The sequence below is a fragment of the Bradyrhizobium sp. Mp19 genome (genome assembly GCF_029952935.1).
GTDB lineage: Bacteria > Pseudomonadota > Alphaproteobacteria > Rhizobiales > Xanthobacteraceae > Bradyrhizobium > Bradyrhizobium elkanii.
The window spans coordinates 1-57,671 of the sequence record NZ_JASAUT010000049.1 but is presented as its reverse complement, the minus strand read 5'-3'; the positions used below and the strand labels follow the sequence as shown (position 1 = coordinate 57,671).

The following is a 57,671-nucleotide window of genomic DNA, read 5'->3' as shown; positions in this document are numbered from 1 at the left end:
ACTTCACCTGCGTCAACTCCTACCTCACCGCGGGCGAGCTCGCCTACATCCTGACCAACAGCCAGTCGCGGATCCTGATCACCTCGAGGCTGAAGCTCGACATCGCGCGCGAGGCGCTGAAGGAGTGTCCGCAGGTCGAACTCTGCATCGTGGTCGACGGCGAAAGCGAGAGCGATCGCGTTGTCGGGCTGCAACAGGCCACCGCGGACCTGCCGTCAACGCCGATCGCGGACGAATATGCCGGCACCGCGATGCTGTATTCCTCCGGCACGACCGGCCGGCCCAAGGGCATCGTGCGGCCGCTGCCGGAGCAGCCGCCGTCGCAGAACCTGCCGCTGTTCGATTTCCTGACCAGGCTCTGGCACTACCGCGAGGGCATGGTCTACCTCTCGCCGGCGCCGCTCTACCACTCGGCGCCGCAAGCCGCGGTCAATCTCACCATCCGGATGGGCGGCACGGTCGTCATCATGGAGAGCTTCGATCCGGAGCGTTATCTGCAGCTGGTCGAGAAATGGGGCATCACCCACAGCCAGCTGGTGCCGACCATGTTCTCGCGTCTGCTGAAATTGCCCGAGGAGGTTCGCGCCCGCTACGATCTGTCGACCCTCGAGATCGCGATCCATGCCGCCGCGCCCTGCCCGGCGCTGGTCAAGGACGACATGATCAAATGGTGGGGTCCCATCATCCACGAATATTACGGCGCCACCGAGGGGCTCGGCTTCACCGCCTGCAACAGCGAGGAGTGGCTCGCGCATCGCGGCACCGTCGGCAGGGTCCTGCTCGGCGATCTGCATATCCTTGACGAGAACATGCAGCCCTGCCCCAAGGGAACGCCGGGCACCGTGTGGTTCAAGACCGCCACGCCATTCGAATATTTCAACGACCCCGCCAAGACCAGCGAGGGGCGCTCGGCGGACGGCAGCATGAGCACGGTCGGCGACGTCGGCTATGTCGACGACGATAACTTCCTTTATCTCACCGACCGCGCCACCTTCATGATCATCTCCGGCGGCGTGAACATCTATCCGCAGGAATGCGAGAACCTCCTGATCACCCACCCCAAGGTCGCCGACGCCGCGGTGTTCGGCGTGCCCAATGTCGATCTCGGCGAGGAGGTGAAGGCGGTGGTGCAGCCGGTCGACGGCATCGCGCCGGGGCCGGAGCTCGCCGAGGAACTGATCGCGTTCTGCGCCAGCGCGCTGTCGCGCCAGAAGGTGCCGCGCTCGGTGGATTTCGAGGCCGAGCTGCCGCGGCTGCCGACCGGCAAACTCTACAAGCGCCTGCTGCGTGACCGCTATTGGGGCAACAAGACCTCGCGGATCGTGTGAGCGGCATCCGGACTGATGCTGCCAATCCAAGCCGGCGGACGCAACGGACTCGCCGGTCGCGCGGATTTCGCGCTATGCTCCGGGATCGCAAGCCAGCTTCGCCGGAGGCCGCCATGCCATCGCCCCAGCCGCGCGAGCCGGAGCCGGTGCAGGCCGGAAGGCTCGAATTCACTGCCGCCGAGATCGGTGCACTCGCCCATCTCTATCGTGGCGAGGTCTATCGCAGCACGGTCTGGCGCACCCGTCTCGACAGCTCGACCAACTGGGCGGTGGTCACGACCGGGATCGCGCTGTCGGCGACCTACAGCAGTGCGGAAGCCTCGCCCTTGCCGATGGTCCTGGTCGGACTGCTGGTGACCGTATTCCTGCTATTCGAGGCGCGGCGCTATCGCTATTTCAACGTCTGGCGCGCCCGGGCGCGGTTGCTCGAAACCGATTTCTACGCACCGATGATCCGCGGCGAGGGGCTGTCGCCGAATGCGGCCTGGACCGACCTGCTCGCCAACGACTACCGCCGCCCCAGCTATCACATCAGCTATGTCAGAGCGATCGGCCGGCGCCTGCGACGGACTTATGGCTGGATCTTCGCGATCCAGGCCATCGCCTATTACGGCAAGCTGGCGATCCACCCGCTGCCGCTGACCACGATGAGCGCGATCTTGGACCGCGCTTCGATCGGTCCGATTCCCGGAACCATCGTGATTCTGGCCGGTGTCGCCTTCCATTCCAGCTGGGCGCTGTTCGCCTTCGTCACACATCGCATCGAGGTCGCGGACCGGCGCACGCGGCACAATCTGATCGCAATGGGCTGAGGCGCCGCGGGCCGCGTTGCCGATCGCGGGCTTTTCCCCTAACCTCGCCTCAACAACAAAGAAAAGGGAGGACTTGCGATGGAAGTGATCCCACTGCGTCCGGGATTCGGTGCCGAGCTGCGCGGCGTCACGCTGTCAGACGTTGCCGCCAGCGATGCCGCCTATGCGGCGGTGCGCGCGGCGTTCGAGGAACATTCGGTGCTGGTGTTCCGCGGCCAGGAGGTCAGCGACGACATCCAGCTCGCCTTCTCGCGCCGGTTCGGTCCGCCCGAGGTGACCAAGGTCGGCTCGATGGGCACCGGCTCGCATTTCGTGATCCTCTCGACCTTCGGGCCCGACGGCAAGGTGGTTCCATCCGATCACCGGCAGCAGCTGCGCGCCAGGGCCAACCAGCTCTGGCACACCGATTCCTCCTTCAAGCGGGTGCCGGCGCTGACCTCGATCCTGTCCGCCCGCATCATCCCGGAGCATGGCGGCGAGACCGAATTCGTCTCGATGCGGCTTGCCTTCGAGCGGCTCGACAAGGACACGGCGAAGCGGCTGGAGAACGCGTTCGCCTGGCACTCCTACGCGCATTCGCGCAGCAAGGTGGCCACCGGCCTTGCAACGTCGGATGAAGTCGACGCGCTGCCCCCGGTGTGCTGGCGCATGGTCTGGCGCAATCCCGTCAACGGCCGTGGCGCGCTGTATCTCGCCTCCCATGCCTATGGCGTCGAGGGCATGGATGCCGAGGCCGGCAAGGCGCTGATCGAGCAATTGACCGAAGCCGCGACCGCGGCCGGCGTCAGCTATCTGCACCAATGGAAGCAGGGCGACGTCGTGATGTGGGACAACCGCGCCACCATGCATCGCGGCCGCCCCTGGCCGGCGCATGAGGGCCGCCTGATGATTCGCACCACGATCTCGGCGACCGAGGCCGATGGCGTCGCCAACATGCACCTGTCCTCGCCGCAGGCGGCGGAGTGAGGCGCTGCTGCGCCTGTCGTACCGTCATCCTGAGGAGCGCGCTCTTGCGCGCGTCTCGAAGGATCGACGGCCACCGGCCGGGCCGTGCATCCTTCGAGGCTCGCTCCGCTCGCACCTCAGGATGACGGGACAAGATAACGTGCGAAACGTCGGCGACAAACTGTCGCTGATTGCGAATCATTTCACACCGCACGCGTCAGTGGCGGCAACCGAATTCAAACGGAGTTTCGCCGCTGCATAGCAAAACAACCCGGGTTCCCCGCTATCACAGCCATTATTCCCGATCCGCGGAAATTTTAATGTTGTGGGGTCATCCGAATTGCCAATCCCCGCGCGATCCTCGCTGGTTGCCCGACAGCCTCACCGTGGTATCGTCGATGCCAATCGGCCATTGAGACCGAAATGTGGGAGGGGACCATGCGGAGCGTGCAAGCGCTGGCCGTCGCGGTGTTGTTGTCTGTGCTGATCATCAGCGACGTTTCACGCGCAGCCGAGCCGAAACCGGGCGGCATCTTCAGGATCTATCACCGCGACAGTCCGGGCAGCGCCTCGATCCACGAGGGCGCGACCTATTCGCTGAACGTTCCGTTCATGCCGATCTTCAACAATCTCGTCATCTTCGACCAGCACATCGCCCAGAACAGCGCCAGCACGATCCGGCCCGAGCTTGCGGAAAGCTGGGCCTGGAGCGGCGACAACAAGACGCTGACCTTCAAGCTGCGCAATGACGTGAAATGGCACGACGGCAAGCCGTTCACCGCGGCCGACGTCAAATGCACCTTCGACATGCTGATGGGCAAGTCGCAGCAGAAGTTCCGGCAGAACCCGCGCAAGTCCTGGTACGAGCAAGTCGAAGAGGTCACGACCAACGGCGACTATGAGGCGTCGTTCAAGCTGAAGCGGCCGCAGCCCGCCCTGCTGTCGCTGCTCGCCTCGGGCTATTCGCCGGTCTATCCCTGCCATGTGTCGCCCGCCGAGATGCGCACCAAGCCGGTCGGCACCGGCCCGTTCAAGTTCGTCGAGTTCAAGGCCAACGAATCGATCAAGCTCACCAAGAACCCGGATTACTTCAAGAAGGGCCTGCCTTATCTTGACGGTATCGAGTTCACCATCATCCCGAACCGCTCGACCGCGATCCTCGGCTTCGTCTCCGGCAAGTTCGATATGACGTTCCCGACCGAGGTCTCGATCCCGCTGCTCAAGGACGTCAAGTCGCAGGCGCCCAATGCGGTCTGCGTGGTGGAACCGAACAACGTCTCCACCAACATCATCATCAATTCGACCGCGCCGCCGTTCGACAATCTCGACATCCGCCGCGCGCTAGCGCTGGCGCTCGACCGCAAGGCGTTCATCCAGATCATGTTCGAGGGCCAGGGTGACATCGGCGGTACCATGGAGCCGGCACCGGACGGGCTGTGGGCGATGCCGAAGGACATGCTGGAGCAGATCCCCGGCTACGGTCCCGACATCGAGAAGAACCGCGAGGAAGCCCGCAAGCTGATGCAGAAGGCGGGCTACGGCCCAGACAAGCACCTGCAGATCAAGGTCTCGACACGCAACATCGCGGTCTATCGCGATCCCGCGATCATTTTGATCGACCAGATCAAGAGCATCTACATCGACGCCGAGCTCGACGTCGTCGACACCGCGCAATGGTTCCCGAAGATCGCCCGCAAGGACTACTCGCTCGGCCTCAACCTCACCGGCAATGCCGTCGACGAGCCCGACCAGTCGTTCTACGAGAACTATGCCTGCGGCTCGGAGCGGAACTACACCAATTATTGCAACAAGGAGATCGAGAAGCTGTTCGACCAGCAGTCGGAAGAGACCAACACCGACAAGCGCAAGAAGCTGGTCTGGGAGATCGACAAGAAGCTGCAGGAAGACGTCGCGCGTCCGATCATCTTCCATGCCCGCACCGGCACCTGCTGGCAGCCTTACGTGAAGAATGTCACGATCATGTCCAACAGCTCCTATAACGGCTATCGTTACGAAGACGTTTGGCTGGACAAGTAGGCGTAGCGTTTTCGAGCGAAGTGAATACCGGTTCGCGTCAAGAAACGCGTCGCAAGACAAGACACAAGCGAGATCAGGGAGAGAGCCAGGGTGTTTGCCTATATCGTGCGACGGCTGTTCCTGATGCTGGTGACCCTGTTCGGGATCTCGGTCATCATCTTCGTGCTGCTGCGCGTCGTTCCCGGCAACATCGTCGACATCCTGTTCGACGCCGCGGGCTTCGTCGATCCCGCAGACAAGGCCAATCTCGAGCGCGAGCTCGGCCTGAGCCAGCCGATCGTGATCCAGTATCTGCACTGGATCGGCGGCCTGCTGCACGGCGATCTCGGCTATTCCTACGTCTCGGAAAAGCCGGCGCTGGAGGAAATCCTGCCGCGGATTCCGATCACGGCGCGGCTTGCCGGACTGGCGCTATTGTTCTCCGCCTCGATCGGCATTCCGCTCGGTGTCATCAGCGCCGTCCACCAGGGCTCACGGCTCGATTATGCGCTGCGCGTCGTCAGCCTCAGCGGCCTGTCGCTGCCGTCATTCTGGCTCGGCCTGCTGATTTTGATGGCCTCGGTCTCGCTGTTCGGCACCATGCCGATCTTCAATCCGAACCCGAAAACCTGGCTCGAGGCGCTGACCATCTATGCCGTGCCGGCGATGGCGGTCGGCTTTCGCAGCGCGGCGCTCACCATGCGCATCACCCGCTCGTCGATGCTGGAGATCCTGCGCCAGGACTATATCCGCACGGCGCGCGCCAAGGGCGCCTCCGAAGCCTCCGTGAACTATCACCACGCGCTGAAGAACGCGGTGCTGCCGGTCATCACCGTGATCGGCATCGAGGCCGCGTTCCTGATCGGCGGCCTGATCGTCACCGAGACCGTGTTCAACATCCCCGGCATCGCCCGCTTCCTGGTCGAGGCGCTGCGCTGGCGCGACTATCCGATCGTGCAGAACCTCGTGATGTTCATCGCCGTCGTGGTGGTGGTCGTGAACTTCATCGTCGACATGCTCTACGCAGCAATCGACCCGCGTATCCGGTTTGGAGACTGAGCGCGTGGCAACGATCAATTTCGACAGCGAATTGCGACGTGCCGGGGCCAACGCCACCGGCGGCTGGGGACGGTTCGCGTTCCTCGCGCAACGCCACGTGCTCGGCACGGTGGGCCTCGTCATCATGCTGCTGTTCGTGCTGACCGCGATCTTCGCTAACGTCATCAGCCGCTACGATCCGCTCAGCGTCGATTCCGCGCACCGGCTGGCTGCGCCGTCCGCGCTGCATTGGTTCGGCACCGACTCCTTCGGCCGCGACGTCTGGAGCCGCATCATCCATGGCGCCCGGATCTCGCTTGCGGTCGGCATCGGCTCGACGACGCTCGGCGCCACGCTCGGCGTGATCGTGGGCCTTGCCTCCGGCTATCTCTCCGGCTGGGTCGACCTCGTGTTCCAGCGGGTGACCGACATCCTGCAGTCGCTGCCGCTCTTGGTGCTCGCACTCGTGATGACCGCGGCGCTCGGTCCCTCCCTGCCGAACGTGATCCTGGCGATCGCAATTCCCCTGATCCCGACGGTCGCGCGCGTGATCCGCGCCAACACACTGGCGTTGCGCGAGCAGCCGTTCGTCGAGGCCGCCAAATCGATCGGCATGAGCGAGACGCGGATTGCGCTGCGCCACGTGCTGCCCAACACCATCGCGCCGCTGATCGTGCTCGCGACCGCGCAGCTCGGCTCGACCATCCTGACCGAAGCGTCGCTGTCGTTCCTTGGCCTCGGCATCCCCGAGCCTTATCCGTCCTGGGGTCGCATGCTGTCCGAATCCGCCGCCGAATATGTCCGCACCGCGCCATGGCTGGTGATCTTCCCCGGCATTGCGATCAGCCTCGCGGTGTTCGGCACCAACCTGTTCGGCGACGCGTTGCGCGACATTCTCGATCCGAGGCAGCGCGGCTGATGAGCGAGGCCAAGACGCTCGATACAATTCTCGACGTGAAGAACCTGCAGACGGTGTTCTTCACCAACTCCGGCCTGTTCCGCGCGGTCGACGACGTCTCGTTCTCGGTCCGTCGCGGCGAGACGCTGGCGATCGTCGGCGAATCCGGCTGCGGCAAGAGCGTCAGCGCGCTGTCGATCATGCGGCTGGTGCCCGATCCGCCCGGCCGAATCGTCGGCGGCTCGGTGACGCTCGAGGGCACTGATCTGTTGAAGCTCGACGATGCCGCGATGCGCGACATCAGGGGCAACCGCATCTCGATGATCTTCCAGGAGCCGATGACCTCGCTCAATCCGGTGATGCGGATCGGCGACCAGATCATCGAGGCGGTGCGGCTGCACCAGAAGGTGAGCAGCAAGGAGGCCTGGAAGCAGGCCGTCGACATGCTGCGGCTGGTGCGCATCCCGGAGCCGGAGCGCCGCGCGCAGGAATATCCGCATCAGCTCTCCGGCGGCATGCGCCAGCGCGCCATGATCGCGATGGCGCTGGCGTGCCGGCCGGCGCTCCTGATCGCGGACGAACCGACCACGGCGCTCGACGTCACCATCCAGGCGCAGATCCTGGCACTGATCGTCGATCTGCAAAAGCGGCTCGGCACCGGGCTGATCCTGATCACCCACGACCTCGGCGTCGTCGCGCAAACCGCGCAGCGCGTGATCGTGATGTATGCCGGCAAGAAGGTCGAGGAGGCGACGGTCGAAGCTTTGTTCGAGACGCCGCTGCATCCCTACACGCGCGGGCTGATGGCGTCGATGCCGGCGGTGATCGCGTTCGGCGCGAAGACCGATGCGCGGCTGACCGAAATCCCCGGCATGGTGCCGTCGCTGACCAAGCTGCCGCCCGGCTGCGCCTTCGCGCCGCGTTGCAAGCTGGCGGTCGACCGCTGCCGTCAGGAATATCCGCCGCTCGACGAGATCAAGAGCAATCACTGGGCCGCGTGCTGGCGCGCCGGCGAGATTGCGGAGGCGTCATGACCGAACAGCGCCCGCTCCTCGAGGTGACCGACCTCGTCAAGCACTACGCGGTGCGCGGCGGTGTGCTGCGCCGCCAGGTCGGCACCGTGCATGCGGTCGACGGCATCAGTTTCGCGCTCGGCACCGGCGAGACGCTCGGGCTGGTCGGCGAATCCGGCTGCGGCAAGTCGACGGTGGCACGCACCGTGCTACGGCTGGTCGAGCCGACCAGCGGCGCCATCAAGCTGGATGGCGAGGACATCGCGCCGCTCAGCAAGACGGCGCTGCGGCCATACCGGCGCTCGATGCAGATCGTGTTCCAGGATCCGTTCGCCTCGCTCAACCCGCGCATGACGGCCGGCGACATCGTCGGCGAGCCCCTCACCGTGCATGACCTTGCGACCGGCGCGAAGAAGCAGGAGCGTGTCGCGGAACTGTTCCAGCAGGTCGGTCTGCGGCCCGACCAGATGAAGAATTTCCCGCACCAGTTCTCCGGCGGCCAGCGCCAGCGCATCTGCATCGCGCGCGCGCTGTCGCTCGGGCCGCGGCTGATCGTCTGCGACGAGCCGGTCTCCGCGCTCGACGTCTCGATCCAGGCGCAGGTGATCAATCTGCTGATCGACCTGCAGCGCCAGCAGAACTTCTCCTATCTGTTCATCGCGCACGATCTCGCTGTTGTCGCGCATATCAGCCACCGCGTCGCGGTGATGTATCTCGGCCGCATTGTCGAGATCGCCGACAAGCACGAGCTGTTCGCCAATCCGCGCCACCCCTACACGCAGGCGCTGCTCGCCTCGGTGCCGATCGCCGACCCCAAGGCCAAGCGAACCGCGCCGCTGATCGACGGCGATGTCCCGAGCCCGATCAATCCACCGTCAGGCTGCGCATTCCACACCCGCTGCCGCTACGCGATGGATCGCTGCAAGACCGAACGCCCGGTGCTTCAGGCGGCCGGCTTGGCGCATCAGGTCGCCTGCTGGCTGAATGACGGCATGGGGCAAGCGGCCCCATAAATTAGTGTCGTCCCGGCGAAGGCCGGGACCCATTACCCCGAATGCCCGTTGATTTGCCAAACTGGGGCCACAGCTTGCTCCAACAACATACAGCGGTGGTTATGGGTCCCGGCCTTCGCCGGGACGACAGTCTTTATGCCGCCGCCTCGATCTCCACCACGATCTTCCCCGTCGTCACCTGCTCGCCCTCGGCGACATCGATCGACGACACCGTGCCCGCGACGCCGGCGGTGTGGACGTGCTCCATCTTCATCGCCTCCAGCGTCATCACCGGCTGGCCGGCCGCGACCTTGTCGCCCGGCTTCACCAGCACCGCGACGACCCGACCGTTCATGGCGGCGCGGACCTTGCCGTCGCCGCCGGCCGCCGTCGCGCTTTCCGGCGGCGCCAGTGTGAGGTCGCGCGCCGACAGCGTGACGCCACGGTGCAGGATATAGAGCCGATCGCCATCGCGCAGGAATCTGGAATGCTCCATCACCCCATCGTGGTGGAAGCGGATGCCGTTCTGACTGAGCTCGTCGATCACGAAGCTGAAGCGATCGCCGTTGCGGGTCGCGAGGTAGCTGCCGTCGCGTTCGCGGACGATCTCGATCTCCTGCACGCCGTGGCCGAAATCGATCCGCAGGCCGAGCGGGAATGTCGCTGCGAGCGATCGGCCGCGCTGCCATGGCGGCGCGTGCGGATGGGTCACGTAGAGCAGCAGCGCCGCAAGCGCGATATCGCTGCCGCGATCGGGCCGGACCGCGAGGAGCGCTTCGCGGTTGTCGCCGATGAAGGCCGTGGTCGCCTCGCCCCTGGCAAAGACCGGATGGCGCAGGCAATCGATCAGGAAGCCCTGATTGGTGGTGACGCCGAAGGCCGTGACCTGCTCCAGGGCACAGATCAGCTTGCCGCGCGCCTCGTCGCGGGTCGCGCCGTGGCTGATGACCTTGGCGATCATCGAATCATAGAACGGCGGGATCTCCGAGCCGGACTGCAGCGCATGCTCGACGCGGATACCATCTGGCATCTGCCACCGCGCCATCGTGCCGGATTGCGGCATGAAATCGTGCGCGGCATCCTCCGAACAGAGCCGGACCTCGATGGCATGGCCGGAGAACTTGACGTCCTCCTGGGTCAAGCCGAGCGGCGCACCACTGGCGACGCGCAGCTGCAATTCGACCAGATCGAGCCCGGTGATCGCCTCGGTGACGGGATGCTCGACCTGCAGCCGCGTGTTCATCTCCATGAAGTAGAAATTGCCGGCGCGATCGAGCAGGAATTCCAGCGTGCCCGCACCCTCGTAGCCGATCGCCTTGACCGCCTGCACCGCGACCGCGCCCATCCGAGCGCGCAGCTCCGGCGTCACCGCCGGCGACGGCGCCTCCTCGACCAGCTTCTGGTGCCGCCGCTGCACCGAGCAATCGCGCTCGCCGAGATGGATGGCGTTGCCATGGCGGTCGCCGAACACCTGGATCTCGATGTGGCGGGGATTGACGATCGCGCGCTCCAGAATGACGGTCGGATCGCCGAACGCACCCTGCGCCTCCGACCGCGCACTGCGCAGCGCGTCGGGAAATGCCGCCGCATCGGTGACCAGCCGCATGCCGCGGCCGCCGCCACCGGCGACCGCCTTGATCATGACCGGAAAACCAATGGCCCTGGCTTCCGCCAGCATCACGGCATCGCTCTGGTCGGCACCCTGATAGCCGGGCACGCAAGGCACGCCGGCCCGCTGCATGATCTCCTTGGCGCCGGCCTTGTTGCCCATCGCAAGGATCGCTTCCGGCGACGGACCGATGAACACCAGACCCGCATCGCGGCAGGCCTGCGCAAAATCCTCGTTCTCGGCGAGGAAACCATAGCCGGGATGCACCGCGCCGGCGCCGCTCGCCTTGGCGGCGGCGATGATCGCGTCGATCTTCAGATAGGATTGCGCCGGCAGCGCCTCGCCGATCCGCACCGCCTGGTCGGCCTCGCGCACATGCAGCGCATCGCGGTCGGCGTCCGAATAGACCGCGACGACGCCATGGCCGAGCCGCCGTGCGGATCGCATGATGCGCAGCGCGATCTCGCCGCGGTTGGCGATCAGGATCTTGAAGAACGGCGTCCGCTTCACGATTGCCCCGCTCATGGCCGCGCCACCGAGAACTGCATGCGCTGCGGGCTGCGGGCCTCGGCCTCGCGGCAGATCGAAAGCACCTCTGACAGCACCGTCCGCGTGTCGCGCGGATCGATCACGCCGTCGTCGAGCACCCGGGCGCTGGTCGAGAACACGTCCATCTGGCTGTCGAACACCCCGGTGATCTGCGCCTTCATCGCGTCCAGTTTCTCCTTCTCGATCGGCTTGCCGCGCCGCGCCGCCGCGGCTTCGGTGACGATCGCCATGGTTTCGGCGGCCTGCTCGCCGCCCATCACGGCGGTCTTGGCGTTGGGCCAGGAGAAGCAGAAGCGCGGGTGGAAACCACGGCCGCACATGCCGTAATTGCCGGCGCCGAACGAGGCGCCGCAATACAGCGTGATCTGCGGCACCGTCGCCGAGGTCACCGCCTGGATCATCTTCGAACCGTGCTTGATCATGCCGGCCTCTTCATAGGCCCGGCCCACCATGTAGCCGGTGGTGTTGTTCATGTAGAGGATCGGCGTACGCGACTGGCAGCAGGCCTGGATGAAATGCGTCGCCTTGTTGGCTCCGGGCACATCGAGCGGGCCATTATTGGTGATGATGCCGATCGCCTGCCCCTCGATGCGCGCGTGGCCGCAGACCGTCGCCGGGCCGTAATTGGCGCCGAACTCGGTGAAGTCGGAATCGTCGATGAAGCGCGCGATTGCCTGGCGCATGTCGACAGGGCGCTTGTGGTCCATCGGCATGATTCCGAGCAGTTCCTCGGCGTCGTAACGTGGTGGCTTGAACGCGGCCGGTTCGGGGGCCAGCCGATCCCAAGGCAGCTTGGCCATGATGTCGCGCGCGATACGCAGTGCGTCGCGGTCGTCCTCGGCGAGATAATCGCCAAGGCCCGAAATCGAGGTGTGCATCTCGGCGCCGCCGAGCTCCTCCTCGGTCGCGATCTCGCCGGTGGCGGCCTTGAGCAGAGGCGGCCCGGCGAGGAAGGCGCGGGTGCGGCCGCGCACCATCACGATGTAGTCGGACAGGCCCGTCTGGTAGGCGCCGCCCGCGGTCGAGGAGCCGTGGGTGACGGTGACGACGGGAAGCCCCGCCGCCGACAGCCGCGCCAGATTGCGAAAAATGTTGCCGCCACGGACGAAGTCCTCGACACGGTAGCGCAGCAGGTTGGCGCCAGCGCTCTCGACCAGCTGCACATAGGGCAACTTGTTCTCCAGCGCGAGTTCCTGCACCCGCAGCGTCTTGTCGAGGCCGTAAGGCTGCAATGCACCCGCGTCGATGCCGGCATCATTGGCGCTGACCATGCAGCGGATGCCGGAGACGAAGCCGATGCCCGCGACCAGTCCGCCGCCGGGCACGCTCTTGTCCGCATCCGCTACGTCGAACATGTAGCCGGCGAGCGTCGACAGTTCGAGGAAGGACGAGCCGGGATCGAGCACCAGAGCGACGCGCTCGCGCGGCAACAGCTGGCCGCGCTTGTGGAAGCGGTCCTTCGCCGCGGCCGACGCCGCACGCGTCCGCTCCTCTAGCCCCCGCATCCGGGCGATCAGCGCCAGCATGCCGTCGCGATTGCCCTGGAAGGCGGCGCTGCCGGTGGAAATCGTGTTCTCGATGATGGCCACTAGGCGCGCTCCACAAAATGCCCACTGTATTGCTGCCGCAGCTCGACCTTGCGCAGCTTGCCGGTCGCGGTCATCGGCATCTCCTCGAGGATACGCACCAGCTTCGGCACCTGGAAGCCGCCGAGGTGCTTTCTGCAATGCGCCTCGATGCCGGCCTCGTCAGCCAACGCGCCGGGTTTCAACTTGACGAAGGCGGAGACCGCCTCGCCCCATTGCGGATGCGGCAGGCCGACCACGGCGGCATTCTGCACGGCGGGGTGCGCCAGCAACGTCTCCTCGATCTTGACGGAGGCAACGTTCTCGCCGCCCGACTTGATCATATCCTTCTTGCGGTCGAGGAACAGCACCTCGCCATTGCCGTCGATCAGGGCAAGATCGCCGGTATGGTGCCAGCCGAACTTGCGCGCCTCCTCGGTCGATTTGGGGTCCTTGTAGTAGCCCATCATCACATTGGGGCCGCGATGCACAAGCTCGCCGATCTCGCCGCGCGGCAGCAGGTTGCCATTGTCGTCCATGATCGCGGTTTCGTTGACGATCAGCGATTCGCCCCAGTAATTGCCGAAGCGATCGAGCTGCACCTCCGGGCGGGACATCGTCGTCGCCGGATACATCTCGGTCTGCCCGCTGGACAGCACGAAGTTCGGACAGAGATCGGCCATGGCGCGCTCGAGCAGCGGCTTGCCCATCGGCGCCATGGTGTAGATGCAACAGCGCAGGCCCGACAGGTCGTAGTCGCGCCGGCGCGGATGGTCGAGGATCGCCTGGTACATCAAGGACAGGCCGACGAACACGGTGAGCTTATCGCGGACGATCGCCTCCATGCAGGCAACCGGATCGAAGCCGCGCATCAGCGCCATGCGGCCGCCGACCGAGAGATAGCTGAGCAGCAGCACGTGGCCGGCGCAGTGGAACAGCGGAAACTGTCCGGTGATCCCGTCATCGCGCGAGAGCTGCATCTCGATGCAATTGCTCGTCACGGCCATGACAACGGCGAGGTGGCAATGCATCGCGCCCTTCGGCCGCGAGGTCGTGCCTGACGTATAGATGATCATCGCGAGGTCGCGGTCATTGATCTCGATGTCAGGCTCGATATCGGACTGTCCCTCCAGCAGAGCGTTGAACTCCTGCAATCCGGTCTTGCCGGCATTGCCGGTCAGGTCGATCGCGATCATCTCCATGCCGCGCGCTTCCAGCGCGGCGCGGCGGTCGGCCTGGGCATGAAGGGCGTCGTCGATGACGGCGAAGCGGACCTCGGCATGGCCGAGGATGTAATCCATATCGGACGGTCCGAGCATGGTGTTGATCGGCACCCAGACCAGGCCGGCGCGGTGAATGCCGAACAGCGCTTTGACGAATTCGACGGAGTTGTTGCAGATGGTCGAGATCTTCTCGCCCGGCTTCAGCCCGCGCTGCACCAGATGATTGGCGAAGCGATTGGCGTCGCGCTCGAGTTCGGTGAAAGTGATCTGCCTGCTGCCGTCGGTCAGCGCGATGCGATCCGGAAACCGCCGCGCGGCGCGCTTCAGCAGATCGCCGATCGCGACCCGCCCGATGCGGCCCGGCCCGGTGACACCGCCGGTTGCTGCGAGATTGTCCATGCTTGGTTCTCCTCTCAACCGTCATTGCGAAGAGCTCGCGACAAAATTGCAAAGCAATTTTGCGCTGAAGCGACGAAGCAATCCATACTTTCCAAACGGCAAGATGGATTGCTTCGCTTCGCTCGCAATGACGGCTGGCGTAGCCCTAGTGCCTGACCCCGAAAATCTGCCGCGCTTCCGCCGGGCTCGCGATCTCACGGCCGGCGCGGCGCGCGCAGGCGGCGAGGCCTTCGACGAGCTGCCCGTTCGACGTCACCTTGGTGCCGTCGCCGAGATAGAACGTATCCTCGAGCCCGCTGCGCAGATGGCCGCCGAGATCGGCGGCGCGTTGGTGCAGCCGCCAGATCTCGGCGCGGCCGATCGCGGTGACCTGCCAATGCGCCTCCGGCGCCTTCAGCTTCAACAGGATCGGCAACAGCTCCGGATCGGCCGGCATGCCCGAGGCGACGCCCATGACGAAATTGTATTCGAGCGGGCCGGAATACATCCCGGTCTGCCGGTACATCCCGACGCAGCGCACGATACCGACATCGAAGCACTCGAATTCGGGGATGGTGCCGGCCGCCTTCATCACGTCGAGATAGTCCTGCACCTTCTCGACCGCGTTATCGAACATCATGGGCGGCCAGGCCCAGGTGTTGTCGGCCTTCACCTTGAGATAATTCAGCGAGCCGGCATTGCAGGCCGCGATCTCGGGCCTAGTCTCGCGTACGCAATCGAGCGCGCCCTGGTAGTTCGGGCCCGAGGTGCCGGTGGTGTGGTTGATGATCACGCCGGGACAAGCCTCGCGGATCGCCTGCTGGATCTCCTTGCTGACGCCGACTTCCCATGACGGCAGATGGCCCTTGTTCGGCTCCTGCTGCCGTAGGTGGATGTGCATGATGCTGGCGCCGGCGTTGAACGCGGCCCTGGCTTCGCGCGCCATCTGTTCCGGTGTCACCGGAACGTTGTGCTGCTTCGGGTCGGTAAGCACGCCGTTCAGCGCGCAGGTGATGACGGCCTTGTCGCTCATGGGTCTCTTGTCCGCTTTCGCAGCGCGCATGCGCTGCTGATTTTGCCATGATGAGAACTTTGCCGTCGCGCCATCTTGCGTTGACTGGCTAAGTGGATGCGCTCACGACGCAATCCGTCGTCAGCCGGTTAACACAAGACGCGATGCCCGCGTCACGCCTAACCTTGCTGCCAAGCAGAAGCGGCGCAACAAGCCGGCATCACGGGGAGAACGTCATGGTCTCGATCAACCGGCGCACATGGCTGACCGGCGCGGCAGGCGCGGGATTTGCCGCTATGGCAGGCCTCCGGCCTTCGTTCGCCGAGGACACGCCCGGCGTCACCGCAACCGAGATCAGGATCGGCAGCACCACCTCCCTGAGCGGCCCGGTATCCGCGCTCGGCGTGCAGGCGCGCTGCCAGGAAGCCTATTTCAAGATGCTGAACGAGCAGGGCGGCATCGCCGGCCGACAGATCAAATACATCTACTACGACGACGCGTTCAATCCGGCGAAGACGGTCGAGCAGGTGCGCCGCCTGATCGAAAGCGACAATGTCGCCTTCCTGTTCAACATGCTCGGCACCGCGCCGAACTCGTCGGTCGTCAAATACATCAACACCGCCAAGGTGCCGCACCTGTTCCTGTCGGTGAACGGCGACAAATGGGGCGACTACAAGACCTATCCCTGGACCATGGGCTTTGCACCGAGCGCGCGGACCGAGGCACAGGTGTTCGTCAAATACGCGCTGAGCCAGAACAAGAACGCGAAGTTCGCGGTGCTCTACCAGAACGACGACCTCGGCAAGGATTTCGTCGCCGGGGCCAAGGACGTGCTCGGCGAGCGGTTCGCGACCGCAGCCGTCGTGGCCTCGCACGAGGTCACCGATCCCACGATCGATTCCCAGATCGTTGCGCTCCGCGGCGCCAATCCCGATGTGCTGATCTCGGGCACCACGGCAAAGTTCTGCGCGCAGTCGATTCGCAAGATCTATGAGCTCGGCTGGAAGCCGATGCACTTCATCGCCAGCGGCGCCGCCTCGATCTCCTCGACCATTGCGCCTGTCGGCCTCGACAAGTCGCAGGGCACGATCTCGTCGGCCTATGTCAAGGACGTCGCCGACCCGGCCTGGGCCAATGATCCCGGCGTGAAGAACTTCCTCGCCTTCATGGAGAAGTACTTCCCCGACGGCAATCCGAAGGAGGGCTACAACCTCTACGCCTACACGGTGGCGCAGGTGCTGAAGATCGTGCTCGAGCAATGCAAGGGCAATTTCAGCCGCGACAACATCATGGCGCAGGCCAACAACCTGAAAGACATCGAGGTCCCGACGCTGCTGCCCGGCATCCGCGTCAACACCAGCCCGACCAATCATCACCCGCTGCAGCAGCTTCAGCTGCAACGGATCGAAGGGCCCGGCTGGCTGCGGTTCGGCGAGGTGATCCAGGGCGCGAATTTGTAGCGGAGGAGAATCCCAGGTGTCGTCCCGGCGAAAGCCGGGACCCATAACCACAGCCGATTATTGTTTCAAAAGGTCTCTGCCAGCCCACGCCATCGATAGATCACGCGGTATGGGTCCCGGCTTTCGCCGGGACGACAGTCTACGTCAGCGCGCGCTCGCTCGCGGCCTGTCCGGTGCGATAGATCGCAAGATCCCGCGAGCCGGAGAAGATCGCGCGCGGCTTCAGGCCATAGAAGCGACGAATCGAGTGGCTGAAATGCGTCGAGTCGGGATAGCCGATATCCTGCGCGAGATGCGCGAGGTTGATGTCCTGGTTGGCGAAGTGCAGCAGATGCCGCGCGCGCTTCCAGGCGCGGAAGGAGCGGAACGAGATTCCGGTCTCCTCCTTGAACAGATGCAGGAAGCGCGAGGGCGATAGCCCGGCCTCGGCGGCGCAGCCCGCCGCGGTCACCGGCTCGCCGGAGAACTGCCCGATGCGGCCGATCGCGCGCACGACACGCGGATCGAGCACGCGCTGCGGCAGCGCGTCGCCGAAGCACATGGTGTCGAACTCGGTATTCGCAATCGCATCGCGATGCTGCATCTCGGCAAGCGTCGCATAGGCGTTGCGAATGCGATTGGCGAACAGATGAGAGTCCGGTCCTTGCAGGCGGCGGGCGACCGCCTCAAGCGTACCGTCGGGCACGCTTTCCGGCTCGATCGCGACGCAGATCGCCGAGCGATATTCGCTGGTGATGGTGTGGCGCAGGTTCGGCATCGTCACCGCGAGTTCGCCTTGCGACTCGCGGCCTTCGCTGGTCGACAGATGCAGCCCGTCGCGGATCGCGACATAGACGTGGAATGCGCCGGGACAGCGCTCGCGCGGGCGTCCGAGCAGCCCGGCATAGAACACCCGTTCCGGCGTAATCAGCATCCGGTGACCGGATTGCTGGCTGGAGCTCTGGCACTTCGCGTCCACGATCGCGTCCATGGCGGTTCCTCCTCGCGCGGCTCTTTAGGCCGCTGCGGCGGAGCTACCATAACGCAAATTCGAGGCCTGTCACCGATGCGAAGAGTCGTCATTCCGGGGCGCATCGAAGATGCGAGCCCGGAATCTCGAGATTCCGGGTTCGATGCTGACGCATCGCCCCGGAATGACGGAGAAGTTACGGCCGCGCCCGCGGCGCAACGTTCTGTTCCTGCCCGGCTTTTTGCTCCGCCGCCACCGCGCGCTGGTAACCTTCGCGCTGCTGCAGCCGCGCCCAATAGGCCGCGACATTCGGCCCGAAATCCTTGGCGAGGCCGATATTGCTGGCAAGCCGCAGCGCATAACCGTTCGTAATGTCGGCCGCCGTGAAGCGTTCCGCGCAGAGGAATTCCGACTTCGCGGCAGCAGCTTCCACTGCACGCAGGCGGCCCAGGAACCATTTTGCATAATCGCCCGAGACTTGCGGGTTTCGCCGCTCCTCCGGTTCGAGTTGGCTGTAGCGGAGCACCAGCGTCTGCGGAAAGGTCAGCGTCGCGTCGGAAAAATACATCCAGTTCAGGAACGCGCCATAAGCCGGCTCGCCGACGCCGACGATCAGCGGCGTCGGACCGTATTTGGTGCCGAGGTAATGGCAGATGCCTGACGACTCTGTCATCCTGGTCTCGCCATCGATCATGAACGGGATGGTGCCGAGCGGATTGATCCCGAGATATTCCTTGGCAAACACGCGCGGCGGGAACGGCAGCATCTTCAGCTCATAGGGCAGCCCAAGCTCCTCGAGCATCCACAGCGGACGGAACGAGCGCGCGGCGTCGCAGTGATAGAGCGTGATCATCAGGCGTTTCCCTTTTGCTTCAGGCCAGGCAGCGTGCCCATCATCTTGCACAATACCATGAGCATCACCTCGTCGGCGCCGCCACCGATCGAGGTCAGGCGGCTGTCGCGATAGGCGCGGCTGACCGGCGTCTCGTTGGTGAAACCCATGCCGCCCCAATATTGCAGGCAGGCATCGGTGAGCTCGCGGCCGAGCCGGCCGGCCTTCAGCTTGGCCATGGTCGCGAGCCGGGTAACGTCCTCGCCTGCCACCAGCGCCTCACCGGCACGATAGATCAGCGAGCGCAGCAGCTCGACCTCGGTCTGCATCTCCGCGAGCTTGAAGTGCACCACCTGGTTGTCGAGGATCGAGCCGCCGAACGCCTTGCGGTTGCGAGTGTAGTCGATGGTCTCGTTGATGATGAATTCATGCGCCTTCAGGCAGGCTGCCGCGCCCCACAGCCGTTCCTCCTGGAACTGGATCATCTGGTAGGTGAAGCCCTGGCCCTCCTCGCCGATCCGGTTGCGCTTCGGCACCCGGACATTGTCGAAGAAGATCTGCGCCGTATCCGACGAGCGCATGCCGAGCTTGTCGAGCTTGCGCGCGACCTGCACGCCCCTGGTCTTCATGGGCACGCAGATCAGCGACTTGTTGCGATGGACCTGGGCGTCGCTGGTGTTGGCCAGCAGGCAGATCCAGTCGGCCTGGGTGCCGTTGGTGATCCACATCTTGCCGCCATTGATGACGTAGTCGCCGCCGTCGGAGCGCGCATTGGTCTTGATCGAGGCGACGTCGGAGCCGGCACCGGGCTCGGAGACGCCGATGCAGGCGACCTGGTCGCCGGCGATCGCGGGCACCAGGAATTCGCGCCGCACCTCGTCGGAGCCGAACCGCGCCAGCGCGGGCGTCGCCATGTCAGTCTGCACCCCGATCGCCATCGGCACGCCGCCGCAGGTGATGGCCCCCAGCTCTTCGGCCATCATCAGCGCGTAGGAATAATCCAGCCCCTGACCGCCGAATTCGACCGGCTTGTTGAGGCCGAGGAAGCCGAGATTGCCGAGCTTCTTGAACAGCTCATGCGCCGGGAAGATATCGGCCTTCTCCCATTCGTCGACATGAGGATTGATCTCGGCCGCGATGAACTTTTGTAGAGCGCGGCGCGGTTCGTCGTGGTCGGCGGTGAAGAGCATGTTCTCGAACTATCCTTTGTCATTCCACGGCGATGCGAAGCATCGAACCCGGAATCCTTATCCATCATCTCGAGATTCCGGGTTCGCGCTACGCGCGCCCCGGAATGACTTTTCCTTCTCACCTCCCCCTGAAAGGGGGAGGTCGGAACGCTCGGCAACGCCGAGCGGGCCGGGTGGGGGTCAAACTGGCAGTCGGACTCGCGGCGTGACCCCCACCCTGCCCTCCCCCTTTCAGGGGGAGGGTTCACAATCCGTCGTTTCGCCGCGATCGCATCATTACCTGGCGCGATCACAATCCCATCTGCCGGCTCGCGAGGTCCTTCATGATCTCCTCGGTGCCGCCGCCGATGGCGTTGACCTTGACCTCGCGGTAGATGCGCTCGACCTTGATGCCGCGCATGAAGCCGGCGCCGCCGAAGATCTGCACCGCCTCGGAAGCGCAGTGCGCCATGGTCTGCGTCGCCTGGTTCTTCATCATGCAGATCTCGGCGACCGGGCTTTCGCCCTGACCGAGCCGCCACGCCAGCATTTCCAGCATCGCCTGCGAGGCCGCGACCTTCTGTGCCATGTCGACGATCTTGTGCCTGATCACCTGGTGCTGGGCGATCGGCTTGCCGAACGTCTTGCGCTCCTTGGCATAGGCGACCGCCTCGTCGAGGCAGACGCGCGCATAGGCGGTGCAGCTCGCCGCCATACCCATGCGCTCGCTGTTGAAGTTCTGCATGATGATCTTGAAGCCCTGGCCTTCCTCGCCGATCAGGTTCTCGACCGGCACGCGGCATTCGTCGAAATGAAGTGTCGCGGTATCCGACGCCCACCAGCCCATCTTCTTCAGCTTGGTGCGGGACAGGCCCGGCGTATTGCCTTCGATCAGCAGCAGGCTGACGCCGCCGGGGCCCTCGCCGCCGGTACGCACCGCGACCGTCAGATAGTCGGCGCGCATGCCCGAGGTGATGAAGGTCTTCTCGCCGGAGACGACATAATGATCGCCATCGCGCCGTGCCTTGGTGCGCAGGTTCGCGACGTCGGAGCCGCCGCTCGGCTCGGTGATCGCGAGCGCGGAGATCTTCTTGCCGGCGAGCACCTCCGGCAGCACCCGTGCCTTGACCTCGGGCCGCGCGGCGCGGGCGATCGGCGGCGAGCCGATGGTGTGGCTCATCAGGCTCGAGGAGACGCCGCCGGCGCCGGCCCGCGCCAGCTCCTGCGAGGCCACGATTTTCATGAACTGATCGGCGGCGATGCCGCCATATTCTTCCGGGAAACCAAGCCCGAGCAGCCCGATCGCGGATGCCTTGGCATAGAGCTCGCGCGGAAACTCGCCGTCTTCGTCCCATTGATGGGCATAAGGCTCGATTTCCCTGGCAACAAAGCGCCGCATCACCTCGCGAAAGGCCTCATGCTCGCCGGTGTAGAACGGGTTTGCCATCCGCGTGCTCCGTTGATTCTTCCCTCCGACGATGTCCGGATTTCTCCCGGTTCACTTGCGTCGAGTGGCTGCCATCGGTGCCGGCGTCGGGTCCGGCGATCTGCCAGCCACTAAACGCAAGACAGTATCCTAATACGCCGCCTCCACTGCCATTTCATGGCATCAATCGAGCCAGGAACAGGCGGCGCAAGACTGCCGTTCCGGAGGAGGGAAATTTGCCGGTTCGTTATTACGACTGGATCGCGCATCATCGTCGGCGCACGCCGGACAAGATGGCATTTGTCGATCTCGCAAGCGGTCGCCGCTTCAGCTATGCGGAGCTCGACGCCCGCGTGTCGCGGCTTGCCGCCTGGCTGCGCGACGGGCTGAAGGTCGCCCGCGGCGACCGCGTCGCGGTGCTGGCACTGAACACGACTGATACGCTCGAGGTGCAGTTCGCCTGCTTCCGGATCGGCGCGATCTTCCTGCCGCTCAACACGCGCCTCACCGTTCCCGAGCTGCGCTACATCGCCGGCGACGCCGCGCCGAAGGTGATGATCCACGACGACGACCTCGCCGAGACCGCGCTTGCGGTGGCAAAGCTCTGCAATGTCGCTGCGACCGTGAGGCTGGGCCCGGGCGGGGCCTATGAGACCGGCATTGCGGCAGCCGCGCCGCTCGAGCGGTTCGAGGAGGTCATGCTCGATGACATCTCGACCATCATGTACACCTCGGGGACGACGGGCCAGCCCAAGGGCGCGATCATCACGCATGGGATGACGTTCTGGAATTGCGTCAATCTCGGCGGTCCCGCCTACATCTCGCCGGCCTCGGTGCTGCTGACGGTGCTGCCGCTGTTCCACACCGGCGGGCTGAATTGCTACACCAACCCCGTGCTGCATGCCGGCGGCACTGTGCTGATCATGCGCGCCTTCGATCCCGGCGAGGCACTGAAGCTGATCGGCGACCCGGCGCAAGGCATCAACGTATTCTTCGGCGTGCCCGCGATCTACCAGTTCATGGCGCAGCATCCTGCCTTCGCATCAGCGGATTTCAGCCGCCTCGTCATCGGCGGCGTCGGCGGCGCGCCGATGCCGGTGCCGTTGCTCAAGACCTGGGAGGCGCGCGGCGTGGCGCTGCAGCAGGGCTACGGCATGACCGAGACCTCGCCGGCGGTGATGGTGCTCGACCGCGAGGATGCCGCGCGCAAGGCCGGCTCCTCCGGCAAGCCGGTGCTGCACACCGAGGTCCGCATCGTGCGGCCCGACGGCAGCGACGCCGCGGTCGGCGAGCTCGGCGAACTCTGGGTCAAGGGTCCGAACATCACGCCGGGCTACTGGAACAGGCCGGACGCCAATGCCTCCTCCTTCACCGACAGCTGGCTGCACACCGGCGACGCCACGCGGATCGACGAGGAGGGCTTCTACTACATCGTCGACCGCTGGAAGGACATGTACATCTCGGGCGGCGAGAACGTCTATCCGGCCGAGGTCGAGAGCGTGCTGCATCAATTGGCCGCCGTCGCCGAGGCCGCCGTGATCGGCATCCCCGACGCGCAATGGGGCGAAGTCGGCATGGCGATCATTGCCGTAAAGCCAAGCCATTCGCTGACCCCGGCCGAGGTCCACGCGCATTGTCAGGCCAATCTGGCGCGGTTCAAATGCCCGCGCCTGATCGAATTCATCGAGGTCCTGCCGCGGAACGCGACAGGCAAAATTCATAAGCCGACGCTCCGGCAACAATTCAGCCGGCCGAAGCCAACCGATACCGCGGCGTGAGTCAAACGCGCGCCGCGCGTTCCGGAATTCGCCGCGACAAGGATTCCCCCGTTGCCGTCTGCCGGGACCGGCTGCGGGTTCGTTGCGTAAGTCCCCAACCAAAATCAATCGAGGAAATTGCCTTTATGAAAACAACAACACTGTCGCTGCTGGCCGCCGCCACGGCGCTCTGCCTGCTCTCCACCCAGGCCGCCTTTGCACAAAAGAAGTATGATACCGGCGCCTCCGACACCGAGATCAAGATCGGCAATGTCGAGGCCTATAGCGGTCCCGCCTCCGCCTACGGCGTCATCGGCAAGACCGAAGAAGCCTATTTCAAGATGATCAACGACCAGGGCGGCATCAACGGCCGCAAGATCAACTGGATCTCCTATGACGACGGCTACTCGCCGCCGAAGACCGTGGAGCAGATCCGCAAGCTGATCGAGAGCGACGAAGTGTTCCTGGTGTTCAACGCGCTGGGCACGCCGACCCAGACCGCGGTGCAGAAGTATCACAACGCCAAGAAGGTGCCGCAGCTCTTCCTCGCCACCGGCGCCAGCAAGTGGAACGATCCGAAGGATTTCCCGTGGACCATGGGCTTCCAGCCGAGCTATCGCGTCGAGGCGCGGATCTTCGGCAAGTACATCCTGAAGGCCAAGCCGGACGCCAAGGTCGCGATCTTCTATGCCAATGACGATTTCGGCAAGGACTACCTGGTCGGTCTGAAGGAGATCCTCGACAAGTCGAGCGTCAAGATCGTCGCCGAAGAGAGCTACGAGACCACCGAGCCGTCGATCGACTCCCACATCGTCAAGCTGAAGGACACCGGCGCCGACGTGTTCGTCAACATCTCGACGCCGAAATTCGCGGCGCAGGCGATCAAGAAGATCGCCGAGCTCAACTGGAAGCCGATGCAGGTGATGACCGACGTCTCGATCTCGATCGGCGCGGTCATGAAGCCCGCCGGGCTCGAGGCCTCGGAAGGCGTGCTGTCGGCCGGCTATCTGAAGGACGCGTCCGATCCGCAATGGAAGAACGACGAGGGCATGAAGAAGTTCATGGCCTTCGCCGAGAAATACATGCCGGGCGCCAACCTCGCCGACGCCAATCTCGTCTATGGCTACGCCGCGGCCCAGACCATGGTGCAGGTGCTGAAGCAGGCCGGCGACAACCTGACGCGTGAGAACGTGATGAAGCAGGCCGCCAGCCTGAAGGATTTTGCGCCCGACACGCTGATCCCCGGCATCCGGATCAACACCAGCGCGACCGACTTCGCGCCGGTCGAGCAGCTCAAGATGATGCAGTTCAAGAACGGGCAGTGGGAGCTGTTCGGCGACATCATCAGCGCCGAGACCGGCGGCTAGCGCAACGCGCACCGCTACCAAACATCAGCCATCGCGAAGCCGCCCATCCGGGCGGCTTCGTTGTTTTTGCGGTCCTTCGCAGGTTGGGGCATGCCGAGTTAATTCCGCCGGCGACCACTCTTTCACCGTCACCCTGAGGAGCGCGCCCTTGCGCGCGTCTCGAAGGGTCGACGGCCCGGCCGGTGGCCGTGCATCCTTCGAGGCTCGCCCAGCGGCGCAATTGCGCCGCAAGGCTCGCACCTCAGGATGACGGAGCTAACTCTGCCGTTGTTAGCCCGGCAGGAAAATCGCGAACGGCTCATCGATCGTGCGGCGCAGATGCTCGCGATAGGCGGCGTAGTTCGCGTCATCGGCCGACACCCGGCCGAGGCTCGGCTTCGGCACGTTCTTCACCGGCAGGAACGCGATCGGCGCGGCGACTGGCGTCAGCAGCGAGCCGCGGCCGGCGAGCAGCGTCGTGATGATGCCGTACATCTCGCCGGAATTGCGCGGGCGCGACACCGTGATCACGCGATGCTGGCCGTGCCGGTTGGTCACGAGATAGACGAAGCCGGATTCATTGGGCACCGCGACTTCGCCGTACTGCGTATAGTCGGCGTCCTGCCGCTCGCCTTCGCGGAAGCCGAGCGATGAGGACGCCTCGTCCCAGGTGATCTCCGTCCGATAGGCATAGAGCGCGCCCTGCTCGCCGAACGACGGCCGCACCGTGATGTAGGTTCCTTCGATCCGCGCTACCGCGCGGCGCGAATAGGATCCGAGGCTGTCGGGCGCGATCCCGCCATTGGCGGGTGCGGTCACCGTGATCGTCTCAGGCAGCTTGCGCAGGGACACACCGAGCGCCTGCTCCAGCCGCACCGTGGTCGCCAGCGTGAACGGGCGGCGGCCGCCGAGCACCTTTTCCAACGTCGAGAGGCTGAGCTTGGCCTGCTCGGCCAGCGCCTGCCGCGAGATTCGGCGGCGCGCGATTTCCTCGCGGATGGTCTCCGCGACCTGCCGGCTCTGCTCGGCGGACAGCTGCTTGTCAGGCGTCGGCATCCAGATTCCTGCCCGGTTCCCCTTGATTCCGCGCAGTCTAGCAGACCGGACAACCCATCACAAAACCGCACAAACCCGCCGCAGGCGGCGGCGGGCCGCGCCGGACCGCGGCCAATCAATGCCGATCATTCTGCTCGCGCCACAACCGCCGTTCTCCATGATCGCGAGGCAGCGAAAGTCTCGCTCGGGAGTGACGAAAATGACGATTTACGATGCATGTAAGAGCAGCCCGCAGATCCGCCTGTCGCGCAGGATGCGCATTGCGCTGTTCTTCCTGGTGGAAGGTGTGGCCGCGCTGGTGATCGGCTTTGCGGCCTTGTTCGTGAGCTTCGATCCGGTGTGGTCGGCCGAACTGCCGCAACAGGCGGTGCTGCGGCCATCAGATGCGCGTTCCGGCTCGCTGCTGTTCAAGACCGACGATGGCTACAGGGATGCACTCAGGCTCGGCGTCGATGTCGACCTCACCGTGTCGGGCCCGACCGTCCGCGCCCGCGTCACGCAGATCTTCCGCAACCCGACCAAGGACTGGGTGGAGGCGACCTATGTCTATCCGCTGCCGGCGGGCGGCGCGGTCGACACGCTGAAGATGGTGGTCGGCGACCGCGTCGTGGTCGGCGACATCAAGGAGCGGCAGCAGGCTCGCGCCATCTATGAGCAGGCCAAGCAGAATGGCCAGAAGGCCGCGCTCACCGAGCAGGGGCGGCCAAACATCTTCACCAACTCCGTTGCCAATATCGGCCCCGGCGAAACCGTGCTGGTGCAGATCGAATATCAGGAGCCGGTGCAGCAGAACGGCAGCGAATTCTCGCTGCGGGTGCCGATGGTGGTCGGCCCGCGCTACAATCCGCGCCCGGTGGTACAGAGCGTCGACCTTCGCGCCGACGGCAACGGCTGGGGCGCCACGTCAACCGATCCCGTGCCGGACCGCGACCGCATCGCGAGCGAAGTGCTCGATCCGGCGACGAATGCGCCGGTCAATCCGACCAACGTCACCGTGCGCCTGAACGCCGGCTTCCCGCTCGGCGAGGTGAAGAGCCATTTCCACCAGGTCAAAATCGAGAGCCCCGACAGCACCACGCGCATCGTCAAGCTCGCCGAAGGCCCGGTGCCGGCCGATCGTGATTTCGAGCTGACCTGGAAGCCGGCCGCCGAGAAGGCGCCGTCGGTCGGGCTATTCCGCGAGCATGTCGGCAATTCCGACTATCTGCTCGCCTTCGTCACCCCGCCGTCGGTCGAGCAGACGCAGCAGAAGCTGATGCCGCGCGAGGTGATCTTCGTGATCGACAATTCCGGCTCGATGGGCGGCACCTCCATCATCCAGGCCAAGGCGAGCCTGACTTACGCGCTCGGTCGCTTGCAGCCGGCCGACCGCTTCAACGTGATTCGCTTCGACGACACCATGGACACGCTGTACCCGGCGCCGGTTACGGCAAACAGCGCCAATATCGGCAATGCGATGGCGTTCGTCAGCGCGCTGCAGGCCCGCGGCGGCACCGAGATGGTGCCGGCGATGCGCGCGGCGCTCTCAGACACCAACCATGACGACGCCAATTACGTCCGCCAGGTCGTGTTCCTGACCGACGGCGCCGTCGGCAACGAGCAGCAATTGTTCGAGACCATCAGCGCGCTGCGCGGCCGCTCGCGCGTCTTCATGGTCGGCATCGGCTCGGCGCCGAACACCTATCTGATGACGCGCGCCGCCGAACTCGGCCGCGGCACCTTCACCCATATCGGCTCGGTCGAGCAGGTCGACGAGCGCATGCGCGGCCTGTTCGCCAAGCTGGAGAACCCGGCGGTGACGAACCTCTCGGCGAAATTTTCCGAGGCGACGGCCGACCTGACGCCGTCGGCGCTGCCCGACGTCTATCGCGACGAGCCGCTGGTGCTGGCCGCCAAGCTCGACAAGCTTGCCGGCTCGGTCGAGATCAAGGGACGCATCGGCGACCGTCCGTGGAGCGTGACGCTGCCGCTCGCGAATGCCGCTGAAGGCAAGGGCCTGTCGAAACTGTGGGCGCGCCGCAAGATCGCCGATGCCGAGGTGGCGCGCACCACGCGTCAGGAGAGCCCCGAGGAAGCCGACAAGACCATCCTCGCGCTGGCGCTGGAGCATCAGCTCGTCACGCGGCTGACCAGCCTTGTCGCGGTCGACAAGACGCCGAGCCGCCCCGAAGGCGAGCCGCTGAAGTTGAGCGAACTCCCGCTCAACCTGCCCGCTGGCTGGGATTTCGCGAAGCTGTTCGGCGAGCGTCCGAATCTGCCCGCCGTCCCGGGCGAGCGGCGCGCCGACGGTGGCGACGGCAAGGTGCAGCTCGCTGCGCTGAAGCGGTCACCGGTCGCGACGCAAGCTCCCGGCACGATCCAGCTGCCGAAGACCGCGACCGATGCGGAGCTGAAGATGATCGCGGGCGTGATCCTGCTCACGGTCAGCCTTCTCCTCCTGGTGTTCAGCCGGCGTCAGACGTCGCCCCAATGACGTCGGATGAAAGGAGGAGGTGCCCCCCAACCTCCTCCTTCAAGAGCGCGCGCGGCCTTCCACCCGTCCCCCAGGGGCCGCGCGCGCCACTCTTCCTCAACCCGCAATGTCATTCCGGGGCGATGCGCAGCATCGAACCCGGAATCTCGAGATTCCGGGTCTGGTCCTTCGGACCATCCCGGAATGACAGCAACAGGCGCAACAATGCCCCGCTTCATCCCATCCCTCGCCTTCGCCCTCATCGGCCTGATCCTGTTCGGCCAGGGCGCCTATATCCACGCCAAGGCGCTGCTCGCGCAGGTGCTGCTGGAACGCGCCTTCGCACAGAGCATCGCGACCGGCCAGCCGGTGAAGCCGTGGAGCTGGGCCGACACCTGGCCGGTGGCGCGGATCGAGGTGAAGCGCCTGCACGCTTCCGCTATTGCACTTGCCGGCAGCAGCGGCCAGGCGCTGGCGTTCGGCCCCGGCCATGTCGAACAGACCGTCGATGCCGGCGAGCGGGGCGTGGCGGTCTATTCCGCACACCGCGACACGCATTTTCGCTTTCTGAGGGATGTCACAATCGGTGACGAGATCGACGTCACGCGAAGCGACGGCAAGGTGTTTCGCTATCGGGCCGATCGCAGTTCGGTGGTCCGCTTCGATCAATCGGGGGTCGATCCGCTCACCGACCGACGTGAACTGGTGCTATCGACCTGCTGGCCGTTCGATGCGCTGACATCGGGGCCCGAGCGTTATCTGTTGCACGCGACTCTGGTCGAAACGGATTCGCGCCCGCGCGAATCGGGTTCCTGATACGCAATCAATTTTGCGCCTGCCGGGATATTGCGCGCGGTGCCCTGACCTGCGCCAGCATGAGTTGCTACCCCCTTTCCCTCGCCATAAAAACAATGAAAAATCGCGCGCCTCACGGTGATCCGCCGTGGCCACAGGAAACAAAGACAACAAGGATAAGGGCAGGCTCCATGGAAGCTTTCGCAAGCACCGCGTCTCATGTATCCCACAAATGGGCGCCGCCCGCTGACGCCAGCGATCTCGTCAAGAGCATCCACGCGATGCTGCATCCGCGCAACATCGTGCTGGTCGGCGCCACCGACAAGCCCGGCAACTACGCCGAACGGATCTGGAACAATCTGGTCAAATACGGCTACGCCGGCGGCCTTTATCCGATCAACGCCAAACGCGAAGCGATCTGGGGCGTCACCTGCTACAAGGACTTCGCCAGCCTACCCGAAAAACCCGACCACGTGCTGGTGCTGGTGCCGGCCCGGTTTGCGGTACAGGTGATCCGCGATGCGGCCGCGGCCGGCGCGCGCTCGGCGACCATCGTCACCTCCGGCTTCAGCGAGCTGCAGGACGAGGAGAGCCAGCGGCTCGCGGTCGAGCTGAAGCAGGCGATCAAGGAGACCGGACTTGCGGTCACCGGTCCGAATTGCCTCGGCAATCTCAGCGCCGGCGAGAACCTGTTCACCAATATCGACGACCGCATCGTCACCATGGAGCAGGGCGCGGTGGCGATCGCCGGCCAATCCGGCGCGATCGTGATGGCGATCCGCCAGGCGCTGGAGGATCGTGGGGTCGGCGTCGGCTACATGGTCACGACCGGCAATGAATCCGGGCTCGAGACCCCGGACCTGATGAGCTATTTCGCCGCCGATCCGAGCATCCGCGTCATCGTGGTCTATCTCGAAGGCGTCAGGAACACAAAAGTGTTCCGCGATGCCTGCAAGGCCGCGCGCGCCGCCGGCAAGCCGGTGATCGCGCTCAAGCTCGGCGCTTCCGAAGGCGGCCGCGCCGCGGCGATGGCGCATACCGGTGCGCTCGCCGGCTCGATCGAGACCTTCGATGCGATCTCGACCCGCGAAGGCGTGATCCGGGTGCGCGGACTGGATGAATTGATCGAGGCCACCGAGTGCTTCGTCCATGCCGATCCGCCGAAGGGCAATCGCCTCGCGGCGGTGTCGCTGTCGGGCGGCAAGCGCGGGCTTTTGATCGACGCGTTCTATTCCGCCGGGCTGAATTTTGCGCCGCTGAGCCCGAACGCCTCGGAGCAGCTGGCAAAAATGCTCGGCCCCGGCAGCATCGTCGGCAACCCGCTCGACGCCGGCTTTGCCGCGGTGGTCGATCCCTCCGTCTACATGAAGTCGATCAAGATCATGATCGACGATCCCGACACCGACATCGTCATCATCGATGCCGAGCTGCCGAAGGCGCCGCACGAGCTGCGCGAGCGCAATTTGCGCATCGTCAACGAGATGGCGGGCCAGGCCAACAAGCCGGTGATCTATATCAGCGCGATGTCGATCGGCTTCACCGAGTTCACCAAGGGGCTGCGCAAGTCGCTGCCCGATATCGCCGTCATGCAGGGCCTCGACCGCGCGGTCGGCGCGATCAAGTCGCTGATCGAATATGCCGGCCTGCGCAAGGAAGTACCCGATATCGCGTCGAGCTCGAAGGCATCGGCGCGCGCGGTGCTGGAGAAGACGCTTAAGGCCGCCAACAATGCCGCCGCACTCGATGAGGTCGCCTCGAAGAAGCTGCTCAAGGCCTATGGCATCCCGATCTCAAAGGAAGAGGTCGCGCAGACCGCGGCGGAGGCCGTGAAGATCGCCAAGAAAATCGGCTTCCCGGTGGTCGCCAAGGTGGTCAGCCCCGACATCCTGCACAAATCCGATATCGGCGGCGTGGTGCTGAATCTCGCCAGTGCGGCCGAGGTGAAGAAGGCGTTCAACGACATCACCGCGCGGGTGAAGAAGCTGAAGGGCAAGCCGAAGCTCGAGGGCATCCTGATCGCACAGCAGGTCAAGGCCGACCTCGAGCTCGTGGTCGGTGCCTCGCTCGACGCCGAGATGGGCCCCGTCGTGCTGTTCGGCACCGGCGGCGTCGATATCGAGCTGATGAAGGACGTCGCCCTCGCCGGCGCGCCGCTCGACGCCGCCGAGGCGAAGGAGCTGATCGCCAGGACCAAGGCCGGGGTCAAGATGAAGGGCTACCGCGGCAAGCCCGCGCTGCACGAGCCGTCGGCGGTGAAGGCGCTGGTCGGTCTTTCCAACCTGATGGCAGACGCCAATGGCCGCATTGCCTCGATCGACGTCAACCCGTTCCTGATCAACAGCAAGCTCGGCGTCGCCGTCGACGGCCTGATCGTGCTGAACAACGCCGCCGCGAACAAGGCCGCGGGGCATTAGGCTTCACTCCCTCTCCCCGTTCTTACGGGGAGAGGGTCGGGGTGAGGGGCTCTCTCCGCGAGGCGGTACCAGACGAAAGACCTGTACCCCCTCACCCGGATCGCATCTCACGATGCGATCCGACCTCTCCCCGCAAGCGGGGCGAGGTGACTTTAAAAGCTCGCACCCCACTGCCGCGCGGTCTGCATCACCCAGTCGCGATAGAGTGTCAGCGGCGTCACGCCGGTGATGCCGCCGCAGCCGGCGGCGCCGTTCGGCCCGGTGGACCAACTCACCACGCCGACGATGGCGGGGCCGCCCTGCTTGTTCTCGAACACCGGCGCGCCGGAATCGCCGGTGCAGGCCCCGAGCCCTTCGCGCAAACCCTGCCCGACCGGATCGACGAGACGGATCTGCAACGTGCCGGGCTTGCCGCTCGCGATCAGGCCGGCGACGCGGGTAGCGCCACCGCTTTTGCCGTCACCGCGCACGGTGACGCCGACGCCCGCGATGGTGAAGCGGCCGCCGACCTGGATCGGAATGTTTGGCATGCCGAGCGCGGCCGGTGCCTTGCCTGCGGCCGGCGCCGCGAGCTGCAGCAGCGCGACGTCGGCGGTGGCGACATGATTGGTCATCGCCTGCATCCGAAAGCCGGGATGGATCGCAACCGTCCTGACGTCCTGCAGCGTCGGCTGCCTGTCCGCGCCATATTCGACGATCTTGTAATCGGCGCCGGGCTGCACGCAATGCGCCGCGGTCAGCACGACCTTCGGCGCGATCAGCGCGCCGGTGCAGAAATTGCCGCGCGAGCCGACGATGGTGACGACGGAGCGCGCAACGCCATCCGTCGACGGCGCGCCGCCGCCGACGATGGCCAGCGCCGGCGTCGCCACCAACAGGGTCAGAAAAGCTGTCGCTCGAATCACGCTCGTCATGAAACCCCGTCGGTCTGCTGCTGAATCGAGCCTATCCGAGGCGCGGCATTGCGTCGCTCGCACCGGGCTCTGGAGAACACGCAATATTGTACAGAGCATCCAGACCTGCGCGCGTCAATTGTCTAAATATCTACGCGTCGATCTCTACGACGTTGAAGTCGCCGCCGGAATCCTGCAGCGCCATTGCGTTCACGCGCCACACATCGCCGTCTTGTCGCCATACGCACACATCGAATCGCGCGTCCGGCGCGCGGGTGACGTTCGAATGTGAACTGCGTCTCTTGATTGCCCGCATCAGCGCCGTAATTTCGATCCGGCAATCATACAACCTCCGGCAGCATATCGCATACTTACCTTTATGACTTTTCTGGATGCCGGCGCCGTAGATCTCAACACGGCGCTCCATCCGTCATTTCGTTGAGTTAGAGGATAATGATGAGGATAGCGGTCGTCACGCCGATCAGGCTGTTCAGCGAGGGGCTTACCTCGAGTTTCCAGAACCACGCCGAGTTTGCGATTGCGGCGGCGGTGTCCGATCTCGCCGGCCTGCGCGAGACCCTCGAGACCGACAGTGTGAATGTCATTCTGATCGACGTCACACAGGGCATCGATCTCGACGAAGTGCGTGCGATTGCGAGCGACCATGCGGATGTCGCACTGGTGGCGCTCGGCCTCAACGAGGACCGGCGCGACGTGGTCCGCTGCGGCCGGGCCGGATTCAGCGGCTACATTTCCCGGAACGCCAGCTTCGATGAGCTCTGCCGGGCGCTGTCGGATGTGGCATCGGGGCGGCTCGCCTGCAGCGCCGAGATTTCCGGCGGCCTGCTGCGCGCGCTGTTCTGCATGGAACGTCAAGCGGATACGATCGACGCGGACCAGGGGCTGACGCGCCGCGAAAGCGAGGTTCTCAAGCTGATCGGACACGGCCTGTCGAACAAGGAGATCGCGCGCGATCTCAATCTCAGTCTTGCGACGGTCAAGCACCACGTCCATCACGTGCTGCAGAAGCTCGGCCTGCCGCGCCGGGCGCAGGCGATGCGACGGGTGCGCGAAGCACCGTGGATCGCATCATCGGCAGCGATCCCCGATCGGGCCCGCGAGCTCGACTGACACCGACATCCTGAATTCCGTGTTCGCCCGACGCGCGGGTCGCGTTCGCGCACCGGCGCGCAGATGCAAGCGCATGTCTGCCCTGGCACGCACAATGGTGCGGTGAGATCGGTCTCGACTAAACCCTTCGATCGATCGTTCGAGAGGCAGGATCGATCTCATCGACCGATCGATCCGTATCGCCGGCTCGATCCTTTCTGATCCACCGCGGTGAATAGGCCTTTCGCGTCACAGCTGCCACAACTGCACCAACGCAACGACATGTGGTTCGCTGCGTGAGAGCAAATTGTCGCGGAAGACGGATCGGCTGCACGGATTTGCGGCTGATCAGTCGGGATTGATTTCATGAATCCAGTTGCCGATATCGCTGGTCTGGCTGCCTTATGGCAGAGAACGTCGGGCGGCGACCCCGCGGTCAAGATCGCGATCATCGACGGCCCCGTCGATTTCAATCATCCTTCGCTCAGGCAGGCCCGCGTCGCCAGGGGCGGCGAGTTCGTCGCACCGGCTTCGCCGATGATCCAGTCCGAGCACGGCACGCATGTCACGAGCGTGCTGATGGGCACGCCCGGCAGCCCGGTGCTCGGCGTCGCGCCGAATTGCAGCGCGACCGTGTTCTCGATCTATCGCGAGAATGTCGCCGGGCAGATCGAGCCGTCGTCGCAAAGCACCCTGGCGCTCGCGATCAACCAGGCGCTCGCCGCCGGCGCCGACGTCATCAATATCAGCAGCGGCCAGCAATCCGCGACCGGCCAAGCCGACCGCATTCTGGTCGACGCGGTCCGCGCTTGCGAACGCGCCGGCAAGCTGATCGTCGCCGCCGCCGGCAATGACGGATGCCGCTGCGTCCAGGTGCCGGGCAGCCTCGCTTCGGTGCTTGCGGTCGGCGCGTGCGATCCGGCCGGCAATCCGCTGCCCTTCAGCAATTTCGGCGACGCCTATCTCGAGAACGGCATCCTCGCGCCGGGCGAAAACATCGCCGGCGCCTCGCCGGTCCGCAATATCAGCCTGCGCTCCGGAACGAGTTTCGCGGCGCCGATCGTCAGCGGCGTCGTCGCCCTGCTGCTCTCATGCCTGCGCCAGACCGGACGCAAGGCCGATCCGCAAGCCGTCCGTGCCGCGCTGCTCGAAAGCGCGGTGCCCTGCCGCAGCGACGGCAGCGCCTCGCGCTGCCTCGCCGGACGGCTCGATATTCCCGCGGCTGTCGCCGCCCTGCTTGGCGAGCAGGCGGACGCCGTCATGCCGTCGGGTGCCACGGCCGCGACTCCCCGTTTCCGGGGAGTGTCCGCGCGCCCTTTCGTCCAACCGTCATCCGCCGCTCAGCCAACTGCAACCAGAGAGGGTTCCATGGGAGATCTATCAGCAATGTCTGCACCATCGGCTCCGCGCATATTCGGGCCGGACGGCTCGGTCCTGCGCAGCAGCGCCGGGATCATGCCAAGCGAAGCGCAGCCTGCTGCGCCCGCAGCGCCTGCGGCCATCGCCGCGGCCGTTGATCACGGCGTCGCCGTCGCGCCGATCGCAGCGCCGGCGCCGTATCCGTATCACGCCCCCCACGCGGGCGGCGACATGGTCTGGATGCCGACGCCGGCGCCGCAGATGGTCATGCCGCCGATGATGATGCCGCAGATGGCGATGCCGGCGGCCGGCATGATGCCGCAGGCCTGGCTGCAGCCGCAGCAGCTGCCTGCGCTGATGCCGAGCAACGCGCTTCCCGTCGCGATGCCGCAGGCGCTGCCGATGTACGAAGCCCCCGCGGTTCGTACCAGCGAGAAGAGCTGCGGCTGTGGCGGCGGCATGCGTCCGCAGGGCGCCGCGGCGGAATCCACCGGACAGCTCGCGTTCCCGATCGGCCGGCTGTTCTACGATTTCGGCAAGGAGGCCCGCCTCGACTACTTCGTGCAGGCCATCGCCAATTGGCGCGACAGCCTGATCGGACGCGGCGATCCGGCGTTCGGACCGGAGCGCGACCGCTCCGGCGATACCTCGGCGCCGTACAATCCGGCGATCATGGCGCGCTATCTGTTGAACCAGGCCGAAGGCGAAAGCGCGACGCCGAGCGGCTCGGGCAACAACTTCCCGGATGCCGATGCCATCATCTGGACGATGACGATCGACTCGATCCCGATCTATGCGGTCAAGCCGCTCGATGTGTTCGGTCTCGGATTCTTCGCCGCGCTGATCCTGGCGCTCTGGCATCAGGAGGTCTCGCATGACGATCCATCGAACACCCGAACCGTGGTACCGGCAGCGCGCGGCGGCGACGATACGCCACCGACCACGCCCCCGGCTTTCCCGCCACGCGGCGGTGTTGCGCGGATTTCGATGGCCGGCTGGGTCGACAGCGCCAACACGACCAAGCTCCTGAACGGGACCGTCGTGCCGACGCTGGTGACCGACTGGCGCGGCTTCTACCAGTGGGATCTCTACACGCTGTTCGGACCCGATCCCGACACCTGGCCGGCCGGCGCGGAAGGCTTCCTCGAACGGATCTACAACGAGTTCCGCAATGTCGGCCTCTCGCCGCAGGATCGCGCGCTGAACTATTCCGCGATGAATGCATACAACACGCGGAAGATATTCACCGACGTCGCCAAGAAGGGCTTGCGGCTCGATACCGTCGAGGTCGACCAGAGCGTCATCTGCCGCCCGGACTCGGTTTGTCACGACGTGACCTACCGCTTCTTCAATCCGACCCAGGTCCTGACCCAGGCGCGCGAAGTCTATCAGTACACGATCGACGTGAGCGACGTGGTGCCGGTGGCGGTCGGACCGCTGCGGCAGTGGCAGGTCTATTGATGCGATTGCTCCTCCGTGTCCGGAGGAGATCAGAACGTGGCGCGAATGCGTCACGTGGTCCGGGGGATCGACGCGATGAGCGATCCCCTGGGCGACGTCCAGCGACGGCTGCCCCGGTCGGTGCCCACCTCCCGTAGTTGCCGTCAATTCAAACCGAAAGAAGGAGCTGAACATGTACGCAAGGAACGACTTTGAGACCTTCGGCAGCGTGCGTAGCCCGATCCAGTGTGAGGGCATCGAGCGCGGTCCGAAGCGGATTGCCGACGTGGCGACCAACGGGTCGGTCAACCCGCAGGGCTGGGGAGAAATCCTCGGCGGCGTCGCGCAGGCGCTGCCGGGTGTCCTCGGCGCCTTCGGCATCTGATCGCCAAACTCGGGGCCCGGCGCTGTCGGGCCCCACCCCATCTTCGAGGAGGCCGATATGATGCAGAAATCCACCGCCAGGAGCCCACAGCAACAGCAGCAGAACGGTCGCCGGATCGAGCCATCCGGCAAGATCGTCGTTTCGTCAGTCGTGAGCCACGCCTCGCTGATCGCCGCGATCAGCGACCGCAACCCGATCATCGCCAAACGCACCACATCCGACGAAGACAAGTCCTGACGTCGTCGTCATCACCGAACCTATGGAGCCGATGCCATGGCAAGACCGCCCCGCAAATCCGGATCCGACAGCGCCGCCTCGCCGCCGCCGGCGGAAGCACCTTCCGCAGCGTCACGCATGGCCCAGGCGCGGCGCCCGATGGAGGCAGCTGTTGTCGCCCGTCCGAAGATCGCCACCACCCCCACTCCGCCGACAACGCCGACCTATCTGGCGCCGCCGCAGGGCCCCGGGGCTCCGCAGCAGATGCGCCATGATGGCTCACCGCATTCGGAGGAGCGGCTCAACACTGCGATGAAGATCCTGCTCGATCCCACGGCGCGCGCGCTGCCGAGCAAGGTCTATTCCGGACAGGCGCGAAACTGGACCCGCAGACCTTAATCGGCTCTGCGCGCCGAGCAGGCCGCGATCCGCAACCACGCACGCAACGGCCCGCCCGATCCGGCGGCGCGGCCGTTGTCGTTCGCCGGAGAGAAACATGAACGAGAACGGCAATCCCCCTCGCGTCAATCTGCGCCGCGTCGCCTTCACTTGTGTGGGCCTCGGCACGTTCCTGTTTCTCGCGGCCGGCACGCTGCGATGGGCCGGCGCTTGGGTGTTCCTGCTCGAGATCACGATCGGTGGGCTGATCACCGAGGCTTGGCTCGCCCGGCACGATCCGGGGTTGCTGGCCGAGCGGCGCACCGCGCGCGGCCAAGCCGGATGGGATCGCGTCATCACGACGATCATGCCGCTGCTGTGGCTGACATGGCTGCCGCTGATGGCGCTCGACGCAGTCCGCTACCAGACATCGCTCGTGCCCTTCTGGCTGCAATGCGCCGGCGCCGTGATGATCGCGGCATCGTTCTATATCGTCTACCGGACCTACCGGGAAAACAGCTACGCCGCGCCGGTCGTGAAGATCCAGCGCGAGCGCGGGCATGCTGCTGTGACCACCGGACCCTACGCCTATGTGCGGCATCCGATCTATGCCAGCGGCCTCCTCACCTATGTCGGCACGCCGCTGCTGCTGGGATCCTGGTATGGCCTTGCCATCGTGCCTGTGATGGCGGCGCTGCTCGGCTTGCGGTCGCTGATGGAGGAGCGGATGCTGACCGCCGAGCTCGACGGCTATGCCGAATATCTCGCGCGGGTGCGCTATCGCCTGGTGCCGATGGTCTGGTGAGCTGGTTCCGCGTGGCGGACTTTGCCGCGAACTGGCGGCTTGCCTGATCGACGGCAATTCCAATAAAGAAGGCTGGACGCGCGTTTCCCTGTTGTCCTGCAATCGGCCGGACGATCCGAGGCGAAGCCGCCGCTTTGCAACGGGCAGGACTTTGATGATCGAGACTTTGATGATCGAGGCAGTGATCTGGGATTTCGGCGGCGTGTTGACCACCTCGCCGTTCGAGGCATTCGCGCGCTATGAGGCCGAGCGCGGCCTGCCGATCGACATCATCCGCCGCACCAACGCCGCCAACCATCTCGAGAACGCCTGGGCCAAGTTCGAGCGCGCCGAGATCGATATCGACGCGTTCGACGCGCTGTTCGCGACGGAATCAAAGGCGCTCGGCGCCGAGGTGCGCGGCAAGGACGTGCTGCCGCTGCTCTCCGGCGACCTGCGCCCCGAGATGGTCGAGGCGCTGAAGCGCATCAAGACGAAATTCAAGACCGGCTGCATCACCAACAATCTGCCGGCGAACGCGATCGGCAGCCGCAGCGGACGCACGCTCTACGTCGCCGAGGTGATGGCGCTGTTCGACCACGTCATCGAGTCCGCGAAGATCGGCCTGCGCAAGCCCGACCCGCGCATCTACCGGATGATGATGGAGACGCTGCAGGTGAACCCGAAGCACTGCGTCTATCTCGACGATCTCGGCGTCAATTTGAAGCCGGCGCGCGAGATGGGCATGACCACGATCAAGGTCGCAAATGCCGCGCAGGCGATCGGCGAGCTTGAAGCCGCGACCGGTCTCACGCTGAGGTGAAGCGGTTTCGCAGCCGGCACGACCAGATGCAGCTCTGCATGGCGCATGCGCATCTGGACTGCCTGAAGTAGGCGATCGACCAGAAGATCGTTGGCCCGCAGCGCAAGGAATACGTGAAGAGCTGCGCGGGCTGACGGTAGCCGGTCTACGAGATTCTTCCCCTTCCCCCTGAAAGGGGGAAGGTCGGGATGGGGTCAGCCGCAGACGCCAGAGTTGATGGAGAGAGTAGATCCCACCCGCTTTGCTCTGGCGAGCAAAGCGACCTCCCCTTTTCAAGGGGAGGTTCGAACTACACGCTAACAACCGTATTGCGCTCGGCGGAAATACCCCGGAACCATGCGCTAACGCCAGCCTTTAGCCCTCATGCCTTTGCGGGCCAAACGAGCCTTGTGCTTTGTCCGCAACGGGCGCAGAACAGGTCCGAGTTCAAGGCAAATTCGGAGCTGATCCTCGTGGCTGACACCAGGCCCACCGCCTCGATCGAGGCCGTGGAAAGCGGCCTCGCCGCGCAAGGCTATATTGCGAGCCGGCAGATCGCGACCGCGGTCTATCTGTCGCAGCAGATCGAGAAGCCGATCCTGGTCGAGGGCCCCGCCGGCGTCGGCAAGACCGAGCTCGCGAAAGCGATCGCCGCATGGCGCGGCATGAAGATGATCCGCCTGCAATGCTATGAGGGCCTCGACGAGGCCAAGGCGCTGTATGAGTGGAAATACGCCAAGCAGCTGCTCTACACCCAGATCCTGAAGGACAAGCTCGGCGAGGTGCTCGGCGGCGCGCGGTCGCTGGCGGCTGCGCTCGACCAGCTCCACACCTTCGGCGACGTGTTCTTCTCCAAGGAATTCGTCGAGCCGCGGCCGCTGTTGCAGGCGCTGGAGCAGCCGGCCGGCTGCGTGCTGCTGATCGACGAGATCGACAAGTCGGACGCTGAATTCGAATCGCTGCTGCTGGAAATCCTCTCGGACTTCCAGGTCACGATCCCCGAGCTCGGCACCGTCTCCGCGGTGGCGCCGCCGACCGTGATCCTGACCTCGAACAGCGAGCGCGATCTTGGCGATGCCTTGAAGCGGCGCTGCCTGCATCTGCACATCGGCTTCCCCGAGCAGAAGCTGGAGGAGCGCATCGTCGAGAGCCGGGTGCCCGGCATCTCGCAGACCCTGCGCAAGCAGATGGTCGGTTTCATCCACGAGATCCGCTCGCTCGACCTGAAGAAGCTGCCCTCGGTCAGCGAGGCGATCGACTGGGCGCGCGTGCTGGTGCTGCTGCAGGCGAGCGAGCTCGACACAGAGATCGTCAAGGACACGCTCAACGTGCTGCTGAAATACGAGGCCGATATCGAGGCCGCGACGCCGCAGATTTCGTCCTTCATCGCCAAGGCGTCTCGCCAGGGCGTGTTCAGCTAGACCAAGATGCGCGAGAACCTGCATCGCTTCTTTCGTGCGGCGCGGGGGGCCGGGGTCCGGGTCTCGCCCGCCGAAAGCATCGATGCGATGCGGGCGGTCGCCCAGGTCGGCTTTGCCGACCGCAACATCCTGCGCGACACCTTCCTGCTGACGCTTGCCAAGACGCAGGACGAGAAGCGCGCGCTCGGCGAATGCTTCGACCTGTTCTTCAGCCAGCCCGAGCCGCAGCAGGAGAACGCCGAGCAGAGCAAGACCGACGACGGCAGCGAATCCGGCGCCAACCCGTCGGCCGACGAGCATGGCGATGCGTCGGGCGGCGCCGCCAGCGAGAATGTCGGGCCGCTGGCGCAGATGCTGCTGTCGCAGGATCGCTCCGCGATATCGAGCGCGATCGCCAACGCCTCCGGCGCCGCCTCGCTGCCGGATATCCGCTACTTCACCCAGCGCGGCATCTTCCAGACCCGCATCCTCGATGCGATGGGGATCCAGCGCCTGCGCGACGACATCGACGAGCAGACCACGCGCAATCCCGCGCTCGCCGAACGGCTGCAGGAGGCGCTCAACGGCCTGCGCGGCACCGTTCGCGATGCGGTCTCGCAGGCCCTGCTGCTGTACGGGCGCGAGGAAGCGGAGAATTTGCGCAACGAGATCCTGCGCAACGCGCCGCTGGCGCGGATCGAGCCGCGGCAGGTCGAGCAGATGCGCGCGCTGATCCGCCAGATCGCGCGCCGGCTGCGCGAGCGCTACTCCAAGCCGCGCAAGCGCCAGCGCCGCGGCCATCTCGACGTCCGCCGCACGCTGCGCCGGAACGCGGCCTGGGGCGGCGTCCCCTTCCTCACCGCGTGGAAGCGCAAGCATCGCGACCGTCCGAAGATCGTCGCGCTGTGCGACGTCTCGGGCTCGGTCGCCCGCGTCTCGGACTTCTTCCTGCTCCTGATCCACAGCCTGCACGAGGTGGTGGACGACGTCCGCTCATTCGCCTTCTCGGGCCACCTGATCGAGGTCAGCGACATCCTGGAATCGAACTCGCCGGAAGAGGCGATGAAGGAGATCATGTCCAAGGTCGGCTTCGGCTCGTCCGACTATGGCAATTCCTTCGCCGATTTCGAGGACAATTGGATGAGCGCGATCACGCCGCAGACCACGGTGATCGTGCTCGGCGACGCCCGCAGCAACAATCTCGATCCGCGCGCCGACATTCTGCGCCGGATCGGCGAGCGCTCCAAACGGCTGGTCTGGCTCAACCCCGAGGGCCGCATGGTCTCGGGTTTTGGCGATTCCGAGATGCCGCGCTACGCGACCTTCTGCAGCGTGGTACGGCAATGCGCGACCGCGCAGCAGCTCGAGCGCGCCGTGTCGGATATCGTCGCGACATATCAGTAGGCAGCCGGCCGCGCTTTAGATGGCAAGCGACTCGCCGTGGAACAGCCACCCGACGAACGCCGCCAATGTCAGCGCGATCGAGGCGAAGATGGCAACCAGCTTGATCGTCGTGATCGCCTTCAGGATCGAGACCGACCGCGCCGCCGCATGCGGATCGCCGTGCAGCAGCAGCCATGCCAGGAGACAATCCTCGATCAGATCGCTGAGCAGGTACACTGCCGGCACGATCAGGCCGAGCCACGCCGCGGACGGGTAGATCCGGCTGAGCCAGTGCGATGACGCCGCCCCCATCGCGCCCGCCAGCGCCAGCATCACGATGAGATCGAACGGAAACAGGATCGGAAAGACATATTTCATCCGCAGATCGGACTGCACCAGCTCGCCAAGCTGGTCGCCGGTGTAGCTCAGCGTCTTCTCCGGAAAGCGGGTGCGGAACCTGTTTGCGAACACGCGATCGGAATAGCTGCCGACCCACCAGAATAGCCCGAACGCCGCCACCACAAGTCCCGAGAGAATGGCCGTCACGAGAGCTTGATGGCTCATGCCGACCTGTTCCTGGTGTTGTCGAGGAAGCTGCGAGAGGCCGCAGGAAAGATGATCGCGTGCACCGCGGAGTCCCTGAAAGGGAGAAAATGTCGACGCATAAAGCAATGATCGACGAGCAGATTTCCATCTTTTCCGAAGTGTTGCAATTGAATTCTGGGAGCGCCATTGGCGGCCGACTCAACGCATCGCGAACGGAATTGGATCACGGCAACTCTCCGTCATGGCCGACATCGGCGAGCTGAAGCGACGCCGTCCTTGGCGCAGCTTTGGCCGGCCGTGGCGAGATTCAATTCGATCCAAAGGCAGGCAGCGCCGGCGCGCATCACGCTTCGGCTACCCGGCACCACCGGCGGTCACGCCGCCGCCACAGAACCGTCTTCAATTGGAGATTGAATTTTCACCGCATTCTGCCGTACATAGAGGCCGCGAATTTTCACGGCGGCCGCGAGGGCAACGGATGCCGAAGGATATTGTGATTTGCTGCGACGGCACCGGCAACGAGATCGGTGACAATATTTCCAACGTGCTGAAGCTGTTCCGCGTCGCCGACAAGAATGACCGGCAGCGGATCTATTATCATCCCGGCCTCGGCACCATCGGCCTGCAAAACGCCTGGGGCCGCTTCAAGCAGCAGATGCGCGGCTTGTTCGGGCTGGCCTTCGGCGCCGGTCTCGACCAGGACACGCTCGGCGCCTACCTGTTCCTGTGCCGAACGTGGGAACCCGGTGACCGGGTCTGGATGTTCGGCTTCAGCCGCGGTGCCTACACGGTGCGCGTGCTCGCGGCCTTCGTCCATGTGATGGGCCTTCTGCCCGTCGATCAGTTCGACCTCGCGAGCTACGCCTTCGGCACCTACAAGAAAGCCAGCTCCGACGCCCAGAAATCCGACGGCACGTTCGACTATGCTCCGTTGAAGGAGGCTTGGCATTTCAGCCAGATTGCCGGCGGCCGCAACATCGACATCGAGTTCGTCGGGGTCTGGGACACCGTGGCCTCGATCATCGTGCCGCGACAGGACAATTTCCTGTTCGACCTGCAGACGCTGCTGTTCACGCGGACCAATTCCAGCGTCAAACGGTTCCGCCAGGCGATCTCGATCGACGAGCGCAGGCGCATGTTCCGACTCAATCGCTGGATCGAGCCGCAGAAATTTCGCTCAGATCCGTTCGATCCGGCGACGGAGGTGGAGCAGGACATCAGCCAGGTCTGGTTTGCCGGCGTGCACTCCGACGTCGGCGGCGGCTATCCGGAAGACCAGAGCGGGCCGTCAAAGTTTCCGCTGATCTGGATGCTTGAACAGGCCAAGGCGGCCGGGCTGCACATGGATCAGGCGCTGATCGAGCATCTCGCCTGGGGGATGCCGTTGCCGCCGCACAAGCACGACTATGTGCCGCCGAGCGCGACCGCCCCGCTGCACAATTCGCTGACCGCTGCCTGGGAAATCCTGGAATGGATTCCGAAGAGCGACAAATGGAAGGAATGGCCGGAGCGGAAATCCTTCCTCGGCTTCTATCTGCCGCGCGGCGAGCCGCGGCCGATTGCGGACGGCGCGACCATCCATGCCTCGGTGCTGGAGCGCATGGAGAAGGATCCGGCCTACAAGCCCATCAATATGCCGAAGACCTACAACGTCGAGCCAATAACGCCGCCCCCGGCTCCCCCTGCTGCGACCGTCTGACAGCGTCAGAGCATGATTTGGCCGCAAGGGCGGCCTGCTCCCTCTCCCGCTTGCGGGGGAGGGCTGGGGTGGGGGTTCTCTCCGCGCGTCACATCGTCGAAGGAGCCCCCACCCGTATCGCATCTTCGATGCGATACGACCTCCCCCGCAAGCGGGAGAGGTGCAGCAGGTTTGCGGTTCGAGCAATCGAAATCAACTTCATTTCATGCGTCGATCGCGTCCTTGATCCGCTTGCGGCTGAGCGGCAGGTCGCGCAGCCGCTTGCCGGTCGCATGCGCGATGGCATTGGCGAGCGAGGCGGCGGCCGGGCCCTGCCCGGTCTCGCCGCTGCCGAGGAACGGCTGGCCGGGGCGGTTGATGATGTGGACGGCGATGCTCTCGGGCACCGCATTGAAGCGCAGGATCGGGTAGGTCTGCCAGTCGATGCTGGTGATCCTTGTCTCATCGAAGGTGACGCCTTCATAGAGCGTCCAGCTCGTCGACTGCACGATCGCGCCCTCGATCTGGTTGGTGATGCCGTCCGGATTGACGACCTGGCCGGCGTCGACGGCGGCGACCGCGCGCACCAGCCGGGCCCGCCCGGTTTCGCGGTCGACCTCGACCTCGGACGCGATGGCGCAATAGGCGGCGAGATTCTTGTAGCGCGCGAACGCGAAGCCGTAACCGCGATTTCGCGGCGGCTGCTGCCCGCGCGTCCAGCCGAACTCCTCCGCGGCCTTCTCGACCACCGCTCGGCCGCGCTGGTCGTCGAGATGCCTGAGGCGAAACTCGACCGGATCGGCGCCGGCGAGAGCGGCCAGTTCATCCATGAAGCTCTCGGTCGAGAACACGTTGTGATAGGCGCCAAGCGCGCGCATCGCGGAGATCCGCAGCGGCATCGCGGGGATGAAGTGATGCATCACATGCGCGTTCGGAAAATTGTAGATCGGGATCGCGTTGCGATCGCCGCCACCTTCCGGCAACGGCAACGGCTTTGGTGCGGGCACCGCGAATGATCGCGCCATGTGCTGGGCCGCAAGCAGCGCGCCGGCGCCGCCCGGCCGCATCGAATGAGTGTTGCTCCACACCGCAAAATTCCAGTCGGCGATCTTGCCGTCGGTCGTAAGCGACGCGCTCAGCCTGGTCACCATCGCCGGACCATAGGGCTCCCAGCCGTGCTCCTGCTCGCGCGTCCACTGCACCCGAATTGGGCGCCCTGGCAGCGCCCGGGCGATCAGCGCGGCGTCGGCCGCGGCATCGTCGGCGCCATTGTGGCCGTAGCAGCCGGAGCCTTCGACATGGATCAGGCGGACGCTGGCGAGCGTCATACCGAGCATCTCGGCGATCGCCTGCCGGTCGGGATAGACGCCCTGCGTGTGCGTCCACACCGTCATCGCGCCATCGACGAATTGCGCGACCGCGCAGGACGGCCCGATCGAGCCGTGCGACTGGTAAGGCCGCGTATAGGTTGCTTCGAGCGACCGCGCGCCGCTCACCGTGGGATCGCTACGCCGGAAGATCGCGAAATCCTGCGACGGCAGCGCAGTCAGCACCTTGGCCAGATCGTGCTGGTTCGGCAGCTTCGCGCTCTCCCGCCACTTCGCCGCGGCGGCCAGCGCGTGCAAGGCCTTGACCGCCGAAAATTCCTTCTCCGCCACCACGGCCAGGAAGTTGCCGTCGCGCACGATTTGAATCACGCCGGGCATTTTCTCGATCGCGGCCGTGTCGCATTCCACGAGCTGCGCGCCGTAGCTCGGCGGGCGCACCACGCGCGCATGCACCATGCCGGGAAGCCGCATGTCCTGCACATAGGCGGCGCCGCCCGTGACCTTGGCCGGAATGTCGACGCGCGGCACCGGCTGGCCCATCACCTTGAAGCTCGCCGGATCCTTCAGGCTCGATGTCGGTTGCGCCTGGACGTGCAACATGTCCGCGGCGACAAGCTCGCCATAGCCCAGACGCCGGCCATCGGGAGCGACGACGGCCGCATTCTCGGTTCGCAAGACGTCGGGCGGCAAGTCGAAACGCTTTGCCGCCTCCGCCACCAGCAACATGCGCGCCTGCGCTGCGGCATGCAGGATCGCCGTGCCGCTGTCCTGCATCGAATGGCTGCCGGACGTGTAACCCTCGTTCGCCGTGAGTTTGGTGTCGGCGGTGATCGCCTTCAGCGCATCGAAGGGAATATCGAGCTGCTCGGCCGCGATCTGCTGGAACGCGGTGCGGAATCCCTGGCCGAGTTCGGCCTTGCCCGTAAAGGCCGTGACTTGGCCATTGGCATCGATGCGGATCCAGGAATCCAGATTGGGCGATTTCGCCAGGCTGCCCGGCAACTCCGGGCTCTGCGCAGCCTTCTGCTCCTGCGCCACCGCATGGCGCAGCGAGAAGCTGACGATCAGCGCGCCGCCGCCGGCCAGCACGCTGCGGCGATCGAGAACCACCGGCGCGGTCATCGGACGCTCCTGTCGTTTGCGGCGTCGGCGGTATCCATCAACCTGGCGGCGCGGTGCACTGCGCGCAGGATGCGCATATGGGTGCCGCAGCGGCAGAGATTCGGCTCCAGCTCGGCACGGATCTGTGCATCCGATGGCTTCGGGTTGCGCATCAGCAGTGCCTGCGCGCGCATCATCATCCCGGCGATGCAGTAGCCGCACTGCGCCGCCTGCTCCTCCATGAAGGCGCGCTGGATCGGCGCCGGCGCGGCCACGGTGCCGAGCCCTTCGAGCGTCGTCACCTGCTTGCCCTCGACCAGGACCAGCGGCGTGACGCAGGACAGCACCGCCTTGCCGTCGACGATCACCGTGCAGGAGCCGCATTGCCCGAGACCGCAGCCGAACTTGGCGGCATTGAGCGCCAGATCATTGCGCAGCACATAAAGCAGCGGCGTATCCGGTTCCGCATCGACCTGATGATCCCGGCCATTGACCTTCAATGTCATCATGGCTTGCCTCGCTGCCTGGATTCTGATGGCGTGTCGCGCGCCGCAAGCGACGTGGCCTGCACCGCCCGCGCATCGCGCACCGCCTTGTCGAGATTGGCCCACGCCGGCCGCTTGCCGAACCGCTCGCGCAGATAGGCCGTGAGCGCGACCATCTGCGCATCATCGATGCTGGCGGAGAAGCCCGGCATGATCGGGCTGCGCTCGCCTTCGACGGCGCCGACGCCCGACAGCACGATATTGAGGAGGTTGCGCGGGTCGGGGCTTGCGATCGCCGTGCTGAGCGCGAGATTGACGCCACCATAGGGCAGCGCGCGGCTGCCCTCGTGACAGGAGGCGCACGCCGCAGCATAGATCGCCGCGCCGGCCGCATGGGTTTGTGCCGCATCATCGGAAGACGATTGCGCCACGACGTCGGCTGGCCGTTTGCGATCCGGCGCCGGCGCGCCCGAGATATCGGCCATGTACGCGGCGATGGCCCGCACGTCGCTGTCGGGCACCGTCGCCAGATTACCGACCACTTCAGCCATCGGCCCGCGCGCGGTGCCATGATCGGCCTGCCAGCCGTGGCGCAAATAGGCGTAGAGCGCGTCGGCGGTCCACTGCACCGGGGCGTGCGAGGTGTCGTTCAGCGCGTAGGCGTGCCAATTGTCGACCTCGCCACCGGAGAACTGCGCATTGACACGCTCGGCGCCGAGCGCGTTGCGCGGCGTGTGGCAGGCGCCGCAATGCGCGAGCCCCTCCACCAGATAGGCGCCGCGGTTCCATTCCGCGCCCTTCGCCGGGTCCTGAGGGACATCGCCGCTGCGCAGATACAGCAGCTTCCACCCCGCAATCAGCGGTCGATAGTTGAGCGGAAACGACAGCTGATTCGCCGGCGGCGACGCGTGGACCGGCTGTCGTGTCATCAGGAACGCATACAGCGCCCGGTCGTCCGCATCCGAGACGTTGGTGAAATGGTCATAGGGAAAGGTCGGGTAGAGATGCTGGCCATCGCGCGCCACGCCCGAGCGCATCGCGCGGACGAACGCCTCCTCCGGCCAGCGCCCGATACCGGTTTCGGCATCCGGCGTGATGTTGGATGAGAAGACGATGCCGAACGGCGTTGGAACCGGGAGCCCGCCGGCATAAGTCGCGCCGCCCTGCACGGTATGGCAGGTGTTGCAATTGCCGATCGCGGCGAGTTCGCGGCCGCGTTTGACCGCATCGGGGTCGAAGGTATCGGCCCGCGGCGGCGCAATGGCGGCAATCTGTGGCCGCCGGGCGACCGCGAGGCCCATTGCCGCGCCCGCGACCAGCACGATCGCGGCAATGCCTGTGATGATCCGCAGCTGACCAGTCATGCTGAATTGAGTTTGTTGTTGGGACGTGTATTAACACCTTTCGTTCCGGTATCGTTCGGCCATAAGACCTCGATCACCGCCTGTTGACCCCGAGGAAATCCTGGGAAATCCCAAAGGGATCGCGCAAGGGACCATGACCGCCCAGCCCGCCCTCGATCGCGCCTCCGCCCCGTCTCGCGATGCGCTGTCCGTGCTCAGTTCCGTGTTCGGCCTGTCGGGCTTCCGCGGCGCGCAGGAAAAGATCATCCGCCACGTCACCGATGGCGGCAATTGCCTGGTGCTGATGCCGACCGGCGGCGGCAAATCGCTGTGCTATCAGCTGCCGTCGCTGCTGCGCGACGGCTGCGGCATCGTGGTATCGCCTTTGATCGCGCTGATGCGCGACCAGGTCGCGGGCCTCACCGAGGCCGGCGTCAACGCCGCGGTGCTCAATTCCACACTGTCCTATGAGGAGGCCTCCGAGGTCGAGCGGCGGCTGCTCGCCGGCGATCTCGACCTGCTCTATGTGGCGCCCGAGCGGCTGCTGACGCCGCGCTGCCTCAATCTGCTCGGCCAGGCGCAGATCGCGCTGTTTGCGATCGACGAGGCGCATTGCGTCTCGCAATGGGGCCATGACTTCCGCCCGGAATATATCGGCCTGTCGGCACTCGCCGAGCGCTTCCCCAAAGTGCCGCGCATCGCGCTGACCGCGACCGCGGACGCGCTGACCCGGAGGGAGATCGCCGAGCGGCTGCAGCTTACCGACGCACCGCAATACGTCGCGAGCTTCGATCGGCCCAACATCCGCTACGAAATCGTCGACAAGCAGAATGCGACCACGCAGCTGAAGAACTTCATCAAGGAGCGGCATGCCGGCGACGCCGGCGTGGTCTATTGCCTGTCCCGCGCCAAGGTCGAGGATGTCGCGGCGGCGCTCAGCGAGGCCGGCATTGCCGCGTTGCCCTATCATGCCGGGCTCGACGCCGGCCTGCGTGCCCGGCATCAGGACCGCTTCCTCAACGAGGACGGCATCGTGATCGTCGCCACGATCGCGTTCGGCATGGGCATCGACAAGCCCGACGTGCGCTTCGTCGCGCATCTCGATCTGCCGAAGAGCATCGAAGCCTACTACCAGGAGACCGGACGTGCCGGCCGTGACGGCAAGCCGTCGGCCGCGTGGATGGCCTACGGGCTCTCCGACATCGTGCAGCAGCGCCGCATGATCGATGAATCGACCGGCTCCGACGCCTTCAAGCGCGTCTCGGTCGGCAAGCTCGACGCGCTGGTTGCGCTGGCTGAAACGGTGCATTGCCGCCGGCAGCGCTTGCTCGGCTATTTCGGCGAGACCCGCGCGGAGGAAATCTGCGGCAATTGCGACAACTGCCTGACGCCGCCGCGCGTCCGCGACGGCAAGGTGCTTGCACAAAAGCTGCTGTCCTGCGCCTACCGCACCGGGCAACGTTTCGGCGCCATGCACCTGATCGACGTGCTGGTCGGACGGCTGACCGAACGGGTCAAGCAGTTCAACCACGACCAGCTGTCGGTGTTCGGCATCGGCCGCGAGCTCAACGAGAAGCAATGGCGCGCGGTGCTGCGCCAGCTGGTGGCGATGGGCCATCTGCGCGCCGACAGCGACGCCTTCGGTGCGCTTGTTCTGACCGACAGCGCCCGCGGCGTGCTGAAGGGCGAGACCGCGGTGATGCTGCGCGAGCAGCCGGAAGGCGCGCGCAACCGCGCAGTCCGCGGCAAGTCGCGCCGCGGCGAGCTTGTGCCCGCACCCGACAGCCCGGGTGGCGTCGCAAATCCCGCGCTGCATGCGGCGTTGCGCGCCTGGCGCTCGGACGTCGCGCGCCAGCGCGGCGTGCCGGCCTATGTCGTGCTGCATGATTCCACCATCGACGGCATCGCCGCGATGCGGCCGGACACGCTGGGCGAGCTGCGCAACATCGCAGGGATCGGCGACAAGAAGCTCGAGCACTACGGCGACGAGCTGATCCGCATCGTGAAGGCGACGGAAGGCTGAACCTGGGCCAAGCTATATCCATATCCGCCAGCATTTCCGGATCGGTCTCGAACGAAGCGGCGTCCGGATGTGCGCCAATGGTCGGCAGATCTAGGGCGACTGCACCTCAACCTTGATTGGCGAGGCAACATTTCTTGTATTTCTTGCCGCTTCCGCATGGACATGGATCGTTGCGTCCGACATGGCGGAGGGGATTCCTCACGGGCTCCGAGGGCATCCATTGCGTGTCGAGATCGTCCTCGGCGTCATCGTAATCGGTCCACGCCAGCGCATCGACCACATCTTCGATATAGCCGAGATAACTTTCCTCGAAGCGGGTAATGTCGTCGGGTCTCTGCTCGGCGGTGGCGAGCAAGTCGTCAAACTCGCTGCGTATGAACGGCGAGTCAGGGATGCGGCCATCGTCGATGGCGCTATGCACCAGCGGTGCCAGCTCGCGTAGTCCCAGCAAGGCAATTGCCTGCTGCCAGCCATACCAAGCTTGGTCCTCATCGTCGGCAAGTCTGTCCTCAAAGAATGCTACGAGCAGGTGTCGCATCCGCTCGTGCGGGATACGTCCGTTCCACGTAAGGAAGGCTGCCGCGCCGAGAATTTGGTCGCGGACGAACTGATCAATGGATCGATCCCCCACCATGCCCAATAGTGTATCGACGTCCCCATCGAAAACGCCGGCGACGATGCTCGCCATGCTTTGGGGCACAACATCCCCGAGCAGATAATCGAGCTCGGCTTCGGGCCGGCGCAGCAACCGCAGCAGGTCGCGGCATACGTCCTGGTCGCGGGCTCCGCCGAGGATATAGAGGCCGCGGAACAGAAGCGTGACCTCGTCGTCGGAGAGCGCTTCACCATTCGCCGCACGAGCGACCAGGGCGCGCAGCGGCGGAGCCGCCTCTTCCATCCTGACCAGACACATCCCAACCGCAAGGGCAGGTAACCGCTTTTCAGTAGCGACCGCTTCCAGGTAACCGTCGATCGGCCCCAAGTCGCCCCGCTTGAAGATAGCTTCTACTTCTTCCTTCTTCATGGGAACTCGATCTTTTCGGGCAGGTGAACGATCGCGACAGAACAACTACCGGATCACCGCTCATCCCCATACTCTACCAGAGACAGCATAGGAGCTATTCGCTGGACGGCAATACGCTTGCTTGCGGGCCGCGCCGCCCTCGCCCTAATCTTTCTGTCGTTGCGTCCAACAAGGCGCGACCAAGACAAGACATAACGACAAGACATAGGGAAGAGACGGCCCATGGCTCAGAAGAGCACCGCGCGCAAGGCTGCGCGCCCTGCCGAAACCGGAACGTTCGATGCCGTGGTGATCGGTGCAGGCTTCGCCGGCATGTACATGCTGCATCGGCTGCGCGGCCTCGGCTTCACCGCACGGGTCTATGAGGCCGGCGGCGGCGTCGGCGGCACCTGGTACTGGAATCGCTATCCCGGCGCGCGTTGCGACGTCGAGAGCCTGCAATATTCCTTCTCGTTCTCCGAGGAACTCGATCAGGACTGGAGCTGGTCGGAGAAGTATTCTCCGCAGCCCGAAATTCTCGCCTACGCCAATCACGTCGCCGATCGCTTCGATCTGCGCAGCCAGATCGTGTTCGACACCCGCGTCACCGCGGCGACCTTCGACGAGCAGGCAGGCACATGGCTGATCGAGACCGACCGCGGCGACAGGGTCACCGCAAAGTTCTGCATCATGGCGGTCGGCTGCCTGTCGGCGCCGAACCGGCCGGCTTTCCCAGGCATGGCGGATTTCCGCGGGCCGATCTATCACACCGGCGAATGGCCGCATGAGGGCGTCGACTTCACCGGCCTGCGTGTTGGCGTGATCGGCACCGGCTCATCGGCGATCCAGTCGATCCCGATCATCGCGCAGCAGGCGTCCGAGCTCACGGTGTTTCAGCGCACCGCGACCTGGTCGGTGCCGGCATGGAACGAGCGGCTGTCGACGGAATATCTGAGGGAAGCCAAGGCGCATTATCCGGAGCTGCGCGCAAAAGCCCGTGCGCGCCCGACCGGCTTCTATTTCCAGTTCAACGCCCAGCCCGCCTTGCAGGCGAGCGAGCGGGAGCGCGAGCAGCAATACGAAGAAGCCTGGCAGCGCGGCGGCCTGCCCTTCCTCGGCGCGTTCGGCGATCTCCTGTTCGAGAAGGCCGCCAACGACACCATCGCCGATTTCGCGCGCGAGAAGATCCGCGGCATCGTCAAGGATCCCGCGACGGCTGAGCTGCTGTGCCCGCGAAACGTGTTCGGCTGCAAGCGGCTCTGCGTCGACACCAATTATTTCGAGACCTACAATCTGCCGCATGTGAAGCTGGTCGACGTGTCGACGACGCCGATCGATCGCTTCACGACGGAAGGCATTATCGTCGACGGCACCGAATACAGGTTCGATGCGATCGTCTCCGCCACCGGCTTTGCCGCCATGACCGGCTCGTTCGACAAGATCGCGATCACCGGCCGCGGCGGGCAGACGCTGGCCGAGAAATGGCGGGCCGGCCCGCGCGCCTATCTCGGCCTTGCCTCCGAGGGCTTTCCGAACTTGTTCATGATCACCGGGCCCGGCAGCCCCTCGGTGCTCGCCAGCATGATCCAGGCGATCGAGCAGCATGTCGATTGGCTGGCTGATTGCATCAGTCATATGCGCGACATCGGCGCCGGCACGATCGAGGCGGTCCGCGACGACGAGGACGCCTGGGTCGCCCATGTCAACGACGTCTCCACGGTCTCGCTGCGCTCGACCTGCAGCTCCTGGTATGTCGGCGCCAACATCCCGGGCCGTCCCCGCGTGTTCATGCCCTATATCGGCGGCTTCCCAATCTATGTGCAGAAGTGCAATGAGGTGATGAACTCGGGTTACGACGGCTTCGTGCTGCAGGGCGGGCGCAACGGCAATGCACCGCCGCAGGTGCGCTTCACCGAGCGTTGGCAGGTGCCGCTCGACATCGAGGTGATTTCGCCGGCCGCGGTCGCCGCGAAGCGGGTTCCCGTGGTCTGAGTGCCGGCGGTATCCCCACCGGGATTGCGCATGATAGTGTCGCGCCGGTCCGCGCTTCAAACCGCGGGCCGACGGGGAACATGGCCGACACGGCATTGCAGGGATTGATCGAGCGGATCGGCGCCGACCATGTGGTGCGCCGGCTTGGGATCGAGGCCGCGCACGAGAAGCAGCTGTTCGGCCAGGGCACGCTGGTGTTCAATGTCGAGAACTGGAAGCTGGCGCCGCGGATCATCGAGACCGCGCTCAAGGTGACCGGCCTCCATGGCCGCGCGCGGCGCAATGCCGATAGGGTCGAGGTGCGGCGCAATCTGGTGACGTCGGCGCGGCTGCCGGTGGCCTTCGACGGCTTCACCATCCTCCAGCTCAGCGATCTCCACGCCGACATCAGCCAAGGCGCGATGCGGCATCTGATGGACATCGTGCGCGATATCACCTGCGATATCTGCGTTTTCACCGGCGACTACCGCGGCAAGACGTATGGGCCGTTTGAAACGAGCCTCGCGCTGATGCGAGATCTGTGCGCGCGGATCAAGCTGCCGCTCTACGGCATCCTCGGCAATCACGACAGCATCCGCATGACGCCGGCACTGGAGGCGATGGGCATCAGGATGCTGTTCAATGAGCAGGAGCCGATCACGCGCGATGGCGCGACGATCCACCTCGCCGGGATCGACGACGCCCATTTCTATCGCACCGATGATATTGCAAAGGCTGCCGCGGCGATCCCGCGCGATGCATTCTCGATCCTGTTGGCGCATACGCCGGAATCCTATCGCGCGGCGGCGGCCGCCGGCTTCGACCTGATGCTGAGCGGCCATACCCATGGCGGCCAGCTCTGCCTGCCCGGCGGCATCGCGATCAAGCTGGAGGCGCGGCTGCCGCGCCGGATGGGCAGCGGCGCATGGCGGTTCGGCGCGCTTGCCGGCTACACATCGGCCGGCGCCGGCACCAGCCTCGCGCCGGTGCGGCTGAATTGCCCGGCCGAGATCACCGTGCATACGCTGCGGCGGGCCGGTTGAGCTCACCCCGCCCGTACGTCGCAGGCGCCCATTGCCAAAATATCGAAAACAACCCCATGCAAAGTAGCCGGGGGCTGCCCGGACGTCGCAAGGAAAGACGCGTGGCCGGTAGCCAGATGCAGTCGCCCTGCGGTAAGGACGGGAAGAAGGCGTAGCGGAGCTCTCAATTGCCCTTCTTCGCGTTCGCGCTCTGCTCATTCACCGTGCAGATGATCAGCAGCGTGTAGCCGCGCGCATTCTTGGCAATCTCGGCGGTTTCCTTCTTCATCTCCTCGCGCCACTCGGCGGTCCGGTACGCCACCGCGCTGTTGTCGAGGAAATCGCGCAGCGCGCCGGTCTTGATCGCGAAGTTGATGTTCTCCGGGATGGTCCCCGTCGCCCGCGCCATCCTGACCGCGTCGAGTTTGGCAGCCACGACGCCGACCACCGCGCCGGAAAGATCGAACAGCGGACCGCCGCTGTTGCCGGGCTGCACGGCAGCGCTGATCTGCAGATGACGGGTATCGTTGAGGATGCCGCTCAACGAAGAGACAATGCCCGTGGTGACCGTGAAATCGGATGTCAGCAATCCGTGATAGGGATAACCGATCGCCACCACGCCGTTGCCGACCAGGATGGGGTTTTGCCTGAGGCTGACGACGTCCTTGAACGGGGTCGGCGCCTGCAGCAACGCGAGATCATTGGTCTCGTCATCGGACACCAGGCGCAGCTTGACCGGCGCCTCGCCGCTCAGGTTGCCCGTGATCTCGCTGCAGCCGCCGACAACATGGTGATTGGTGACGACGTGGCCGCTGCTGCTGACCACAAAGCCGGTCCCCGTCCCCGATCTCGCCTGTTTCTGCGTGGGCCCCGGAGCCGCCTGCTGCGGCGGCGCAGCCGCGGGCTTTGCCGCGACGGCGAACTCGCCGGCATTGGCGACGCCGTTCTTCTTCACCGAGACGACGCAGTTGAGCAGTGCCGGCAGCAGCTGGGCGGTCTGATTGAGGTTGAACTGAAACAACTGGCCCTGCGCGAAGGCGGTCATCTGGCGCGCCTTGCGGAACTGGTTGATCAGCGCCGAGTTCACCGGCATCTCGACATTCACGAGCTGCGTGCCGAGCGGCATGCCGTAGACATTGAACGCAGGCTGACCGTCGAAGGTCAGCGCGAGCGGAAAGGCCTCGCCCGCCGTCAGGCGCCAGCTCTCATGGGCAAAGCCGAGCCGCCAGCTGCCATTCTCGGCGATCGATACCATGAAGAAGATGCCGCTTTGATACGTGGTGCCCGCCGAGCAATGGGTGAAGGCGCCATTCTTGTCGTTGGTGAAGGCGCCACCCTTCCAGTTGCCGACGCTGATCGAACCGTAGGGACCGCGCGCGCTCGACGGAGTTGCAGACGCAAACAGCCACGCGGCCGCAACGACCGCCCAGATCGCAACTCTCATGACGCACACTCCCCAGCCACAACCCATCATAGGAGGCGGAGAAATTCATCCGCAAGTGGAGCGCGGCTTGGACTTTGGTCCTGGAGCCACGCAAGCCCACCGCGGATGAGGCAATCGCCACACCCTCAGGTTACAAAACCTATGTTCTCATTTTGTTCTTATGTCAATCGGGGTGCTGTCCGTATTCAAGCCCCCATGTCCTAAGTCGGATCTCGGAGTGTCTTAATTCGGATTAAGCGAACGGAAACCAAGGGTTGGCCGTTGTTCTCGGTAGAGCTACTGAGGCGGTTTGGTGAATGTTCTGCCCACGGCGAACATTCGTGGGTGAACGGACCGGAATGATCCGGATAGGCCCATCAAGAGTTCTTTAAAGTGGCCCTGCGACGATCCTCAGCATTGGCTGAATGAGCTTAAGGATTGCCCATTCATGAAAGGGCTGTTCATTGCAATAAGCGTCATCGCCGGCCTTTTCATCGGCGATCAACACTTCAACCACGGTCAATACACGGACGCCGTGCAGCGCATGGTTGCTCAGATGAGGCATTCTTTCGGAATATAAGGCCGCCTCAATTGAACGGAGTGCCAGTCGCTCTTAGTGCGATTTATATGCCGTGATGATTTGGGCGAATTCGTCGTCATCATCGACGGTCACTAAACCGATGACCATCCAGCCTGCGCACAAGCCGAGAACCATCAACGTCATCTTTAGCCACGGTCTCATAAAAGCTAATATGCTCCGAGAACCAGCTATTTTCCACCCCACCGGTCGTTTGGTGCTCTCCGTATTAGGCCCCAGTGGGCCATTGGATGTTCTGGCCCCATCAATTTCCATGGTCGCCATCTGTTCTTGATCTAGCTCAACGAGCGGAACAACGGCGGCATCCGGGGATTCACCGTGGGTGAACCGAGCTTCCTTGGCCTGATTTTGATTTGAGCGCTAAAGTGCGCACGCTCGCTCGAAACACCTTTGAGGGGAGAGTCATGAAGTCAATTTTCAGAATTGCTTTGGCCTTAGCTATTTTTGCCGGTTCCACCGCGACCTATGCGCAGACCCCAACCACACAGAAGGCCGCGACCGGCCAAAAGGGCGCCGCTAAAAACGCGAAACGAACTTCCATGCATGATGGCTGCCATAGCAGGGCGGCCCAAATGTCGGGAAAGCCTTGCCATTAACGTAAAGGAGGCCGCCTCAGTTGGTGGCCTCTTCCTCGTCCTGTTCGGCCAAAATCTCTTTGTCGAGTTCGAGTTTCTTAATCAGCCCGTTCGATTTCCTTGACGCCGATCTGTCCGTCACGAGCAAGCAGAAACTGGCATCCTTCGCCAAAAGCCCTGTTGTTAGTTCGCGTTCGCCAGCCATCAGCATAACCTTTCCTTGACCTACTGGCGCCGCTTGGAGAGGGGACGCGGACGATGGGCGCTGCGACGCAGCCCCATCCATTTCGCTCTCTTCCCCGGCCACGCCCGGCCTCAACCTCGTCGATCACAAGTCGCCCGGCGATCTCATCACGTAAAAAGAAACGGCCCCAGCGAGGCATCGGGCCGGGGCCGAGTTGCACTTTGGTCGTCCCAGCGCTCGTCCAGCGCCGGGCATGCGGCAACGGCAGTCGCCCTTCCCGTGTCCCAAATGAAATGGCCGCAGCATCCCGTGTGAATCAAAAGGGGGCCGCACCAAAATGCGGCCCCCGCTGAACAGCCACTCAAAATGCCCCTGCCTCTCAGCAGAGGGCTGTAGCTCTCGCCAATATTTAGACTTTTAACGGTGTTGTGGATTCCGGGTCATAACGGACCTGTTTTCAGGTGTCCTAATTCCCCCGCTGCGAGTGTCCTAACTAGAATAGGACAGCACCTCAATCGGGGTGCTGTCCCGTATTTAAGCCTCGTGTCCTGAGTTGGATTTCGGAGATTACTGAGCAAGAATTTCCAAAGAAACAGCCCCAGCACCCTTGGAGGGTAGTGCTGGGGCCGTTCTCATTGCTGTCGCCGAGCCGCCGCTGTCGGTAATCGGGCTAGCCCCTCTGGGCCTCAAAAAATTGTCCTTAATGAAACCTTCCCTGCCCAAGTGAGGCGAATGATCCAATCAAAGCGTGAGCCAGTCAATTAACTTGCGTAAATCAAAGGTAAAGAAGTCGTCCGGATGCTTAACGGGCCGGGCCGGGTGTCCTAATTTCCGGCTGCGAGTGTCCTAACTAGGACAGCACCTCAATTGGGTCCTGTCCGTATTTAAGCCTCGTGCCCTAAGTTGGATTTCGGAGTATCCTAATTCAGAATAAGCGACGGAAACCGCAACTCGGTCAATGTTCTCAGTGGGACAACCGAGACGGCCATCGGATGTTCTGGCTCCATCAATTTGCATGGGACACCATTCGTTCTTGATCTAAGTCAATGAGCAGAACAGAGGGGCATCCGGGGTTCTCCGTGGGTGAACGGAGTTCCAGCCAGCCTGTTCGCTGCTTTCGTCCCCCTTAGCTGCCGCGCGGCGAACAGGATGGAAGTGGAGCGTCGACCATGATGAGAGGGCTACGCCGGGCTCGTGACGCAGGGAG

The 57,671-nt window shown here is 64.7% G+C and carries 46 protein-coding genes (1 of these 46 running past the window's edge); 28 read left to right on the top strand and 18 right to left on the bottom strand.

Features of this window, described 5'->3' with window-relative positions:
- The 8 genes from QJT82_RS35110 to QJT82_RS35075 form a co-directional block, all read left to right on the top strand.
- Positions 1-1,328, top strand: the 3' portion of a protein-coding gene (locus QJT82_RS35110) for an AMP-binding protein (RefSeq protein ID WP_028341491.1). 223 nt of this gene lie to the left of the window's left edge; 1,328 of the gene's 1,551 nt are visible here — the last part of the coding sequence; its start codon lies off the left edge, out of view; its stop codon occupies positions 1,326-1,328.
- 74 nt (positions 1,329-1,402) lie between these two features.
- Positions 1,403-2,140: a DUF2270 domain-containing protein gene (locus QJT82_RS35105; protein WP_028341492.1), complete on the top strand. Its 738-nt coding sequence runs from the start codon at positions 1,403-1,405 to the stop codon at positions 2,138-2,140.
- Positions 2,141-2,218: 78 nt separating this feature from the next.
- Entirely contained in the window at positions 2,219-3,106 is an 888-nt protein-coding gene (locus tag QJT82_RS35100; protein ID WP_028341493.1) for a TauD/TfdA family dioxygenase, read from the top strand.
- A gap of 417 nt (positions 3,107-3,523) precedes the next feature.
- Positions 3,524-5,122, top strand: a complete 1,599-nt coding sequence (locus QJT82_RS35095) for an ABC transporter substrate-binding protein (RefSeq protein WP_028341494.1) — start codon at positions 3,524-3,526, stop codon at positions 5,120-5,122.
- 90 nt (positions 5,123-5,212) lie between these two features.
- On the top strand, positions 5,213-6,160 hold the full coding sequence (locus tag QJT82_RS35090; RefSeq protein ID WP_028335293.1) for an ABC transporter permease: 948 nt from the start codon (positions 5,213-5,215) through the stop codon (positions 6,158-6,160).
- 4 nt (positions 6,161-6,164) lie between these two features.
- A complete protein-coding gene (locus QJT82_RS35085) occupies positions 6,165-7,058 on the top strand; it encodes an ABC transporter permease (RefSeq protein WP_028341495.1) in 894 nt (297 codons plus the stop codon).
- Positions 7,058-8,071: an ABC transporter ATP-binding protein gene (locus tag QJT82_RS35080; RefSeq protein ID WP_028341496.1), complete on the top strand. Its 1,014-nt coding sequence runs from the start codon at positions 7,058-7,060 to the stop codon at positions 8,069-8,071. The genes QJT82_RS35085 and QJT82_RS35080 overlap by 1 nt, the downstream gene beginning before the upstream one ends.
- Positions 8,068-9,063: a dipeptide ABC transporter ATP-binding protein gene (locus QJT82_RS35075; protein WP_028341497.1), complete on the top strand. Its 996-nt coding sequence runs from the start codon at positions 8,068-8,070 to the stop codon at positions 9,061-9,063. The genes QJT82_RS35080 and QJT82_RS35075 overlap by 4 nt, the downstream gene beginning before the upstream one ends.
- Before the next feature lie 133 nt (positions 9,064-9,196).
- On the opposite strand, the gene QJT82_RS35070 is transcribed toward QJT82_RS35075, so the two are convergent.
- The 4 genes from QJT82_RS35070 to QJT82_RS35055 form a co-directional block, all read right to left on the bottom strand.
- Positions 9,197-11,176: an acetyl-CoA carboxylase biotin carboxylase subunit gene (locus QJT82_RS35070; RefSeq protein WP_028341498.1), complete on the bottom strand. Its 1,980-nt coding sequence runs from the start codon at positions 11,174-11,176 to the stop codon at positions 9,197-9,199.
- Positions 11,173-12,789 carry an acyl-CoA carboxylase subunit beta gene (locus tag QJT82_RS35065; protein WP_028341499.1) on the bottom strand — a complete coding sequence of 539 codons (1,617 nt, stop codon included), beginning with the start codon at positions 12,787-12,789 and terminating at the stop codon, positions 11,173-11,175. The genes QJT82_RS35070 and QJT82_RS35065 overlap by 4 nt, the downstream gene beginning before the upstream one ends.
- Complete coding sequence (locus QJT82_RS35060; RefSeq protein ID WP_028341500.1) at positions 12,789-14,387, bottom strand: AMP-binding protein; 1,599 nt, start codon at positions 14,385-14,387, stop codon at positions 12,789-12,791. The genes QJT82_RS35065 and QJT82_RS35060 overlap by 1 nt, the downstream gene beginning before the upstream one ends.
- 145 nt (positions 14,388-14,532) lie before the next feature.
- On the bottom strand, positions 14,533-15,399 hold the full coding sequence (locus QJT82_RS35055; RefSeq protein ID WP_028341501.1) for a 3-keto-5-aminohexanoate cleavage protein: 867 nt from the start codon (positions 15,397-15,399) through the stop codon (positions 14,533-14,535).
- Between the two features lie 215 nt (positions 15,400-15,614).
- Between QJT82_RS35055 and QJT82_RS35050 the strand changes: the two genes are divergently transcribed.
- Positions 15,615-16,838, top strand: a complete 1,224-nt coding sequence (locus QJT82_RS35050; protein WP_259245082.1) for an ABC transporter substrate-binding protein — start codon at positions 15,615-15,617, stop codon at positions 16,836-16,838.
- Positions 16,839-16,977: 139 nt separating this feature from the next.
- Here the strand turns inward: QJT82_RS35050 and QJT82_RS35045 are convergent, their stop codons facing one another.
- From QJT82_RS35045 to QJT82_RS35030, 4 genes are all read right to left on the bottom strand, one after another.
- Positions 16,978-17,808, bottom strand: a complete 831-nt coding sequence (locus QJT82_RS35045; protein WP_028341503.1) for a helix-turn-helix domain-containing protein — start codon at positions 17,806-17,808, stop codon at positions 16,978-16,980.
- A gap of 175 nt (positions 17,809-17,983) precedes the next feature.
- A complete protein-coding gene (locus QJT82_RS35040; RefSeq protein ID WP_028341504.1) occupies positions 17,984-18,640 on the bottom strand; it encodes a glutathione S-transferase family protein in 657 nt (218 codons plus the stop codon).
- Complete coding sequence (locus QJT82_RS35035) at positions 18,640-19,809, bottom strand: acyl-CoA dehydrogenase family protein (protein ID WP_028341505.1); 1,170 nt, start codon at positions 19,807-19,809, stop codon at positions 18,640-18,642. The genes QJT82_RS35040 and QJT82_RS35035 overlap by 1 nt, the downstream gene beginning before the upstream one ends.
- A 289-nt stretch (positions 19,810-20,098) precedes the next feature.
- Positions 20,099-21,235, bottom strand: a complete 1,137-nt coding sequence (locus QJT82_RS35030) for an acyl-CoA dehydrogenase family protein (protein WP_028341506.1) — start codon at positions 21,233-21,235, stop codon at positions 20,099-20,101.
- 215 nt (positions 21,236-21,450) lie between these two features.
- Here QJT82_RS35030 and QJT82_RS35025 point away from each other — a divergent pair, with 215 nt between their 5' ends.
- Positions 21,451-22,992, top strand: coding sequence for a long-chain fatty acid--CoA ligase (locus tag QJT82_RS35025; protein ID WP_028341507.1), 1,542 nt, complete (start codon positions 21,451-21,453; stop codon positions 22,990-22,992).
- Positions 22,993-23,117: 125 nt separating this feature from the next.
- Complete coding sequence (locus QJT82_RS35020; RefSeq protein ID WP_028341508.1) at positions 23,118-24,338, top strand: ABC transporter substrate-binding protein; 1,221 nt, start codon at positions 23,118-23,120, stop codon at positions 24,336-24,338.
- A 270-nt stretch (positions 24,339-24,608) separates the two neighbouring features.
- Here QJT82_RS35020 and QJT82_RS35015 read toward each other — a convergent pair whose 3' ends face one another.
- A complete protein-coding gene (locus QJT82_RS35015; protein WP_028341509.1) occupies positions 24,609-25,373 on the bottom strand; it encodes a helix-turn-helix transcriptional regulator in 765 nt (254 codons plus the stop codon).
- A gap of 199 nt (positions 25,374-25,572) precedes the next feature.
- On the opposite strand from QJT82_RS35015, the gene QJT82_RS35010 reads away from it, so the two are divergent.
- The 3 genes from QJT82_RS35010 (at position 25,573) to QJT82_RS35000 (ending at position 31,034) form a co-directional block, all read left to right on the top strand.
- Entirely contained in the window at positions 25,573-27,846 is a 2,274-nt protein-coding gene (locus QJT82_RS35010) for a marine proteobacterial sortase target protein (protein ID WP_028341510.1), read from the top strand.
- A gap of 204 nt (positions 27,847-28,050) precedes the next feature.
- Positions 28,051-28,641: a class GN sortase gene (locus QJT82_RS35005; RefSeq protein ID WP_028341511.1), complete on the top strand. Its 591-nt coding sequence runs from the start codon at positions 28,051-28,053 to the stop codon at positions 28,639-28,641.
- Positions 28,642-28,811: 170 nt separating this feature from the next.
- Positions 28,812-31,034, top strand: a complete 2,223-nt coding sequence (locus QJT82_RS35000) for an acetate--CoA ligase family protein (protein WP_028341512.1) — start codon at positions 28,812-28,814, stop codon at positions 31,032-31,034.
- A 152-nt stretch (positions 31,035-31,186) separates the two neighbouring features.
- Here QJT82_RS35000 and QJT82_RS34995 read toward each other — a convergent pair whose 3' ends face one another.
- Complete coding sequence (locus QJT82_RS34995) at positions 31,187-31,948, bottom strand: trypsin-like serine protease (RefSeq protein WP_028341513.1); 762 nt, start codon at positions 31,946-31,948, stop codon at positions 31,187-31,189.
- A gap of 130 nt (positions 31,949-32,078) precedes the next feature.
- Positions 32,079-32,354: a hypothetical protein gene (locus tag QJT82_RS34990; RefSeq protein WP_155258555.1), complete on the bottom strand. Its 276-nt coding sequence runs from the start codon at positions 32,352-32,354 to the stop codon at positions 32,079-32,081.
- A 29-nt stretch (positions 32,355-32,383) separates the two neighbouring features.
- On the opposite strand from QJT82_RS34990, the gene QJT82_RS34985 reads away from it, so the two are divergent.
- From QJT82_RS34985 to QJT82_RS34945, 9 genes are all read left to right on the top strand, one after another.
- A complete protein-coding gene (locus tag QJT82_RS34985) occupies positions 32,384-33,058 on the top strand; it encodes a response regulator transcription factor (protein ID WP_028341514.1) in 675 nt (224 codons plus the stop codon).
- Between the two features lie 345 nt (positions 33,059-33,403).
- Positions 33,404-35,857 carry a S8 family serine peptidase gene (locus QJT82_RS34980; protein ID WP_028341515.1) on the top strand — a complete coding sequence of 818 codons (2,454 nt, stop codon included), beginning with the start codon at positions 33,404-33,406 and terminating at the stop codon, positions 35,855-35,857.
- 172 nt (positions 35,858-36,029) lie between these two features.
- Positions 36,030-36,221: a hypothetical protein gene (locus tag QJT82_RS34975; protein ID WP_016842276.1), complete on the top strand. Its 192-nt coding sequence runs from the start codon at positions 36,030-36,032 to the stop codon at positions 36,219-36,221.
- Between the two features lie 57 nt (positions 36,222-36,278).
- Positions 36,279-36,458 (top strand): hypothetical protein, encoded by a 180-nt coding sequence (locus QJT82_RS34970; RefSeq protein WP_016842277.1) that lies wholly within the window; start codon positions 36,279-36,281, stop codon positions 36,456-36,458.
- 36 nt (positions 36,459-36,494) lie between these two features.
- Positions 36,495-36,836 carry a hypothetical protein gene (locus QJT82_RS34965; protein WP_125459406.1) on the top strand — a complete coding sequence of 114 codons (342 nt, stop codon included), beginning with the start codon at positions 36,495-36,497 and terminating at the stop codon, positions 36,834-36,836.
- A 97-nt stretch (positions 36,837-36,933) separates the two neighbouring features.
- Positions 36,934-37,620: an isoprenylcysteine carboxylmethyltransferase family protein gene (locus tag QJT82_RS34960; protein ID WP_035631820.1), complete on the top strand. Its 687-nt coding sequence runs from the start codon at positions 36,934-36,936 to the stop codon at positions 37,618-37,620.
- A 169-nt stretch (positions 37,621-37,789) separates the two neighbouring features.
- The gene (locus tag QJT82_RS34955; protein WP_196238179.1) at positions 37,790-38,422 is read left to right on the top strand and encodes an HAD-IA family hydrolase; all 633 of its coding nucleotides are present in this window, start codon (positions 37,790-37,792) and stop codon (positions 38,420-38,422) included.
- 452 nt (positions 38,423-38,874) lie between these two features.
- Entirely contained in the window at positions 38,875-39,822 is a 948-nt protein-coding gene (locus QJT82_RS34950; RefSeq protein ID WP_028341518.1) for a MoxR family ATPase, read from the top strand.
- Between the two features lie 6 nt (positions 39,823-39,828).
- The gene (locus QJT82_RS34945) at positions 39,829-41,205 is read left to right on the top strand and encodes a VWA domain-containing protein (RefSeq protein WP_264641749.1); all 1,377 of its coding nucleotides are present in this window, start codon (positions 39,829-39,831) and stop codon (positions 41,203-41,205) included.
- A gap of 15 nt (positions 41,206-41,220) precedes the next feature.
- On the opposite strand, the gene QJT82_RS34940 is transcribed toward QJT82_RS34945, so the two are convergent.
- Positions 41,221-41,748, bottom strand: coding sequence for a hypothetical protein (locus QJT82_RS34940; RefSeq protein WP_245288751.1), 528 nt, complete (start codon positions 41,746-41,748; stop codon positions 41,221-41,223).
- A gap of 460 nt (positions 41,749-42,208) precedes the next feature.
- Here QJT82_RS34940 and QJT82_RS34935 point away from each other — a divergent pair, with 460 nt between their 5' ends.
- Entirely contained in the window at positions 42,209-43,429 is a 1,221-nt protein-coding gene (locus QJT82_RS34935; RefSeq protein WP_028341521.1) for a DUF2235 domain-containing protein, read from the top strand.
- 203 nt (positions 43,430-43,632) lie between these two features.
- On the opposite strand, the gene QJT82_RS34930 is transcribed toward QJT82_RS34935, so the two are convergent.
- Genes QJT82_RS34930 through QJT82_RS34920 form a run of 3 tightly spaced genes read right to left on the bottom strand, consistent with a single transcriptional unit; the run spans position 43,633 to position 47,686 of the window.
- On the bottom strand, positions 43,633-45,858 hold the full coding sequence (locus QJT82_RS34930) for a molybdopterin cofactor-binding domain-containing protein (RefSeq protein WP_028341522.1): 2,226 nt from the start codon (positions 45,856-45,858) through the stop codon (positions 43,633-43,635).
- Positions 45,855-46,346 (bottom strand): (2Fe-2S)-binding protein, encoded by a 492-nt coding sequence (locus QJT82_RS34925; RefSeq protein WP_028341523.1) that lies wholly within the window; start codon positions 46,344-46,346, stop codon positions 45,855-45,857. Before QJT82_RS34925 ends, QJT82_RS34930 begins: the two co-directional genes overlap by 4 nt.
- Positions 46,343-47,686, bottom strand: a complete 1,344-nt coding sequence (locus QJT82_RS34920; RefSeq protein ID WP_051447921.1) for a cytochrome c — start codon at positions 47,684-47,686, stop codon at positions 46,343-46,345. Before QJT82_RS34920 ends, QJT82_RS34925 begins: the two co-directional genes overlap by 4 nt.
- 133 nt (positions 47,687-47,819) lie before the next feature.
- Here QJT82_RS34920 and recQ point away from each other — a divergent pair, with 133 nt between their 5' ends.
- Positions 47,820-49,688 carry a DNA helicase RecQ gene (recQ, locus tag QJT82_RS34915; RefSeq protein WP_028341525.1) on the top strand — a complete coding sequence of 623 codons (1,869 nt, stop codon included), beginning with the start codon at positions 47,820-47,822 and terminating at the stop codon, positions 49,686-49,688.
- A gap of 106 nt (positions 49,689-49,794) precedes the next feature.
- On the opposite strand, the gene QJT82_RS34910 is transcribed toward recQ, so the two are convergent.
- The gene (locus tag QJT82_RS34910; protein WP_051447922.1) at positions 49,795-50,712 is read right to left on the bottom strand and encodes a DUF1186 domain-containing protein; all 918 of its coding nucleotides are present in this window, start codon (positions 50,710-50,712) and stop codon (positions 49,795-49,797) included.
- A 222-nt stretch (positions 50,713-50,934) separates the two neighbouring features.
- Between QJT82_RS34910 and QJT82_RS34905 the strand changes: the two genes are divergently transcribed.
- Together QJT82_RS34905 and QJT82_RS34900 are read left to right on the top strand one after the other, a co-directional pair.
- Positions 50,935-52,683, top strand: a complete 1,749-nt coding sequence (locus QJT82_RS34905; protein ID WP_028341526.1) for an NAD(P)/FAD-dependent oxidoreductase — start codon at positions 50,935-50,937, stop codon at positions 52,681-52,683.
- Positions 52,684-52,763: 80 nt separating this feature from the next.
- Positions 52,764-53,705, top strand: a complete 942-nt coding sequence (locus tag QJT82_RS34900; RefSeq protein WP_028341527.1) for a metallophosphoesterase — start codon at positions 52,764-52,766, stop codon at positions 53,703-53,705.
- 163 nt (positions 53,706-53,868) lie between these two features.
- On the opposite strand, the gene QJT82_RS34895 is transcribed toward QJT82_RS34900, so the two are convergent.
- A complete protein-coding gene (locus QJT82_RS34895; protein ID WP_028341528.1) occupies positions 53,869-55,128 on the bottom strand; it encodes a trypsin-like peptidase domain-containing protein in 1,260 nt (419 codons plus the stop codon).
- Positions 55,129-55,555: 427 nt separating this feature from the next.
- On the opposite strand from QJT82_RS34895, the gene QJT82_RS34890 reads away from it, so the two are divergent.
- A complete protein-coding gene (locus tag QJT82_RS34890) occupies positions 55,556-55,687 on the top strand; it encodes a hypothetical protein (protein ID WP_259245081.1) in 132 nt (43 codons plus the stop codon).
- A 630-nt stretch (positions 55,688-56,317) separates the two neighbouring features.
- Here the strand turns inward: QJT82_RS34890 and QJT82_RS34885 are convergent.
- A complete protein-coding gene (locus tag QJT82_RS34885) occupies positions 56,318-56,491 on the bottom strand; it encodes a hypothetical protein (protein ID WP_155258556.1) in 174 nt (57 codons plus the stop codon).
- Between the last annotated feature and the right edge of the window lie 1,180 nt (positions 56,492-57,671).

Bases quoted from the DNA above. Each gene is read 5' to 3' on its own strand.
- QJT82_RS35105 (WP_028341492.1), top strand. From the start codon at position 1,403: ATGCTCCGGGATCGCAAGCCAGCTTCGCCGGAGGCCGCCATGCCATCG.
- QJT82_RS35100 (WP_028341493.1), top strand. From the start codon at position 2,219: ATGGAAGTGATCCCACTGCGTCCGGGATTCGGTGCCGAGCTGCGCGGC.
- QJT82_RS35095 (WP_028341494.1), top strand. From the start codon at position 3,524: ATGCGGAGCGTGCAAGCGCTGGCCGTCGCGGTGTTGTTGTCTGTGCTG.
- QJT82_RS35080 (WP_028341496.1), top strand. From the start codon at position 7,058: ATGAGCGAGGCCAAGACGCTCGATACAATTCTCGACGTGAAGAACCTG.
- QJT82_RS35075 (WP_028341497.1), top strand. From the start codon at position 8,068: ATGACCGAACAGCGCCCGCTCCTCGAGGTGACCGACCTCGTCAAGCAC.
- QJT82_RS35070 (WP_028341498.1), bottom strand. From the start codon at position 11,176: ATGAGCGGGGCAATCGTGAAGCGGACGCCGTTCTTCAAGATCCTGATC.
- QJT82_RS35060 (WP_028341500.1), bottom strand. From the start codon at position 14,387: ATGGACAATCTCGCAGCAACCGGCGGTGTCACCGGGCCGGGCCGCATC.
- QJT82_RS35055 (WP_028341501.1), bottom strand. From the start codon at position 15,399: ATGAGCGACAAGGCCGTCATCACCTGCGCGCTGAACGGCGTGCTTACC.
- QJT82_RS35050 (WP_259245082.1), top strand. From the start codon at position 15,615: ATGGTCTCGATCAACCGGCGCACATGGCTGACCGGCGCGGCAGGCGCG.
- QJT82_RS35045 (WP_028341503.1), bottom strand. From the start codon at position 17,808: ATGGACGCGATCGTGGACGCGAAGTGCCAGAGCTCCAGCCAGCAATCC.
- QJT82_RS35040 (WP_028341504.1), bottom strand. From the start codon at position 18,640: ATGATCACGCTCTATCACTGCGACGCCGCGCGCTCGTTCCGTCCGCTG.
- QJT82_RS35035 (WP_028341505.1), bottom strand. From the start codon at position 19,809: ATGCTCTTCACCGCCGACCACGACGAACCGCGCCGCGCTCTACAAAAG.
- QJT82_RS35030 (WP_028341506.1), bottom strand. From the start codon at position 21,235: ATGGCAAACCCGTTCTACACCGGCGAGCATGAGGCCTTTCGCGAGGTG.
- QJT82_RS35020 (WP_028341508.1), top strand. From the start codon at position 23,118: ATGAAAACAACAACACTGTCGCTGCTGGCCGCCGCCACGGCGCTCTGC.
- QJT82_RS35015 (WP_028341509.1), bottom strand. From the start codon at position 25,373: ATGCCGACGCCTGACAAGCAGCTGTCCGCCGAGCAGAGCCGGCAGGTC.
- QJT82_RS35010 (WP_028341510.1), top strand. From the start codon at position 25,573: ATGACGATTTACGATGCATGTAAGAGCAGCCCGCAGATCCGCCTGTCG.
- QJT82_RS35005 (WP_028341511.1), top strand. From the start codon at position 28,051: ATGCCCCGCTTCATCCCATCCCTCGCCTTCGCCCTCATCGGCCTGATC.
- QJT82_RS35000 (WP_028341512.1), top strand. From the start codon at position 28,812: ATGGAAGCTTTCGCAAGCACCGCGTCTCATGTATCCCACAAATGGGCG.
- QJT82_RS34995 (WP_028341513.1), bottom strand. From the start codon at position 31,948: ATGACGAGCGTGATTCGAGCGACAGCTTTTCTGACCCTGTTGGTGGCG.
- QJT82_RS34990 (WP_155258555.1), bottom strand. From the start codon at position 32,354: ATGGAGCGCCGTGTTGAGATCTACGGCGCCGGCATCCAGAAAAGTCAT.
- QJT82_RS34985 (WP_028341514.1), top strand. From the start codon at position 32,384: ATGAGGATAGCGGTCGTCACGCCGATCAGGCTGTTCAGCGAGGGGCTT.
- QJT82_RS34980 (WP_028341515.1), top strand. From the start codon at position 33,404: ATGAATCCAGTTGCCGATATCGCTGGTCTGGCTGCCTTATGGCAGAGA.
- QJT82_RS34975 (WP_016842276.1), top strand. From the start codon at position 36,030: ATGTACGCAAGGAACGACTTTGAGACCTTCGGCAGCGTGCGTAGCCCG.
- QJT82_RS34970 (WP_016842277.1), top strand. From the start codon at position 36,279: ATGATGCAGAAATCCACCGCCAGGAGCCCACAGCAACAGCAGCAGAAC.
- QJT82_RS34965 (WP_125459406.1), top strand. From the start codon at position 36,495: ATGGCAAGACCGCCCCGCAAATCCGGATCCGACAGCGCCGCCTCGCCG.
- QJT82_RS34960 (WP_035631820.1), top strand. From the start codon at position 36,934: ATGAACGAGAACGGCAATCCCCCTCGCGTCAATCTGCGCCGCGTCGCC.
- QJT82_RS34955 (WP_196238179.1), top strand. From the start codon at position 37,790: ATGATCGAGGCAGTGATCTGGGATTTCGGCGGCGTGTTGACCACCTCG.
- QJT82_RS34945 (WP_264641749.1), top strand. From the start codon at position 39,829: ATGCGCGAGAACCTGCATCGCTTCTTTCGTGCGGCGCGGGGGGCCGGG.
- QJT82_RS34940 (WP_245288751.1), bottom strand. From the start codon at position 41,748: ATGAGCCATCAAGCTCTCGTGACGGCCATTCTCTCGGGACTTGTGGTG.
- QJT82_RS34935 (WP_028341521.1), top strand. From the start codon at position 42,209: ATGCCGAAGGATATTGTGATTTGCTGCGACGGCACCGGCAACGAGATC.
- QJT82_RS34930 (WP_028341522.1), bottom strand. From the start codon at position 45,858: ATGACCGCGCCGGTGGTTCTCGATCGCCGCAGCGTGCTGGCCGGCGGC.
- QJT82_RS34925 (WP_028341523.1), bottom strand. From the start codon at position 46,346: ATGATGACATTGAAGGTCAATGGCCGGGATCATCAGGTCGATGCGGAA.
- QJT82_RS34920 (WP_051447921.1), bottom strand. From the start codon at position 47,686: ATGACTGGTCAGCTGCGGATCATCACAGGCATTGCCGCGATCGTGCTG.
- recQ (WP_028341525.1), top strand. From the start codon at position 47,820: ATGACCGCCCAGCCCGCCCTCGATCGCGCCTCCGCCCCGTCTCGCGAT.
- QJT82_RS34910 (WP_051447922.1), bottom strand. From the start codon at position 50,712: ATGAAGAAGGAAGAAGTAGAAGCTATCTTCAAGCGGGGCGACTTGGGG.
- QJT82_RS34905 (WP_028341526.1), top strand. From the start codon at position 50,935: ATGGCTCAGAAGAGCACCGCGCGCAAGGCTGCGCGCCCTGCCGAAACC.
- QJT82_RS34900 (WP_028341527.1), top strand. From the start codon at position 52,764: ATGGCCGACACGGCATTGCAGGGATTGATCGAGCGGATCGGCGCCGAC.
- QJT82_RS34895 (WP_028341528.1), bottom strand. From the start codon at position 55,128: ATGAGAGTTGCGATCTGGGCGGTCGTTGCGGCCGCGTGGCTGTTTGCG.
- QJT82_RS34890 (WP_259245081.1), top strand. From the start codon at position 55,556: ATGAAAGGGCTGTTCATTGCAATAAGCGTCATCGCCGGCCTTTTCATC.
- QJT82_RS34885 (WP_155258556.1), bottom strand. From the start codon at position 56,491: ATGCTGATGGCTGGCGAACGCGAACTAACAACAGGGCTTTTGGCGAAG.